Origin of the sequence: Pareuzebyella sediminis, from assembly GCF_008367235.1 — a bacterium.
Classification (GTDB): Bacteria; Bacteroidota; Bacteroidia; order Flavobacteriales; family Flavobacteriaceae; genus Pareuzebyella; species Pareuzebyella sediminis.
On record NZ_VTZS01000001.1, the window covers coordinates 403,396 to 461,066 of the forward strand.

Consider the following 57,671-nt stretch of genomic DNA (forward strand, 5'->3'; position numbering starts at 1 on the left):
ACTTGATATTATTGTTTTTAGAGGCGAATTCTTCTAGAATTTGCCGTGTCTCAATTTGTAATTTTAAAAACTCAGGAGGGAGATTTCCATCCAAAAGCACATCGACAATCACCGGTTTTTCAAAATGTTTGATCGTCGATACGGCCGATTCTGATAGCGAGTAGCGTTGATCTTCGGTTAGGTCGATTCTCGTGTAGACAAAACTGGCAAATACATTCACCAAAATTAACAAGACAAAACCTATGATGATCGGAACGACTCTTTTTTTCATCTCTGTACCATGTTTGTTAATTGAGCCACTGTGAGAAAGAGAAAGAACACTGTAATGGAAAAGAAATAAATAAGGTCCCTCGTATCTAAAACACCCCTGGCTATACTTTCAAAATGGTATTTCATGCCCATGGCTTGCCAGAAGAAAAAAGCGCCACCATTTTTGAATAAAGTTGAAATACCTTCAAAACCGTAGTACAACACAAAGCATATTATCAGGCCTAGAATAAAAGCGACTATTTGATTTTCGGATAGGGTAGAGGCAAAAAGACCGATTGAGGTATAACAAGCCATTAAGAAGATGGTTCCAAAGTAAGATCCGATCACAAGGCCTATATCAAGATTTCCTTTGACAGTTCCTAGCTCTGAAACAGTATAAACATAGAGTAAAGTAGGCAACAGGGCAATGAGACCTAAAACAAAGGTTCCCAAGAACTTTCCTAAAACTGTTTGCCAAATCGATAAGGGTTTAATGAACAAAAGCTCTAAGGTGCCCAATTTTTTCTCTTCGGAAAAGCTTTTCATGGTGATGGCCGGTATGAGAAACAGAAATACCCAAGGGGCAAGTAAAAAGAAATTAGAGAGATCCGCGAAGCCATAATCGAATATATTGAATGGTCCCTTGAAAACCCAAAGGAAAAGACCGTTCAATATCAAAAAAAGACCCACCACCAGATACCCTATGGGCGAGTTGAAAAAGGACTGTATTTCGCGTTTAAAGATGGCGAGCATGGTTGAGCGGAACTACGATTTGAGGTTGTTCACTATTTTGCAAAGCTAAGGGATTAAAACGAGCGTCCAAAGTTAATAACATTTCATGACCTTGAACTTTAAATTCTAGATAAAACTAACCGTAATCGTATCGCGGTAATCCAACCCAAGTAAGGTAGATGCGCCCCCTACGGTATTCATATCACTCTTATAGATGGCCAATTCGATATAATTGGCCGAATTAAAAAGGGCCAGCAGATCGCCGGCACCCCTTCGTTGACCTTTGTCAAGCTCAAAATTAATGATATCGCTGTATTTATTGTGTATTTTGGTTAACTGTGTCGTGCGCGCGTTGAGTTCAAAATCACGACCTTTACGATAAGCCTCGAAGAAATTTTTATGGATGTTAGTCACGACGTTTCCATAATTGTCGATGTAGATGACACTGCCTATAATTTTTTTTCCACTGTCGGTGACGCTAGGGGAGAAATCACGTAAATCTTTTAACTGATCAAATGGTTTGCCGACCACCTCCAAGGTGCCTCCCCTTGCGATGTGACAAGCAACCTGTACGAAAACATCCATTACCGGGAAAGATCCATGAAGGGGGTTGGGGATGTTGATTTCGACGATTTTGTCAGGTTTCATTTCAGAGATTATCAACCCGATGACGCCATTGTTCGCACTAATAAAATAATGACCATCGACCAGTACCACAATATGTTGGTTTTCGGGGGTCGGTTCAGAATCTACTCCAACGACATGAATGGTTCCCTTAGGGAAACTTTTATAGGAGTTCTCAAGAATATAGGCGCATTCCTGAATGTTGAAAGGACTAATATTATGAGAAATATCAACAATATTGGCATCGGGAAGTTCTTTGTATATCGTTCCCTTTAAAGTACCGACGAAATGGTCTTTTAGCCCAAAGTCTGTGGTCAGCGTTATTATCGCCATGCCGCAATGTTGATATGTTTTTGGTTAGGCAAACTGAATTTTTCGTTAAGTTTGTTTAACTCTTTCAGAGTTGTTAGCACGAAATTATAATAAAAAAGTAGCCAAGCGAAATAAATGTTCAAGGGCTTTCATTTTAATACTTCAACTTTTTGAACGAACTCATTTTAGAACTTACAGAAATTAGCCCAAGAGAATTCTTTGGCCAACAAAACCGGAATATCGACCTTATCAAAAAGTATTTTCCAAAACTGAAGATTGTGGCTAGGGGAAACAAGATAAAGGTTTATGGTGACGAGGAACTTTTAGAGGAATTCGATAACCGAATGGATATGTTGACCTCACACTTTGCAAAGTATAACAAACTCGACGAAAATATTATTGAAAGAGTATTGACCAGCAATACACCTGAAGACTATGAATCCCCTGAAAACAGTGGGGAGGTTTTGGTGCATGGCGTAAATGGCCGGTTGATAAAGGCACAGACCGTAAATCAACGTAAGCTTGTAGATGCCGCCAAGAATAATGATATGGTATTCGCCATTGGCCCGGCAGGAACAGGAAAGACATATACGGGAGTAGCCTTAGCCGTCAAAGCACTGAAAGAGAAGCAGGTAAAACGTATTATTCTAACGAGGCCCGCAGTGGAGGCAGGAGAGAATTTAGGTTTTCTACCAGGAGACCTAAAGGAAAAGTTAGACCCTTACATGCAACCGCTTTATGATGGATTAAGGGATATGATTCCAGCCGAAAAATTGGCCCATTTACTTGAGAATGGTACTATTCAAATTGCGCCCTTGGCTTTTATGCGCGGACGTACGCTTGACAACGCGTTCGTTATTCTTGATGAAGGCCAAAACACGACCCATGCCCAGATGAAAATGTTTTTGACCCGAATGGGCAAGAACGCCAAATTTTTGATCACAGGGGATCCAGGTCAGATAGATCTGCCCAGAAGGGTTATCTCAGGTCTAAAAGAAGCCCTCTTGATTTTAAAAAATACACCAGGGATAGCCATTATACATCTTGATGACAAAGATGTAATTCGCCACAAACTGGTCAAAAAAGTAATTGATGCCTACAAAACGATCGAGCATCAAAACTAATGGAGGAGGAGTGTAAAGTACAGTGATCTTTTTTGTGACAATATTTTAAAAGAACTTTAGGAGAAATTTCATCAAAATCATTCAATTAAAAAATGAGCAGCACAATTGTAGATACAGATTTTGAATTTCCTGGTCAAAAAAACGTGTATAAGGGTAAGGTGCGTGAGGTGTATGCGCTCGAAAACGACATTTTGGTAATGATAGCTACCGACAGGTTATCTGCATTCGATGTGGTAATGCCCAAAGGAATTCCTTACAAAGGGCAAATCCTGAACCAAATTGCTACAAAGATGATGGCCGCTACGAAAGATATAGTGCCCAATTGGTTGCTCGCGACCCCAGACCCTAATGTGGCCATTGGCCACGCTTGCGAGCCCTTCAAGGTCGAAATGGTCATTCGGGGCTATCTCTCAGGCCATGCAGCTAGGGAGTATAAAATAGGTAAGCGTACCCTGTGCGGGGTGGCAATGCCCGAAGGAATGAAAGAAAACGATAAATTTCCAGAACCGATCATTACGCCTGCCACAAAAGCGGAAAAAGGCGACCATGATGAAGACATATCCAAGGAAAATATTTTGAAGCGCGGTATTGTCTCCGAGGCGGATTACAAAACTTTGGAAAAATATACGCGGGCTCTGTTCAAAAGAGGGTCTGAGATCGCAAGGTCGCGCGGATTGATCTTGGTAGATACCAAATATGAATTCGGGAAGACGAAAGAAGGAAAAATTGTGCTTATCGATGAGATTCATACACCGGATTCATCAAGATACTTTTATGCCGACGGATATCAAGACCGTCAAAACAGGGGCGAGGCCCAAAAACAATTATCAAAGGAGTTTGTACGACAATGGCTGATCACCAATAATTTTCAAGGTTTGGAAGGTCAAACGGTGCCCGAGATGTCCGATGATTATGTTAATACCGTATCGGAGCGTTATATAGAGCTCTATGAGAATATTACGGGTGAGACTTTTGAAAAAGCGAATATTTCCAATATTCATCAACGCATTGAAACAAACGTACTCCAATATTTGAACGCCCAATAGACGGGGTCTATCTTAAAAACCGTTTTACCGAGAACTTTCGTCTACTTTTTAACTTTTCCAATATTTTTAGAAAGGCAATTGCGGTGATATACGCATCCCCTAGCGCAGTATGTCTATCTTTTTTTGAGATATCAAACTTATCCGCAAGTTCATCAAGGGAATAATGGTCTCTTTTTTGCAAGAGGGGAGATGCAATCAGGGTTTCCCTATAGAGTATGGAAGTGTCCAATACCTTATTTTTTAATTTGGGCATACCGTGGCGCTTTAGGGCTTCATTCAACATGGTACGATCGAAACCTGCATGGTGGGCTACGAGCACCGAATTGCCTATAAACGATAAAAACTGCATGAGCGCTTCAAGTTCCGTTATCCGGTCATTTGTCTCTTCTCTTAGAATACCGTGAATCGCTACATTTTCGGCATGATAAAAATGCTGGTACAAATAAACTTCGAAGATCTGATTGACAGCGATAGTATTTCCCCGAAGCGATAATGCACCAATGGACAGAATACGGTCTTCTTTTATATTCAGACCTGTGGTTTCCGTATCCAATACCACAAAACGAAGCTCATTAAGGTTGTCCGGTAGGGGTTCTTTGAACGACGCTTCATAGTCCGTCCAGAAAACCGGATAGTTTATTTTTTTCTTTTTAAAAATCCCCCTCATTTTCAAAGGTTTGAGAGTTTGAACCTTATCTTGATCAGCTCCTGTAACTCCTTTATGGTTTTGAAAGTGCGCTTTAACTTTATCTTTTCTTCTTTGGATAAGGAGTCTAGTGCAATGAACCTTCCGGAATCATTATGTAACAACCCCTGTTTGGTTCGAAATTTTAACAAGGCCTTGGTGGCATAGGAACAAGCCATAAAGAGTTCGCCGTTATTGGGCTCTAGTTCGGCAAGCTTTTCAAACCGCTCAGAGGTATTGTTGATCGCTTTTATTTGATGAGATAGGGCCAAAAGTCGACCTGCGTCTATAAGCGGCATGAGTGCCCTGCGCTTCACGTCGAAAAAGTCTTTGTGTGCCCCGTCTTCTTCCACCAAAAATTGTCTGAAAAAACCGGTCGGAGATGGGTTTTGGAGTGCTCCCTGTGCCAAGTGCATAAAGAAAATTGGATATTTTTCCGTCATGGTAAAAATGTGCCCGGTAAGCTCATTTAAAAGTTTTGGGGTGCCATAAACGAGATTGTAATCAAAAAATATGGAAGACAATAGCACTTCATCTGGCCCTGGGTTCGTGATCCAGTGCGAAATCCTATTTTTCCACTCCGATAGACTCAAACACCATTCAGGATTGGATGCCATCATATCGGCCGGACAATATGCGTATCCAATGTGCATTAAGCCCTTTGTCACCATTTTTGAAAGCTCAAGAAAATACGTTTTGACCTTCTCTTGTTGATGCTTCGGTACATCTTCAAAAATAAGGGCATTATCTTGATCGGTATGCAGTAATTGTTCACTACGACCTTGACTCCCCAGCGCCATCCAAGTAAATTTCACAGGCGGTTCCTTTTTTATTTTTTTCAATGCGATTGCAATGACCTGCTTTACACAGGCATCATTGAGTTCTGCAATAATCTTGGAGGTCAATGTCAAAGGTATATTCTGATCTAGATACCCTTTTAATAGATTTTGAACACTTCGTCGGATAGTTTTGATTTTCTTGAATTTGCCGGCACGTTTGATGGCTTTCATTAAAACCCCAGGGTTGTTGCCTAGTTCGAGCATGATATCGTGTTTCGATAAAATGCCAAGGGCCTTCGTATTGTCCGTACCGTCTTCGGTAAGGCATAAATGACTGATACCGCTTTTCATCATGGCCATCTGGGCTTGAGTGATGGTCATTTTTACGGGGTAGGTAATTACCGGAGCGCTCATGATTTCCTTGGCCTTGGCAGTTATCGGAAATTGCCCCGTGGCCACCTTGTTTCGAATATCCTTATCCGTGATAATACCGATGGGCAATTTGCCCTTAACGATCAACATGGCGCCGACTTTCTTCTCGGTCATTGTAGCGGCAATGGTCTTGATACTGCTATTTTCCCCACAAGCGATTAATTTTTTAGAATAATGTACAGATTGAAGATCAAGTAGTCCACTGTTTGTGTTGCTGTTACCGATTGAAGTATGCGCCAGTAATTTATCCTTGTGGCTTCTGGCGTATGGGTTGCGCATGTTCGAGGCAAAACTCTCGATTAGAAAGTTACCTATTTCGCTATATTTTTGGGTGTAGGGCCTAAAGGTAGTGATAGGTATGGTATAAAAAATACTCTCTTCGTATGCCCTAGCTTCCATTTCGTAATTCTCGTTGGCTATCAATGGGCGAAGTCCAAAAATATCACCTTCATCACATAGGTCTACAATGTCGTTATCCGGTTTTTTTCGCAATACCGCTGCACCTTTATGTACTACGTAAAAGTGGGAATGGGGAGCTTCGCCTTGCTCAAAAATTACCGATTCCTTGATTTTGTATAATATACTCACCTCTTCGGATAGACGTTCTAAATCTTCGAATTTCATCTCATTGAAGGGCGGGTAGTTTTTTAAAAAATCGGCTACCCGTGATGATATCGTATTTTTCATGACCGCGGTGTTGGCTGTTAAAGGTAATCTGTAAACAGGAAAGGCACAAGCCAAAAGCAGTCGTATGCATTTCATTCAGGCGCTAAACCTGTAAAGATTTCTAGATGCTATTTTTGCGGCAGGCATATCTAGTAGGAGTGGGCAATACAAAGTACTAAATCGTATACTCATCACCATTTTGAAGCGACCCGACTATATAGTTGGCTATTGCCATTTTACGTAGGCAATGTGTGTTGATTTATAAGCGGCATAGCATCAACAGCTCTTTTGCATAGTTTAACTATTGAAAGTACGATAGTAGCTTGATAAAAGTTTTAATTGGGAGTATTTTTGAGGACTCATGCCTTAGTCTTGATTTGATAATTCCAAAAAGTGAGAGGGTAGCATTCGTAAAGGATGAGGTTTTGCCTACTTTTAAAGAATTAACAGCGGAAGATGTTAAAGTCTTAAGATAAATATCTATGTCAAAGATATTAGTAACCGGTGCCACCGGACAATTGGCCAAATGTATTAAGGACGTATTCTCGGAATGCGCCGATACCCTTTCGGTTGTTTATCGGACGTCTTCAGAACTAGATATAACCGATGTTGCTACCGTTTTTCAGGAATTCAAAACAACAACCTATGATTATTGCATAAATACAGCAGCATATACCCATGTCGACGGGGCAGAAACGAATCAAGAAACGGCCAGATCGGTAAATTCTGAAGGTGCTAAACATCTTGCCGCAGCGTGCGCAAAAAATAATGTAGTACTCATACATATTTCAACCGATTTTGTTTTCGACGGCAGCCAGAGCGTTCCCTACATTGAAGAGGATGCGACCCATGCGTTGGGCGTGTATGGTGCTACTAAGCTAGAAGGGGAAAAGACCATCCGATCATTATGCCCTAAACATTTCATCATTCGAACCTCATGGCTTTACTCGGAGTATGGTTCAAATTTTTTAAAATCAATGCTAGAATATGGAAGAGAAGAAGAATCCCTATCCATTGTTTTTGATCAGGTGGGTTCACCTACCTATGCCCGTGATCTGGCGCAAATACTGTCCCTGTTCGTAGTGCGTGAAATAGATGATTATGGCACATATCACTTTAGCAATGAAGGAGTGGCAAGTTGGTACGATTTCGCCCAGGCTATCTTTGAGATTAATAATATTTCAGTAAGGTTGCTTCCCATTCGGAGCGAGGCTTATCCACTTCCGGCCCAGCGACCCCATTTTAGCGTTTTGGACAAATCAAAAATTAAAAAAGTACTACAAATAGAGATACCACATTGGCGTGATAGTTTGTTGCGCGCATCGGAAACACTGGCTTTAAAAAGTAAAAAATCAACATAATGAAATCATGGGTATGGTATTTTGGGATATAGAAAGTGGTACGTTAATTCTATGGTGCGAGTATTTACTTATGTATCGGTATTAGAATGTATTATCTCTTTCCATACTGTTTTTACTAGGTTTAGCGATGATTACGATGGCCCGAATATCAGGTAGTTAATTGTTCTTTAAAATCATTGATAACTCCTCCCTTCATAAGTAAGTCTACCTGCCTATCGCTCAAACTATGGGTAAGTGATATTTCCCTTTCATCATTTTTATTTTTGACCAACATTTTTATGGTAGCCTTTTCGGCGACATCTTCCCTTAGATTTTTAAGGGTGACGAAAGCACCTTGTTCTATGAAATCGTAATCGTCAGGGTTTTCGAACTCTAGGGGTAGAATGCCGAAATTAACGAGGTTCTGCCAGGCAATGCGCGCATAATCCTTTGCGACAACCGCTACTTGGCCCAAGTATTTCGGCGCTATTGCTGCATGCTCTCGGCTACTTCCCTGAGCATAATTTTCGCCGGCCACAACAATATGGCCACCATACTTTTCTTTGGCTTTTAATGCTCGTTGATAAAAAGTGTCATCGATTACGGTATACGAAAATTTACTGATTTCAGGAATATTACTTCGAAATGGCAGTACTTCGGCGCCGGCTTTCATGATTTCATCCGTAGATATATTATTGCCCATCTTAAGTAGCACGGGTAGGTTGTATTCGGATTTTAGCCCCTCCATCTCGGGTAGTGATTTGATATTGGGTCCCTTTTTCAATTTGACTTCCGAATTATTCTTGGTAGGTGGCACTAGCATGTCATCGTTTATAATTTCAAGCCTTGGGGCTTCGTATTCCGGGTAACCCATGGCGTATCTCTTTTCCAGATTTCTTGGATCTGTAATTTCACCCGTCAATGCAGAAGCTGCCGCCGTTTCCGGGCTACACAGGTACACTTGATCGTCTTTGGTGCCCGAACGGTCCGGAAAATTACGCGGCATGGTACGCAGACTGATCGAATCACTGGCGGGGGCTTGGCCCATACCGATACAGCCCATACAGCCCGATTGGTGAAAACGCCCGCCCGCCTTAATGAGATTGGCAAAGGCCCTATTTTCTATCATATTTTGAATGATTTGGCGGGATGTAGGGTTGATGTCGAAAGAAACTTCCGGGTGTATGGTTTTTTCTTTTACTATGGCTCCCGCGATCCAAAAATCCCGTAGTCCAGGGTTTGCGGAAGAGCCTATGACCACTTGGCTTATCTTTCTACCCTCCACTTCAGAAACGGGAACGACATTACCGGGACTAGTGGGCAGTGCTATCATGGGTACAAGATCGTCAAGTATGATTTCGTCCTCCAGATCATAGCTGCACCCTTGATCGGCGACAATTTCAGACCAGTCTTCTTCACGGTTTTGCGATTTTAGAAACGCTCGGGTTTGATCATCGCTCGGAAAAATTGTAGTTGTAGCTCCTAATTCGGCACCCATATTGGCTATTACATGGCGATCCATGGCACTGAGATTTTTTAGGCCTTCACCATAGTATTCGATTATTTTACCGACGCCTCCCTTGACATCGTGACGCCGAAGCATCTCGAGTATGATATCTTTGGCGCTTACCCAGGCGGGTAGGCTTCCCGTAAGTTTTACGCCCATGATTTTAGGCATTTTGACATAGTAGGGCATACCTGCTATAGCTGCGGCAACATCCAAACCTCCTGTACCTATGGCCAACATGGCCAGAGAACCGGCCGCACAGCTATGGCTATCGGATCCGACCAGCGATTTTCCGGGTATGCCAAAGCGTTCCATGTGTACCGGATGGCTCACTCCATTGCCCGGCCTGCTGAACCATAGACCGAACTTTTGGGCCGCGGAGTGCAAAAAAAGATGGTCATCGGCATTTTTAAAATCGGTCTGAAGCAAATTGTGATCTACATACTGTACGGCAACCTCCGTTTTTGCGCGGTCAAGGCCCATTGCCTCTAATTCCAGTTGAACCAAGGTGCCTGTGGCATCCTGGAGAAGAGCCTGATCAATCTTTAGGCCGATTTCTGTGCCAGGCCGCATTTCGCCCTCAATGAGATGTGACTGAATCAATTTTTGGGTGACGTTAAGCGACTTCATTTTCTTTTCTATTTAATTTTTTAATATGATTTGTAAATTGGCCCCCACTTTAATGACCTCTATAGACCCACTTTTAGTGGCATCCCTTTTTTTCCTAGTACAAGCTTGTTAACAACCAAACCTTCCTTGATTTTTTTTGTCGGGTAGTAACCTACCCCATTGAAATATAGGTGCAACCGCCAATAATTAATTCCAAAGCCTAGCGCACTAGGCCTAAATTCGGTTCGGGGTAAGACGTCCATGGGGACTCCATGTTAAATTATCAGGTTCTTCACTAAGATACCCGTAATACCTGTATACTACCCTTCTTTAATAAACCGCACGCTATAAAATACCCATATTGTTTTTAACCCGAATCATTTATATTCAATAAGGTCAAGATTTCAATGGTTGAAGCTAAAATTTTCGCCCACAGAAATTACATTCTAAACGAAGTTTGATCGATAAAATAAATGATACGATTCTCGTCACTGAATTTCAAGTGCAAGGTTCTATTTTTTAGCTTTCAGGCGCGTCTTGCAGGCCTATGTCATTATAGTAAAGAAGCCGGGAAAGAGCATGCCTTTCGTTTGGGTAACGAAGCTCCAATAGATAGTACGACTAATGCAGAAGCTGCCGCTGTTTCCGAGCTTTATATAGTCTCTAACGTAGTGCAGGAGATGTTTAAAAGTGGGGATATCGACTTAATTTCAGTTGTTACGAAGGGCATGGATCAATTCTTTTTTGTTCATGGTCGAGCGGCCTTCGATTCCTACATTTTTTGCCTGATCGTAAAGTTCGTCCTTGGTCCATTCTTCGTATTTGGCGGACTTACCGCCTTTTTTCCCGGCATTAGGCGTATTGGCGATACGCGCCGACTTTTCCTTACTGTATCCTTTATCTCTTAAGGCCTGGTACTTCTCTTCATCTTTTATACTCGGATTTGGCATAACGTAATTATTAGATTCATATTCAACGAATGGCCTTAATTGGATGAAGACCATATAATTTCAAGCTACTCATAATGTGGAAGGAAATTTGTTCATATATGTACGAAAAGTATCGCAATCCCATTTTATGAACCGTGATTACCCTCCAATTAAGGGTAATTGCGTCCCACCGCCAAACAGCTTGAAAGATTCCGTCGCTTTTTCCGCCCTTAGAGCAAAAATGGCTTGGCATTCAAAAGTCATCCATTTAAGATAGTAGGGGAGTACATTATTTAAACAATGGAGAAGAAATATTTTGATTATATTTAAATATCATGGTCTTGTCAAACTTTTTAAGGAAAGGGAATGTAAAGGGTAGAAAAAAAGCCATCTGCATGGTATTTTTTCTATGCTGTAACGCCAGTATCTTGGCGCAGTCTAAGATCGAAGGATATATTCATGATGGCAATACCCATACTCCTCTTGCCTATTGTACTATAAAAGTTATAGGTTCGAAACCTCAATACACTATAACCAATGAGGATGGTAAATTCGAAATCGATTCTTTTTTTATTAAAGATTCCATTGAAATAAGACATTTGGGGTTTAAAACAAAAAAAATACCATTGTCCTATTTCCGGAAGGAACCTATAGTAAACCTAGAAATGGCGGTCTCGACTTTAAACGAAGTCGTTCTGACGGGCACTAGAAATGAAGCTTATCCATATGAGCTGCTAGACCGGATTATCGCTAAATATCGGAAGCATCGAAGAAAAACAATTAGTAAAGCCTTTCTTACCTTAAATTCCTCAGCAAGAAATACTCCTTTGGAACATGTAGAATGTTTCTACACGGCCGAACAAAGTTTGGGCAACGGTATTGAACGTCTCGATGTGAAGAGTGGGAGATTTGGGCAGAACCGATCTTTTTCATTTTACAGTTTGGATAATACGAAGATTTTGACGGATTTTCAGCTTTTCGGAAGTTCGAATCAAATTTTGCCTGAATATCCCGGCAATATGCGTACTACTGAACTTAGGAAAAAGTATGATGCAATTTTAGAACAATGCACCGAATGCAACGAAAATGAAGTATCCATTGGTTTTTCTCCCAAAAAAAATAATGGGCGTTTGTTTTCTGGGAGCCTATTGGTGGATTACGAACAACTGACCGTAAAAAGAATCGAGCTCCGAATTAAAAATCCTGAAACCCAGTTATTGTCCTCGATAAATGAACGTGTGGAGTTACAGCCGAAAGAAATTCTCTTAAAAGTAGTTTTCAATCCATTGAATGTAGAAGAAATCCAGTATTTGGATTTTTCATTTCGTATGGATTATGAATTTGAAAATATCGTACATCCCATCGAGTCCAACACCTTTTTATACTTTTACGATTATGACAAACCCTTTGCAGCGCCCTATTTTACCAAAAGCCTTTCTTTCAATAACGATTATGACAAAATAATGGCCTTGCAAGCTTCCGAAAGCTTTTGGGAGACCAATTATCAATTCCCCAAAAGTATTAATGACGAGAAGTCAACTGAATTTATGAAGGCAAAGGGCTACTTGATCAACTACGAAACCGAAATACCCGACAGGGACATCAGGTATACCGATCCATTCGTTCTTTCATGGCATAAAAATCATAGGCTCACTTGGAACCAGTTGTTGGGTAGCAACTCTTCCATAGATATACAAAAGTCAAACATGGCTTGGCGTTCAGGAAGTTTAGATGTGGGCAAGAATTATGATTCGCCTTTTGAAATGAATAAGGAAAAACGGGCAAAAGTGTGGAATAACAAAGTGTCTGGTGCTTTTATGGTGGACAGTTTCAGGGATATCGAAGGTAATCTAAAAATTGTAAATCGTACTTTGTTGGATGTCAGTGATTTTCATTCTGGTTATGAGCGCTCTAAAAATAGGTTGATATACCTAAATATGATTTTTGATATTTATGAAATTTATAGACAATTGGCTGCATCACGGATAACTACGGATATGTCTTTTGAAGAGGCAAAATCCATTTTTGAGCAAATTTATGCTGGGGCCACTGCGGAGGTAGAAAATTTTAAAAGGGAAACCTACAACGGAAACGACAAAGAAAAGCTGATGCAGTGGAACAATCGAATAAAATCGAAACTTGATGTAGACAATTTTGCCCTTGTACGATAGCAGCTCCCTCTGAGAAAGTGTCTGAGACTGATTTTATGGATTATACCTTATTATGGATAAAAGGTATACTTTGACTTACCACAGAGTTTTAGTCCCTCAATTTTTTCATCAATGTGTCGACGGTCAGTAGGGCATAGCCCTCATATGCTGAGGTCAATTTGAATAACCGTTCTTCTTGATGTTGGGTATCAAGACCATAATCAAAATAGACTACTACATATACATAGGCAGGATGTTCGCCATGCCCCTTAAAGTACCCTAGGTTGAGCTGCCAATCGCCTTTTGGTTGTTCGTCTATAAAAAATTGGGTGCTGCTGTAACCCCTTAACAACGAGCCATCATAATTTTCCTCATTAGATATGGCATTGGTCCAAGTGCTGTACACGGATTCCGGGTTTACTATTTGAAACCCTAAGGCAATGTCCGGGTCGTTCCATTTGGCTACGATACGGGTAGGGTTAACTTTGATATGGGCTTTTTCTTCAAAATCGTCCCACAGTGCTGTCCTTTTTTTAGGAGAACTATTGTTCGTTGAGGCGAGTGACATGAGTATATCGGATCCATATTCATCATAGGAAAGAGCACTTCCCGCTCTTTCTTTTCGATAGCGGGTATAGATTTCCTTGGCTTTCTTATAATTACCCTGCTCTCTATAAATTTTGGCTACATCAAAATAAGATTGGGCCGACAGCGGATCTAGTTTCAAAATCTCATGAAATGTTTGTAATGCTTCGCCGGTCTTACCCAAAATGTCATAGCGGTACGCTACGGCCCTAAGTATAGCCACTTCGTTGCTGAATTTTAAACGAATATTTTGAAGCAGGGTGTCCGCCCTTCGATGTTCGCCCCAGCGTTCCCTTAAGAAGTAGGCCAAGTCTAGGTTGATGTAAGGATCATTGCTCCATTTCTCGTCGTAAGCCTCGATTAAATTGAAAATTTCGGTCTTATCCGTTGCGTCCCAAAAGGGTTTCATGCGTTCGGAACTGCTGGGAACCATATAGGTTTTTCCATCGAACAGTTCGCTAATGCTATCCAGCAGTTTCATATTATCGTATCGCTTGATTGGTGTCGTACCCTCCATTTGACCTTGAGCCTTGGTATTGATTACGATGACTCCGCCCAAACCCTGTGACCCATATCTTGATATGGCAGAGTTTCGTTCAAGAATCGCCACTTGGGCTATATCTGCCGATGAAAGGTAGGTCGGTGCTTCTTCCTGTATAAACCCATCCACGTCAAAGATAGCCTTAGGTGCACGGTCAAGGGTGTCGATACTCGCATATGATATTCTGCTTAAATATACTTCTACGGATGAAGCTGCGGGCGGTCTAACTACCCGCATCTTCGGCACATGGTTCTGTAAAGAAGTCAAGAAATCGTAACCGACCATTGTTAATTCACTGCCGTCAACAATCCGAAAAAAGGAAGAAGAGCGTTTTTTGCTCAGCATTCCGCGGGCGGTTTTAATCGAAGATTGACTGTCTTGCCTTATGCTTTGGGATGGCTCTTTTTTTTGTTCAACCGTTACCTCATCCAATTGGGTTGCTTTTGGCACTAAAATGATTTGCAAGGTTTTTGTTTGGCCCGATACCTTGATTTCAGCGTTTCCGTATCCTAAAGAAGAAAATTTCAACACCTCACCGGTATTTACCAATAACTTGAACGCACCGTTTTTATCCGTCACGGTACCACGGTCGGTGCCCTTAACCACAATGGTAACATCGGGAATAGGAGTTTCCCAAACATCGGTTACCGTACCTGAAATATTTATTTCGGAAACCTGCGAATATAGGAATGTCGAAATCAAAAAAAATAAAGGGGTCACCTTATTGATCATATCCTTGGGCATAAAAAATCTCTTCAGCAAGGCCGTATCTTGATTCTTTGTTTGGGGTCATAATAAAGGTATCGAAAAAATAGAAAATAAAGTGGTTTTTATCAACCTGGCTATTTCTTTATAAGTGCGATGTCTAAAAGTAGGGGAACTTTGGTTCTCGCCCTTAAAAAAAATCAAGTGGCCAGTGTGCCGTATGGTTGGGGTCATCAACGCCATTGAACCACGTATCGTCGGTTTGTTTATACTATTATTCCAAGACTTTTCTGTCGGTAGTGATGAATGCCTTCCCGTAGATGGTCATAAATTCCATATCGCTCGGTTTATGCGTGATCTGAACGATCAATCGATGTTCCAATACTTGGTCATTTCCCCTTGGTCGTCTAGATATTAAGATGAGTATATTTAGTTTTTTGACGACCGTGTATATTTTTATGTTCCAAGGTAACCCATTCACTATATCTGGCAATGAAAAAGCGGTTTAGGGCAAACTGAACCGCTTGTTCTAAATGATTTAATAATGTAACGAGAGGGAGACTTGAACTCTCGCCCTCATGGTTATGTACTGTTTGATACCAGTATCTCTCCATAATGTGGCTCTAAGGGGCTATTATCTTATAAAATAGTGATGAAAACATGTGCAGCTTTATGGTAACTTAATTTCCTTAAAATTTAAATAAAAAATTAAAAACCACCACTGGACCATATCACAGGCTGCAGTGGTGGTATAAAAACACGACCAATTTCCTTATAACAAAAACCTCATGAAAACTTCATGGGTTCCTTGGTCAAGACCATCTATAGGTCTTTGCCAAGCAGATTCGTAGGCGTACCCTAATTCAAAACCATTGGAAACTTTGAAAAGGAAAAGTCCACTAAGGCTCTCATTAAACCTATACCCTGCACCCAAGGTAAAACGTTCCGCAAAATCCAAAAGTCCGGTAATTTCATATGAAATAGGGGAAGCATCAACGTACCTGACCATGCCCAAGGCCTGAAGTTTGGTCTTGGCCCCTAAAAAGAAGTCATAACCTCCTGCTAGGTATGCATGCATTCTATCAGAACCTAGAAAAGCATTGCCATTGGTTTCTTGAAGTCTGTCAGGTGTCAAAATTTTTGGCACGGATAAAGATAGAAAATACCTCTCGTTTTTCAGGTAGACCCCTGCACCTAAGTTCGGCGTGAAACGACTTTCAAAATTCATCAACGAACCATCCTGACCAACTCCGTAGGTCAATAGACCTTGAGTATTCGCGTCGTACGAGTTTGCACTTGCCTTAAGGCCAAAATAGATCCTGTTTGCATCGTTTAATTGAATGTGATAGGAGAAATCAAGGGCCAACCAAGTTTGGGTTTCGATGAACGTTTTATCGTTGATTATACTTACACCAAGCCCTACCTTTTTGCCTACGGGCATCCCAAAAATAGCACTTTGACTTTCAGGGGCACCTTCAATGCCCGCCCATTGGCTTCGAAGTCCGAGAACAAACTCAACCCCTTCTGAGTTTCCGGCATATGCGGGATTGTAAATGTTCATATTGTATCTATAAAAGGTATAATTGGGATCCTGTTGGCTCCAGCCCATGCCTGCCGAAAGCAGGACAAATAGGATAATACTTAAATTTATAATGCGTGTCATTTTATTTTTTTTAGGTTGTTTTAATAGTTTATAAATATCCATCCACGGATCACCTCGGAACCGTCGCCAAGGTCGATGACGTATAAATAGGAACCAGACGGCAATTTCTCCCTATTCTCCTTGTAAAAGCCTTCCCAATCATTATTATAGGATTGCATTGCAAATACTTCATGCCCCCATCTATTATAGACCTTCACCACGTTATTGGGATAGTTGTCTATTCCTGGGATTACCCAAGCGTCGTTGTTTCCATCTCCATTTGGAGTGAAGGCTTGTGCCGGTACCAAAGTGGGCTCCTTATTAGTTGGAAAAGCGTCTACACTATCGGATATTCCATCCCCGTCATCATCAAGGTCGGCATTGTCGCCTATACCATCGCTATCTATATCCGAATCCTCACTTGGATCCAATGGGAATTTATCAGAAGCATCATTGATTCCATCATTATCATCATCTGCATCTGTATTATTGCCAATACCGTCATTATCCGAATCAAGGTGCTCGTTAGGGTTCCAAGGAAAGACATCCTCATCATCCATGACTCCATCATTGTCATCATCAGTATCTGCGTTGTCACCTGTACCATCTCCATCGCTATCTATGCTCTCATTGGAGTCGTCGGGGAATGCATCGTCAACATCCGGAACACCGTCGTTGTCCCTATCTTCCGATTCCCCATATGGATAAAGATCTTCATTGTTTGGAATTCCATCCCCGTCGATATCGTCATCGGCATTGTCGCCGTTGCCATCTCCGTCGGTATCGGTATCCTCGTTCCCGTCCAGCGGGAAGGCATCCTCTGTATCGGGGGTACCATCGTTGTCGTCGTCGGTATCGGCATTGTCGCCGCTACCGTCTCCGTCGGTATCGGTATCCTCGTTCCCGTCCAGCGGGAAGGCATCCTCTGCATCCGGGGTACCATCGTTGTCGTCGTCGTCATCGGCATTGTCGCCGTTGCCATCTCCATCGGTATCGGTATCCTCGTTCCCGTCCAGCGGGAAGGCGTCCTCGGTATCGGGGGTACCATCGTTGTCGTCGTCGTTATCGGCATTGTCACCGGTACCGTCTCCGTCGGTATCGGTATCCTCGTTCCCGTCCAGCGGGAAGGCGTCCTCGGTATCGGGGGTACCGTCGTTGTCGTCGTCGTTATCGGCATTGTCACCGGTACCGTCTCCGTCGGTATCGGTATCCTCGTTCCCGTCCAGCGGGAATGCATCCTCTGTATCGGGGGTACCGTCGTTGTCGTCGTCGGTATCGGCATTGTCGCCCGTTCCGTCGCCATCCGTATCCGTATCCTCGTTCCCGTCCAGTGGGAAGGCGTCCTCGGTGTCCGGGGTACCGTCGTTGTCGTCGTCGGTATCGGCATTGTCGCCGGTACCGTCTCCGTCGGTATCGGTATCCTCGTTCCCGTCCAGTGGGAAGGCGTCCTCGGTATCCGGGGTACCATCGTTGTCGTCGTCGTTATCGGCATTGTCACCGGTACCGTCTCCGTCGGTATCGGTATCCTCGTTCCCGTCCAGTGGGAAGGCGTCCTCGGTATCCGGGGTACCATCGTTGTCGTCGTCGGTATCGGCATTGTCACCGGTACCGTCTCCGTCGGTATCGGTATCCTCGTTCCCGTCCAGCGGGAAGGCGTCCTCGGTATCCGGGGTACCATCGTTGTCGTCGTCGGTATCGGCATTGTCACCGGTACCGTCTCCGTCGGTATCAGTATCCTCGTTCCCGTCCAGCGGGAAGGCGTCCTCGGTATCGGGGGTACCGTCGTTGTCGTCGTCGGTATCGGCATTGTCGCCGGTACCGTCTCCGTCGGTATCGGTATCCTCGTTCCCGTCCAGCGGGAAGGCGTCCTCGGTATCGGGGGTACCATCGTTGTCGTCGTCGGTATCGGCATTGTCGCCCGTTCCGTCGCCATCCGTATCCGTATCCTCGGAATTATCCAACGGGAAGGCGTCCTCGGTGTCCGGGGTACCGTCGTTGTCGTCGTCCTCGTCGCATACGTTGCCCATGCCATCACTGTCCGTATCGGTCTGATCAGCGTTGGCCACGTTAAGACAGTTGTCAGAGGAATCATTTATTCCATCACCATCTTCATCTGTGTCATCTTGAATGGAGATCGTGAAACTCTTTTCGAAACTATTTCCCTCTGAATCAGTTGTCGAAATTCGTATTGCGTAGGATGTTTTAGTCTCATAGTCAAATATTTCACCTGACTCCAGATCACTTCCATTTATAACAAAGGAAGCATTATCCGTATCTCCCGAACCTGATACAAAGGCATATGAATGTGTATCACCTACATCGGCATCCGTAGTACTAAATGACCCTACTACCTGATTAACTGTATTATTTTCTTGAATTGAAGCTTGGGAAATTGAAATATCGGTCGGTGGATTACTAACGTTTAAAATTGGGTTAACCGTAAATTTATAGTACAACCTACCAAACACGTTACCTGCTCCCCCATCTGTGGTTCCACTACTGGAACACTGCTTATATACACCTTGTAGACCGGTTCCCGAAGGATTGCCCGGGGCTTCTTTTAAAACAATATAATAGCTCACATTGCCCACCAACTCCAAATTGGAAGAAAAGGTAAACTGCACCTCGCTTGCCGGAGTATTCGCTGACATGGTAATCGTCTCTGAAGTGCCTAGCAAAGAGTTAAATTTCACACCTGGACTGGCAGAAGCCGGATCATTATCCGTTTCATGTAGTTCAAGAAACAAATCATAGTCATTATTAAGATCGGTATTGTCCAGTTTCAAGGTCACCGTATTTAAAATACCATTCTCAGTAGGGGTAAGTGTCTGCCATGCTCCTGACCATCCAGTAATGCAGTTACCAGTCGTTTCGGAAATTTCAGATTCTATGTAACTTGTGCCACTTTCATTGGTCAATTCAACATAAAAATCGTCAGCACCATTGGGTACAATTATCTCTACGGTTCCGGAGTCGATGACCGTATAAGTAGCATTCTGGCCTCCAATGGTGACACCGGAGGTTGTCAACAAATTAGACCCAGAGATTGTCACAGTTTCTCCATAAGCCGCTGTTTCAGGAGTAAATGAGTCCAGCACTGGGGGTGCTTCCTTAGTATGTAAATCCTCACTGATGGTTTCAGTGAACACATCATCCACTCCATCAAAATATTCGGAAACAAAGTAAAAATCGTAATCTGTATAGGCAGATAGCCCAGTTAAATTAAAAATATGTTCTACATCTGCCTGCATAGCGGCATTTCCAGAAGAAATAAGCGTAACACCATCATAATCAGCACCTGCTTTTATTTGTGCTTCGGTTGGTGCATTGGCCCCGTCGGGAACCAATATCCAATAGCCCGTACCAGGTTCTACCGTCGTGGCTGCATAATCTGCAGAATTATAGGTAATGTTGTCAAATGCACCTATAGCGGCACTAGCAACCCTTGCTATAATCTCATCAATTTCGGGTAGGGTACCCGCACCATAATACCAAATCAGCTCATCACTTTCATTAACACCTAAATCATTAAACCGTACATAAAGAGCGTATGAACCGTCTCCGGTTTGAGTAATAACGTTGGTTTCAGGATTTTGATTGGTAGCATTGGAAAAACTGCAGCAATTATTAATTGTTGAATACGCTCTGTCAGAGTTGCTGAAAAATAAAATGGCTTCTTGCGAAGTAGAGATTTTGATGGCCTTGGCCTGCTCCGTCATAGCCGAGATGGCCACAAATTCTTCATCTATCAAATTCCCCCGGGTTTTTGTAGGACCATCACTACCCCCCACAAAGTCATCTCTGGTACCTACCCAGAGCCGAACATTTGAGGCCGGTGACCCACTGATATTGGTAATTTTAACCTTTATCCCAATATAACCTTCAGGTTGCAAGAGTTCATAGGTGCTTTCAACCACGAACGCCTGGCCATTAATTAAGATGGTACCCGAAGTTCTTATTTGGCCATATCCATCTCCAGTGGTAGGGTTTGTTACCGTAAAATTGCTGTAATCAAAGGTTTGGCTACCTAATGCCGGGTTCTGTACCAGAGATCCGTTGATGTTCCAGTTGTTGGTTCCGTCACCACCAATACCCCATTGTATGTCCAAGGGATAAGCACTATATGTTAGCTTTCTGTACGTAGTTCCATTATAGTAAAAAGGCTGTTCCATATTTCCAGCGGAATTAATGGAGTTTTGACTACCGTTACCTATTCTTAATCGATCATTGTTCAATATTTTATTGGTCTGTGCCAACAAATTGGTTGTATTTAGAAACAAGCCAAAAAGCAGAAGTATACCGGTTTTTATAAAGTTTGCTTTCATATTTTTATAATTTGTTGGTTAATACCCAAGCCATATTTTGCTTGGTAAATTGAAATTCGGCATTGTAGTTATTATCAATACCTGCTTCTTTTCGAGAAAGGTATATTCTGACCAAGGCCTTGTCATCCCCTATATTCAATGTATGGATCTGAACCAGAGGAAAATTGCCAATACTTTCAATTTGATTCTTTTGTATGATTTCAATAGGGATACCCTGAATCGTAAAATGCTCTGGTAGGTCTAAAACAACACCATGATCTAGTAGATAAATTTTTGATACTTCATTTAGGGTTATTTCTGATTTGGTCCAGAGAATTTCATCCGAAATAGCTTTGGATAAAAGGTCTTGAGTGCTATTGGACCCATTGTTCTGTGCCATTAAATTCTGTATAAAGACAGTGAGCACTAGTGTAACGACGAATAAGGTTTTTTTTGGTTTTGAATTCATGTGGTTAAGGAATTTAGGGATAGCCGATTCTGTGAACTATCGGCGTAAAATTAAACTTGGTCTTACTTTTTATTATTTAATGCTTTCAATATCAATGGGTTAAAGCTCTTATTGGATTTTATTTTCACCTTATAAAATTTTTGAAATAGGCATAAGAAATCCTAGGCCCCCTATATGGGACTTTTAAAATTTATGGTATCTGCATACCGGTAGCCACTAAATTTGCGGGATTATGGTATAGGGTTCGAGCTTACTATATCATATATTTTAATGTTGGTCCGGTTGATGTGTTTTAACAAATGAATTTTAAGCTTTTGTATGGATTGAAAACTTATGTCTCTCATATTTTGTAGGAAAACGCCACTATTATACCCTTATTACATTGTGTTTATGGTAGAATTGACATATATCAATTTTAAGTAATTTCTTACAAAATTAAATATGTAGCTTAGTAAAGGAGAAAGTGAAAAAATAAAAAATTAAATTATTGGTTGCCAGTATGTTACACCTTAAATAAAAATAAATTATCGGTAAAGTGTAATATTCTATCGATGAGTAGCGCAATTTTTAGTTATCGCTATACTTTTTTAATAAACGGCTTAGTGTTTCAGGTCTCATGGCTAAAAAAGAGGCTAAATATTTCTTTGGAATGCGCTCGGCATATTCTATTTTGCTGTGTTCCATAAAATAATCGAGCCTATTTATTGCGGATGGAATTCTAGCCAATAAAACCCTTTGTTCAGAAAGCCTGTAATATTCTTCCAACATAATCCTGCTTATATGATTCATTTCTGAAAAATGCCCAAGACAGTATTTGTAATCCTTATAGTCCAAGTAATCACAGTAGGTATCTTCCAAACATTGAATATTCTCCATGGCTGGCTTATTACTAAAAAAACCTGTGATTGACGTAAATATTTCATTTTCACTATCCATCCAAGTGGTTATTTCTTCTTTTCCGTTATAGAAATAACCTCTCACCAAGCCTTCTTTAATTAAATATAGCCTTTCACATTTTTCGCCAGCCTTAACGATCAATTCATTTTTTTGAAAGTGACAACTCTTTATATTTTTACTTAGAAAAGACCTTAATTCTTTTCCCATAGGATAGATAGAGTTCAGAAAAATTATAATGTATAGGTTTTTTTCTGCTGAGGACGGTTCGGACATTGAAAATTGAATAATTGGTGTACATCAAAAATACACTAAACCCAAAGTAAAACAAGCAAATCTTTGAGGTATAAGACCAATTTCATACTAAAAAGTCAATTAAGAGGTCTACGAATTATGTTTGATGCATTGATCACTATTTCAATTTATATATAATATTCAAAAAATCACATCAGTTTATAGGTAATCATTAGGTTTTATAGCCAATACCCGAGACCACCATCAATTCTAAAAGTAATGTGGGTATTGGTTATTAGGCCCATATGGGTTACACTGAAGCAATTTAACATTTGAAAACTCAAGCAATAACATTTGAAAACAATCTTAATCGATGCACAAGCCAATAATTCACCATACATGGATACATTAAAGCCTCTCTAAAAGTTTTTGAATTTCCTTTCTATCGAAGAGTACTTTTTGTATGCTTGCCAGAGCAGCTTACATTTTCAAAATAATCATTCTGTATTTTACTATCCTATGACATATAATTTCAAATAAATTTCATGGACTTATATGCTTTAGGAATTGAAAAGGTTTTGAAGAAGTAGGTTGGTTCAATTCCCAAGGGATAAAGGGCAGGCCAAAGTATCGGCGACTCCCTAAAATGACTTTCGGGCCCTTATCTTTCTGCTACTTCGAAAATTCCTGCGCTTGATTGAATCAGGATAAAGCTCAAGAAGTGCCAAAACTATGTGCTGCTTGAAGAGGCTGAAAACGGCCATTTGAAGGTGTATGAGAAGAACGCTTTTCGGGTTAGAAATCGCATCACTTTTTGGCATATATTTTATTTAAACAATTTTCCCGGTTTTTTGGGTGTTTGAGCGATAGATAAATGTAACAAGGCACAGTAGAATACCCAATGGAGATGTAAACCTTGAACTCCGAACAACTCTTTTTTTAGTCAAGTCGTGTTCCAAGGTAACCTCATTCACTACATCTAGCCATAAAAAAAGCGGTCTAGGGTGAACTAAACCGCTTGTCTTTAATGATTTAATAATGTAGCGAGAGGGAGACTTGAACTCCCGACCTCAGGGTTATGAATCCTGCGCTCTAACCGCCTGAGCTACCTCGCCATGACATTTTTTAAAACGGCTGCAAATATAAAGTTTAATTTTTTGTCCATCAACATTAAGTGCGTAAAAATATTCCTCCTGTTTTATTTTTTTATCATAAGGAAATCTATATATTGCCCAGAGAAAATAGTAAAGAATGAGCGATAAAATAAAATTTGAACTTGAATTTGTCATACAATCATCTCCCCAGTTATTGTATCAATATTTGTCAACTCCTTCGGGACTTTCGGAGTGGTTTGCCGATAATGTGAATTCTAGGGGTGAAATGTTCAGTTTTATTTGGGACGGATCAGAAGAAGAAGCTAAATTATTGAAACGAAAGAGTGATGAGTTTGTGAGGTTTGCTTGGGAAGAGAATGAAGACAACTCTTTTTTTGAAATGCGAATCATTGTGGATGAGATAACCAAGGATGTCTCTCTTTTTATTATTGATTTTGCCGAAGACGATGAAATTGATGAAGCCAAAATGTTGTGGACAAACCAAGTATCGGATTTAAAACAGGTTTTGGGATCTAAATAAACAATTTCTGGCATTAACCTTATCTTTGGCCTTATTTTATAAGGCTTTTTTTATGGTAAATCACGATGGAAACATCCTTCAGGAAGATAGTACCTTTCTAAATCACCAAAATAGGGGGCTTCGATACGGTGATGCGTTGTTCGAAACCCTACGGGCAATCAACGGGAAGTTGATTTTTTGGGAGGACCATTACTTGAGGCTAATGGCTTCAATGCGTATTCTGCGGATGGAAATACCCATGGATTTTACTATGGAGTTTCTCGAGGATCAAATACAACAGACCCTCGATGCCAATATTTCGGGGCAGACAGCCTCGCGAGTTCGCCTTTCTGTATTCAGAAAGATAGGGGGCTTGTATCTACCAAAGACCAATGATGTATCTTTTGTTATTGAGACTACTCCATTGAAGCATTCGTTTTTTGTACTTAATGAAGGTTCTTATGAAGTAGAACTGTTCAAAGACTTTTATGTCGCCAGTGATATGCTCTCTAACCTAAAGACAAATAACAGGATTATTAATATCGTAGGTAGCATCTTTGCGAAAGAAAACGAGTATCAAAACTGCCTGTTGTTGAACAATGCCAAAAGCGTTATCGAAGCCCTGAACGGTAATATTTTCTTGGTAAAGGGGATGCATGTCAAGACACCGCCATTACAGGACGGCTGTATCGATGGGGTTATTAGAAGAAAGTTAATCGAACTTTTGGGTAAATTGGACGATTATGAATTGGAAGAAGCATCTGTTTCTCCCTTTGAACTTCAAAAGGCAGATGAAATTTTTATCACCAATAGCATAGTAGGAATACAACCCATAACAAAATATCGAAAGAAAACGTTCAACAAAGCAGTGGCAAGAGATTTATTGGGCAAACTCAATGCTGCCGCAAGATTTTCTTGAAAGAATGAACTACTAATTAAGGCTAGGGTTTTCAGGGGAATTCGACCAGAGCAAATAATTCCCTCCGAGTTCGATCATTTTTTCTTTCCAAAAAGCTTCGGAAGATTTATGAATGAGATCACTTTCATAGTCGTTCTTTACAACGACCCATGATTTTGAGGACAACTCTTGGTCGAGCTGTAAAGAGGACCATCCTGAATAACCGAGAAAAAAACGTATATCTTGCTCTGAGATTATTTGCTTATTGATGAGATTGATAGTTTTATCAAAATCGCCTCCCCAATAGATACCGTCCGATATTTCTACGCTGTTGGCAATTAATTCAGGCACTTTATGAATAAAATAGAGGTTGTCTTGCTCCACCGGTCCACCATTGTATACCTGTAAGGGAATTTCGATTTCGGTCACAAGATCACTTATGTTGTATTCCAAGGGTTTATTCAAGATAAAACCAACAGAGCCTTCTTCGTTGTGTTCGGCCAAAAGAACGACGGAGCGATTGAAAGAGACGTCGCCCGTTAAAGTCGGTTCCGCAATTAAAAGTTTGCCCTTTTTCGGTTTAAGGTCGACCATGGCTAAGAATGTTAACTAAATCTAAAATAAGACAATTCTTATAAAAACCAAGTATCATTCATAAAAAAAGCACCCGCTTTCGACGGGTGCTCTAGATTATTATGTATCAATAAACTAGTTCACTGAACTTGCCAAATCTGAACCAGCCTTGAACTTAACGACATTTTTAGCCGCAATTTTTATAGTTTTTCCGGTAGAAGGATTTCTTCCCTCTCTTGCATTCCTTCTTGATACTGACCAAGAACCGAAACCTACCAAAGAAACACGATCTCCTTTTTTAAGAGCACCTTCAACGTTACCTAGGAAAGACTCCAATGCTTTTTTTGCAGCTGCTTTTGTGATGCCGGCATCTGCTGCCATTGCATCGATCAATTCTGTTTTGTTCATAATGTCTTTAAATTAATTGTTGTGAATAAATTTTTAAACGTCCAACAAATTTATACGGAATTGCGTCGAACGCAAGTAAAATGGGGGTAAATCGCCGTTTTTGTTGATAACTCGGGGCGTTTGTTGATAAAGTAGGGCTTTTTTTACGTTTCCCGCAGCCCTCTAAACACGGGGCTTTAGCAAACTTTGGCATCTTCGTGTAATGTAAGGCCGTTGAGCACGTCTTGTATTTTCATTTTTTTTCTACCGGGTAACTGTAGTTCTAAAAGATAAATAAAGCCTCCATCGACAGCAACTTTAAGCTCTTTCTTATCAGAAAACAATTTTCCTAAAGGCCATTGATGTTCCTTTCTTTCCTTTCTAGCTAAATACACTTTGACCATGAGTTCTTCATCTCCGTTCAATAATTTGGTCCAAGCTGTGGGGTAGGGGCTCATCCCCCTAATTTTATTATAGATGGTGTTTAAAGACATCGTCCAATCGATCCTACAGGTATCCTTATATATTTTGTGGGCAATATTCAATTGCGGCCCGCCTTGTTGTAATTTTGTCTCTACTTGGTCATGTTCGATTGCCCTAACAGTTTTATGAACGAGTTCGGCACCCATTTCCATTAGTTTGTCATGAAGCATTCCTGCCGTCTCTTCTTCTGTAATAGCTACTTTTTCCTGAAGGATGATTTCGCCGGTATCGATTTTATCATCAATAAAGAAGGTAGTGACACCGGTTTGTGATTCTCCATTTATGATGGCCCAATTTATCGGTGCAGCACCACGGTAATCAGGCAGTAAAGAAGCGTGTAGGTTGAAGGTGCCAAAAACGGGCATAGCCCACACGGCCTTGGGTAACATTCTGAAAGCGACCACTATTTGTAGATTGGCATTCAATGCCTTGAGTTGTGATAGAAAAGTTTCGTCCTTCAAATTGGTAGGCTGCATTATTTTGAGACCTTTTGTTATGGCGAAACGCTTAACATCGGATTGTTGGAGCTTTCTGCCTCTTCCGGCAGGCTTATCGGGAGCGGTAATGACCCCTACAATACGGTACCCTTCTTCGATCAGTCTGGCCAAAGAAGCCGTAGCAAATTCGGGCGTACCCATAAAAACAATTCGAAGTTCTCTTTTTTTAGCAGATTTCATATTCATTTTTAGTATTGATTCTAATTTTTCCATCCTCTAAAAGGCTACGTATTACCAGTAAAATGGACCTTTCGTCAGCGTACAGGGATTCGATCAAGGCTCTTGAAGATTGTTTTTCTGCGCTTAAATGAACCAATATGTCATGCGCAAGCTTTTCGGTATCTAAGATTTTTGTGTTCGACCGGCGCATGCAGATATCACAAATACCGCAATCATCACTTTCATTTTCTCCAAAATAGGCCATAATCTCTCGACTTCGACACACTTTTTCATTATGTACGTATCGGAGCATCTTTTCAAGTTTTTCGATTTTAACCTCATTATGCTTCTCGATTTTATTGGCAAAGGCGTTTATGGTATAATCATCTTCACGAGGTACAAGGAAATTTATTTCAAGATCACTCTCTTGCGCATCGAAAGTGATAACCCCATCTTTAGCCAGTTGCTCTAGCACCTGCATTACACGGGCTATTGGGGCATTAGCCTTCTTGGCAATCAACGGTACCTTTATTTTGGTTTCGAAATCGAAAATACCGCCGTAAGTTCTAAGAATAACCTGTATGATGGGAGCGCTCTTTTGGTTTCTTTCTAAATAATCGAAAATTCTATCTTTTGATACGACAAAGTGAATCTTTGTTTTTTTAGAGAAGGATTCGGAAAGGGCAATTACAGAATTTTGATCTAAGACTTTTAAAGCATTATACGTGCGATACGAATTGAGATCATACGCCTCGATAAAGTCGTTAAAACTGAATTTAAAGACATCATCGGTGTACTCTCCGTAAGCTATCTGGAAGTAATTGTTCAGTTTCTGATATACTTTTTTTAGGGTATGAATATCGGGCAGGGCACCATGAAACTGATGGTTGAGCTGCATTTCATCGGCCCTGTTTGTTACCAAAAGAGCCTTTGCAGGTGCTCCATCCCTTCCTGCCCTTCCTGCCTCTTGATAATAATTTTCAATACAATCCGGTATTTGATAATGTATGACCAACCGCACATCGGGTTTGTCGACTCCCATGCCGAATGCATTGGTAGCGACCATAATTTTTATTCGGTCGTTTAACCAAAGATGTAGTTTCTGCTCTTTTTCCTTTTTAGTTATTCCGCCATGAAAATATGTGGCAGTACTTCCATTGCCATTCAGAAATTGTGATAGTTCTTGGGTTAGTCTTCTTGTGCCCGCATACACTATTATGCTCCCTTTGGTTTCAGTACAAATTCTTTTTAATCGATATCGTTTATCTTCTTCCCACAACACCCTAAAGGAGATATTTTTCCTTATAAAGGAATCTTTGGCGACTAAAGGTCTGGTTAATTTTAAATTGACGATTATGTCATTGGCTACTTGCTCTGTTGCTGTCGCGGTTAGTGCAATAATGGGTACTTCTGGTAAAAGTGATCTTATAATGCTACATTCAAGATATGCAGGTCTGAAATCATGTCCCCATTGAGAAATACAGTGGGCCTCGTCGATGGCTACAAGGTTGACATTCATTTGGCGTAGCTTATCTTGTACAAGCTCTTGTTGAAGACGTTCGGGTGACAAATAGACGAATTTATAGTTTCCGAACATACAATTATCGAGTACGTCTACAAGTTCGTTAAAAGGTATGGTACCTGTGAGTGCGAGGGCTTTTATACCCTTTTTTCTGAGGCTATTGACTTGGTCATGTATCAAAGCGATGAGTGGTGACACAACGATACATATGCCTTCTTGTGCCAATGCAGGTATCTGAAAACAGACCGACTTTCCTCCCCCGGTAGGCAGTAGTGCCAATACATCTTTACCTTTGAGAACGGTCTGGATGATTCGCTCTTGGGAACCTTTAAAACTTGAATGGCCCCAGTAAGTACGCAATATCGAAAGGGGATCTTTTTCCATTACTAAAGTCTTAAAATATCGATGATAAAGGCGGTACGTTCTTCTATGGAGCCTTTGGGCACAATGGTGGGAGAATAGCCGAAATTTTCATAGGTGTCTTTCAAATGCGCGTAAATATTTTGAGATTCTTCAAAAGACTCAAAGCGCTCTTCATCTACCACATGGATATCTTGCCATGGGGGCATTATTAAAATCTGTTGATATCTATACTGGTAAGCCGGGGCCTCAAAAGCTTTATCGTACGATTGCCCAAAACAGTTCATGTAAGCATGCACATCAGGAATTCCACGATCAAAAAAAATGACATTGCTTTCTTCCATTTCCGAACTTTTATACTGTTCGATTCGACCCTTGAGTAATTGTTTATTGAATTTAACTGGGTCATCGACCGAAACGATTGGATTGGAGGTAAATACTCCAGGATTCGTACCATTCTTTTCAGACGCGGTCATGCTGCGTATAAGCTCGTGTACACAAGTGAAACCTTTGGCTTCCAAGTTTTGTATGACCGAGGTTTTACCGGTACTTGGCCCTCCGGTGATGACTATTTTCTTTGTTCCCAATGGCACAATGCTTAATCTAGTAAAAGTAATCATTCCCGAAGGATTTTAAAATCACTCATGAACCGTTACCTTTGTCCAAAACAAATCTATGAACAAAGAAAATGCAGAAGAATTCTATGCCCGTCTTCGCGAGCAACTAGAGGAAAGTACCAACTGGCCTTCTGATTATCTCTATAAATTTATCGTTTTGAGCGATCCTGAGAAAATCAAGCAGATACACAAAATATTTGACAATACGGGGGCGGTAATCGAGTCAAAACAATCTAAAAAAGGAAAATACACCAGTGTTTCGATTACCGTCAATCTGAATAATCCGGATGAGGTTATAGAGAAATATCAGGAAGTAGGAAAAGTAGAAGGTGTCATATCATTATAAAATTTTTGGCGAATAACTTTTGAAATAAAGTCTCTTGAGCTATTAGGGTACTTTTACAACCAAAATAAATCAACAGTTTCCTTTTTATTTTTGGATTATCGGCTTCGAATTTTGTCAGGGATCAGTTGGGCACGGCCAAAATAGTTTTTAAGCTATAATTTTATTAATTTGCACACGTTATTAAGAATACCTCCTTAAATTAACCCTAAGCAAAAATTTTCAATTTGAATTTAGTAGAAAACCTAGAATACAATACAGAGCGGTCACGGCTTATCATTCCTGAATATGGGCGTCATTTTCAAAAAATGGTAGATCATGCGGTATCGATAGAAGACGACGAGGAAAGAAACCGCGTAGCCCAGGCCATAATTAGTGTCATGGGCAATTTACAGCCCCATTTGAGGGACGTACCCGATTTTCAACATAAGCTTTGGGATCAATTGTTCATTATGTCCGATTTTAAATTGGATGTGAAGTCACCTTTTCCCATTACCAGTAAAGAGGTTTTACAACAGCGGCCCGAACCGTTGGAATATCCTCAAAACCATCCTAAATATCGGTTTTACGGCAACAATATTAAACGAATGATCGACGTAGCCGTGAAGTGGGAAAAAGGAGATATGCGAGACGGTCTTGAATACGCCATCGCCAATCACATGAAAAAGTGTTATTTAAATTGGAACAAGGACACGGTCGATGACAAAGTGATTTTCAAACACCTCTACGAACTAAGTGATGGTCAAATCGACTTGACCGGAGAAAATCTCACGGATAGTGGTCAATTTCTTAAGAATCGGGTTTCTAAGTCACCTAGGAGCAATTCAGGGAAAAAAAACCAACGAAACAGCAATCGCGGCAAAAAGCGATACTAATATTTTCCTTCTTTTATGGGTACCTTTAAAATTGAAGGCGGTCACCAGCTCTCCGGTGAAATTACGCCACAAGGCGCAAAAAACGAGGCCTTACAGATTTTGTGCGCAGTACTTTTGACTGCCGAAAAAGTTACGATCAGTAATATTCCAGATATTGTCGACGTCAATAAATTGATTACCCTCTTGGAAGATTTGGGGGTTAAAATACGTAAGAAGGAAAAAGGTACGTATACCTTCGAGGCAGACGAAATCAACTTGGATTATATGCAATCCGCGAAGTTTAAAGAGGATGGTCGCGGCCTTAGGGGTTCCATCATGTTAGTAGGTCCTCTTTTAGCACGGTTTGGTCGGGGGTATATTCCGAAGCCCGGTGGTGATAAAATAGGTCGACGACGACTTGATACCCATTTTGAAGGTTTTATTAAACTCGGAGCCAAGTTCCGGTATAACAGGGAAGAGCATTTTTATGGCGTAGAAGCCAAAAAGTTGAAGGGTACCTATATGCTTCTTGATGAGGCTTCCGTTACCGGTACAGCAAATATTGTAATGGCTGCGGTGCTTGCAGAAGGGAAAACTACGATCTATAATGCCGCTTGCGAGCCTTACCTGCAACAGTTATGCAAAATGTTGAACCGTATGGGCGCAAAGATAGCTGGGGTAGGTTCCAACTTATTAGAAATAGAAGGCGTCGCAACCTTGGGGGGCACCGAGCATGCCATGTTACCCGATATGATTGAAATCGGTAGTTGGATCGGTCTGGCGGCAATGACCAAGAGCGAACTGACCATCAAAAATGTGAGCTGGAACGATTTAGGACAGATTCCTACCGTCTTTAGAAAGTTGGGAATTATAGTGGAGCGCAAAAATGACGACATTTTTATTCCTAAGCACACAAAAGGCTATGAAATACAGAATTTTATTGATGGTTCGATTCTGACCATAGCAGACGCTCCATGGCCAGGACTTACCCCTGATTTGCTGAGCATAATTCTAGTGGTTGCCACACAGGCCAAAGGTGAAGTACTTATCCATCAAAAAATGTTTGAAAGTCGACTCTTCTTCGTTGATAAGTTGATAGATATGGGGGCGAAGATTATTCTCTGTGATCCCCATCGGGCCACCGTCATAGGACATGATTTCAAATCGACCCTGAAAGCCACAACCATGGTTTCCCCAGATATTCGAGCAGGGGTTTCTCTTTTAATAGCCGCCTTGTCGGCCAAAGGTACTTCTACCATTCACAATATCGAACAAATTGATCGGGGCTATGAGAACATCGATGAGCGTCTACGAGCTATCGGAGCGAACATTGTGAGGGTATAGAGACAGCAAAATTAGAATTCTTGGCAAAGAATTACTTAGATAGACTTCAGCTTGATATCGTTTCCGTACCGAAGAACCGTTTTGAACTAAATGTCGACGGGCAGGTTGCTTTCATAGATTTTATAAGGGCTAAAGAAAACAAAATCTTCCTCACGCATACAGAAGTGCCTAAAAGCCTCGAAGGAAAGGGTGTGGGAAGTACCATCGTTTCGAAAGTTTTGGATTACATCAGGGAAAATAATCTCAAACTGGCGCCCTATGCCCCTTTGTGGCGGCCTACATTAAAAGACATCCCGAGAAGGTAGATGGACTTTTGGCAGAGGGCTATTCCGTTTCCTAGACTTTACTTAAAAGAGCCTTCGACTCCAGACTATTTAAAGTCCAGCGCACACACTATTTTTCAACAAGGGTCTCATCAGGGTATTTGGCAAAACGCCCACGTTCTTTGTCGTGTACGTTATCTGCATGAGGCCATGGCCAACCTCCATATTGGGTCAATCTATACTGCTCCATGGCATCCTGAATTTCCTTTTGGGTATTCATGACAAACGGGCCGTACTTGGCTACCGGTTCATTGATGGGTTTACCCTGAAGTAGTAAGAGGTATGCAGATTTTTGTCCGGCCTGTATCACAATTTCTTCTTCAGCGTTGAGTTCGATACCTTGGTTCGGCGTGATGCTAGTATCCTCCAAGGAAATAGTATCGCCTTCGTAAAAATAAAGAGTTCGGTTTATGCCCTTACTGGCCTTGGGGAGGGTACACGTAGAATGAGGTTCTATCTGTATGTTCCATATAGCAACCTCGTTGCTTTTATCGGCAGCCCATGAATCGGGTGCAGGAGGAGGTGCATCTGCCTCTCCATAACTTCCGGCCACTATTTTTATTCGGGTACCTTCGGAAGTAATTATAGGAATGTCCTCATGCCATAACATTTTGAAATGCGGGTCGACAAATTTGCTTTTCTGCGGAAGATTGAGCCAAATTTGAAACAGTTCCAAGGTGTTTTCTTTATCGGTTTCTAAAAGGGGAAACATTTCGGAATGCTGTACCCCGTTACCAGCGGTCATCCACTGCACGTCACCTTCGCCAAAGCGACCTGCGGCCCCTAACGAATCTGAATGGTCACAAAAACCTTTGTTCACTATGGTAATGGTTTCAAACCCGCGATGGGGGTGGGCTGGAAAGCCTGGTATGGTCTGCCCATGGTACATTCTCCACCCATCTTTAATAGTGAAATCGTTCCCTAAATTACGTCCTTCTAAAGAAGCTGCCGGCGACATGTCTTCTCTTCCCTTAGGATAATGGTCTAGATGATAGACACAGAATAAAAAGGGGTCTTGGGTCTGCCAGGGAAATCCAAGTGTAAATATGTTTTTGATCGCTTTTTTCATGTTTGTATTGTTAACTACTTAAATAAATACTATACTTCTGCCACTTATACCACAAGGCATGCGTTCTTTTTTTCTTAACTACCGAATCAGTGCTTGGCGTCATTTATTTCTATCCAATAGTCGTCGGGGTCTTGTATGTATATTTGCCGAACCCCATCGGATCGGTGGGTAACCGCATTTTTTTCGCCTGGCCAGTCCCAGTACGTTATACCATGGGCTTCAAGGTGGGCAATGAATTGATCTAGGGCTCGTGTTGAAAGGCAAAGGTGCATCGACTTGTTCTTTTCAAACGGTGCAAAATCTTTTTCGATGAGATGAATTTGGGAATTCCCACTTACGATGAACCATCGAAAGCCAGGCGATCGATCAGGATGGGGTGTTTCTCTCAATCCCAAAATTTTTCCGTAGAATTCTGCACTGATATCCGAGTCTTCGACCACAAGGGCAAAATGGTCTATTTTAAAGTCAAAGGCTTGTGACCAACCTGAGTAGGTTATTGGTAGGACAAATAGGATTATCAAAATCTTTTTCATCTAGATTTAATTTTTTTCTTTATCGAATAATTATACCCACTTTTCATAAAATTCAATGGGTCACATGATGCGGCCTCAAGATAACTAAAAAATTCCCTAGAATTGAATTAAGGGAATAGGGTATAGGCCGATTTTTTTCTTTTCCATGTCACACTAAAGTTCAGTTTTACGTGTCTCTGAACAATATTTCGAACACTCTTTGAGTTAATTATCAAGCGTTTGTCCCAAATCAAAACGTTAAACCAAAATATTTTTATGAAAAAACTTAACCTTCTCCTACTAATGACATTCGGCAGTCTTTTTTTTGTTGGATGTAGCGCAACGAATAGATTGACCATGGGTGCTGTAGAGCCTGCGAGGATCAATTTACCTTCCCATATTGTTAAGGTTGGTATTATCAACCGAAGCATACCTTCCGAATCAAATTCTGCCATTGATAAAATAGATAAGATCTTATCGTTGGAGGGGCGAAACCTTGATAAGGAAGGGGCTGAAGCGGCCATAACCGGTCTATTTCATGAATTGTCTAAAAATAAAAAGTTTGAATCGGTTGCGGTTATCGATAGCATTGAAATTCAACGAAAGGGCCTTGGAGTTTTTCCGGCGGCCTTAAGTTGGGAAGCGGTTGAACTAATTTGTGAAGCTTATGACCTAGATGCCTTGTTTTCGCTCGAGTTCTATGACACCGATACCCGTGTAGATTACGAAATGACCAGTGTTGCCATTCCGAACAATATAGGTATTAAGGCATCGGTTCCTGGGCATAAGGTTACTCTGAATACGGCTATCAAAAACGGATGGCGCATCTATGATCCTCAGGCAAAATTGGTCGTAGATGAATATCTGTTGAACGATCATATTGTTTCGGTGGGAAAAGGAATAAACCCGGTGAAAGCCGTTGAGGCGGTTATCGGCCGGAAGGAAGCCGTGTTGCAGCACAGTACTCACCTTGGAAATGCCTATGCTTTTGACCTTATCCCGATACGGAAAAGAATTGCGAGAGATTATTTTGTTCGGGGAACGAATAATTTTGTGATGGCCAAGCGAAGAGCACAGACCGGCGACTGGGACGGAGCGGCTGACCTATGGGAGCAGGAGGTAAGCAATCCTAAAGGGAAAGTGGCCGGTAGAGCCTGTTATAACATGGCGATTATCAATGAAATAAACGGTGATCTCGAAAATGCCGTGCAGTGGGCATCAAAGTCCTATACAGATTATAGAAATAAAGATGCATTGCGCTATCTTAATCTTTTACGGTATCGCATGGCGGAAATCGAACAAGTCGAAGAGCAACTATCGCGATAGTAACCAGAAGGCTAATTATAAGTTACCCATCCAAACGGATGGGTTTTTTCCGTAGTTCAAGAAGGTCATGTTCTTTAACCCACGGCTTCTTTGTAGGTTTTCAGGCAGCGTTCACGCGCTTTTTTGTGATCTACCATTTTGTCAGGGTAGGATTTGGAATCATATTCAGGAATCCATTTCGAAATATATGTTCTGTCTTTATCAAATTTGTCTACTTGGGTCATCGGATTGAAAATCCTAAAATAAGGTGCGGCATCCACACCACTACCGGCCGCCCACTGCCAATTACCGACATTACTGCTCATTTCATAATCTAAGAGCTTTTCTGCAAAATAGGCCTCGCCCCAACGCCAATCGATAAGCAGGTGTTTGCATAAAAAGCTGGCCACTAACATACGTACACGATTATGCATGTAGCCCGATTGGTTCAACTGCCTCATTCCTGCATCGACAAGTTGGAAGCCCGTCTTTCCGTTTTTCCATTTTTCAAACTCGGCCTCATCATTACGCCAGTCGATACGATCGTATTTTTTTTTGAATGCTTCGTTTACCGTTCTTGGAAAATGCCACAAGATTTGCATAAAAAATTCGCGCCAGATGAGTTCGCTCCAAAATACCTCATTTTTCTCGGCAATGGCTTTTTTCATCATTTTACGTATGGATACGGTACCAAATCTCAGGTGGGGCCCTAGTCGAGAGGTACCTTCTTCAATTCCAGGGAAATTCCGGGTATCCTCATAATTTTGGATTAAGGTCGGTGTGACCACATATTCAGGAACTTTTAAGGATGATGTTTCAAAACCCATATCTGATAAGGTTAGATTGGGCAGTCGAGTATGCTTCACCAAATTCTTCAAATATTGACTGGTGTAGTGTATCTTAAGATGGGTGTCGCTTTCAAAGGCCGCTTTCCATTTCTTCATGTAAGGGGTGTAGACCACATAAGGGTCTCCATCATCCTTTACGATTTGATCTTTTTCGAAAATTACCTGATCTTTATAGGTCTTAAAACCAATACTGTTCTCCCCAAGAAATTTTTCGACCTCGGCATCTCTTTTTTTAGCATAAGGTTCATAATCATGATTGGTGTAAACACTTTGTATTTGATACGTTTTGGTCAGTTCCTTAAAAATATCTATAGGCTTCCCATGGTGTATTGCAATCGAGCTTTCATGCTCTTTTTGCAATGTTTCTCTCATGTGCTGAAGCTTATCATAAATAAAGGTTACCCGGGCATCGTTTTTAGGTAGCTTTTCTACTATTTCGGTATCAAAAATAAAGAGCGGCAGTACAGGAAAATTTCCCTTGAGCGCTTCAAGAAAACCAACGTTGTCGTCAAGCCGTAAATCTCTACGGAACCAAAAAATGGAAATTTTCTTATTCATGGAATAGCGTGCTTAATATATTTTGAAAAAAGTCAATGGCCATGTTTGTCTCTATACGCGGTACTAAGTAACGTTTAAAGTAGAAAGCCCGCCGTCGACTCCAACGATTTGACCCGTGATCCAAGTGCTTTTGTCATCCAATAAGAAGGCGGCAATATTTGCAATATCTTTAGGTTTACCTACTCTTTTGAGTGGGTGGCGATCGGCCATTTTTTCACGTTTTTTGTCATTGTTGAGCAGACGATCCGCCAAAGGAGTGTCCACCAAGGAAGGTGCTATTACATTGACCCTTAGATTAGGGGCATATTCCGCCGCCAAAGATTTAGCAAAGCCTTCGATGGCACCTTTTGCAGCTGCTACACTGGTGTGAAATGGCATTCCGGTTCCGACGGCTACCGTACTGAACAAGACCACACTTGCCCCATCTGCCATTTTACCCATGATTTCTTTGATTATTTTTACCATAGAGAAGAAATTCAACTGCATATCTTCCTCAAAGGTATCTAAAGAAAGCATTTTAAAAGGTTTCAAGTTGATGCTCCCTGGGCAATACACAAAACCATGTAAGGTTTCAGGAAGGTCTTCTGTATTCAATTCGTCCGTAGTTGCATCAAACGGAATATGAACAGAATCTGTATCATTAAGTCCCTCAGAACTTCTAGAGGCGACAAACACGTTGTACTCCTTTTCCATCAATTTGACCAAAGCCAGACCGATACCGTGAGATCCTCCTATTAATAGTATGTTTTTTTTCATTCAAATATGTTTGTATGTGCAATCGCTATCCACTTTAGATTAGATGGACTCGAAGCGAATTTGATTTTCTATAGTATCAATGGTACCGAAAAGTTCAGCTAGTTTTTGTTCCCTATACGTAAAAATTTGCCGTAATTGCTTTTTGACCAAGAAAGGATGAACCAACTGGCCCAAGATGCCAAAAGGTAATTTATAATCGATGATATCTTCCATTTCAACACCACCCTCAATTGCTTTCAAAAAATGTTTGTGATGCCATAAAGAATACGGACCAAAACGTTGCTCGTCAACAAAAAACTCTCCTTCTTTGACGTGCGTTATTTCGGTGACCCATTTCGTGGAATACCCGGAAAAAGGCGTCACTTTGTAATGAATGATTTGACCAGGAAACATGGCCCGATTACCCCCGGCAAGTATTTCAAAACCCATATGATCAGGGGTAATGGTACTCAGATTTTTCGGATTTGATAGAAAGTCCCAGGCCTCACTCTTGGAAACGGGTAGTGTTTGTTTTGAAATTAAGCGATAGAGTTTCATTTCATTTTTTACTAAAGATACAAGTAATTTGTGTTTAAATAAATTTCATTTTTGTTAAACAAATTATGTTTTATTTGAAATCATGGCTATTTATACCCAACAAAATAGTCTCATGTCACCAAAAATAGGTCATGGCTAGCTATTCATATATTTCGCTATGTAACCCATATATCAATGGTCCTTCATTCCGATTTAATAAATTATTAACAAATAGGGCATGCCTTTATCTTTAGTTTTGTTAAAACATAAATAACTACATTATGAAGAAAGTAATACTATTGATAAGTGCGATTTTGGTCTCTTTTATCGGAGAGGCTCAAATCAATACACCAGCGCCTAGTCCTGCATCATTGTTGAAACAAAAGGTTGGTCTAACGGATATCACTGTTGATTATTCTAGACCTTCTATGCGAGGAAGAACAATTTTTGGTGATTTGGTACCCTACGATAAATTATGGCGTACGGGAGCAAATGCCTATACAAAAATCACGTTTAGTGACGATGTGTCCATTGATGGACAAGATTTGAAAGCGGGTACCTATGCCATATTCACAAAACCCGGTCAGTCATCATGGGAGGTATTTTTCTATACGGATACCGAAGGTGGCGGAGTTCCTAGTACGTGGGATGATTCAAAAGTGGCGGCCAAGTTAACTGCTCCAGTAGTTAATTTTCCGAAGGAAATGGCTATCGAAACTTTCACTATTATGTTTGATGACCTAACAGATAATAGTGCGAATTTAGGTTTGTTATGGGAGACCGTATATGTGCCAATAAAAATTAATGTCGGTACCGATAAGGTAGTTATGGATAATATCGATAGGGTCATGAAAGGCCCCGATGCCGGGGATTATTATGCCGCGGCCGTGTATTATATGAACTCCGGCAAGGACATCTCTAAAGCTAAGGAGTGGATGGACAAGGCCATGTCAATGACCGATAATCCCGCGTATTGGCAATTACGGCAACAATCTTTGATCCAAGCGAAATCAGGGGATAAAAAAGGAGCTATTGCAACGGCTAAAAAATCGTTGGCCAAGGCAAAAGAGGCTGGTAATGATGATTACGTCAAATTGAATACCGATTCTTTAAAGGAGTGGGGTGCCATGTAGCCAATGCGCTTTTAAGATCTTTTATAGCTACAAATTAGTAAAGCCCCTGATTCATATTAGGGGCTTTTTTTTGCATTATTACTTTTCTTTTACTGCCCATTTGGCAACCTCAAAGACGTCTACAGGTACCGCCAACCCTGATTTTAAGGTATCGATGTCGTTGGTTTCATCTTCGAACAAGGCAACGGCCAATTTGGTTTTTTGGTCGGTTTTTGCCTGCTTTCTAAGACCTTCAAGCACCATGTTTAGTTCTTGCTGCCTTCCCAATGCCCTTAAGGCCAAAAGGCCATAGAGATGATTCAAGGAGTTCATGGCCACATGATGCTTGGTAAATGATACGACCTTCTCAAGATAGCTGAGATTTTTTTCGGTTTCTCCAATATATCGAAATGTTACGGCGAGCAGATAATCTTGGGCCCTTTCATCAGGATCATAAGGCTTTCCAACACCAATATTTTCCGGCCATTTCTTTGAGGCCTCCAATACTTCGATGGCACGTGCATATTTCTTTGCCTTTAATCGGGAATTGGCCAAGGATAAATGCGCCCTTTCATAGATGCTTCGACTTTCGCTAGCATGCTCATAAGGGAGTATTTCAATGGTTTTCAAAACTTCAATAGTCTTTTCAGCCCTATCGGTATTCAACAGGGCTTTGGCATGGGCAAGCCCTATATTGTAATTGCTCGGAAAGCTTTTATAACCCTTTCGCGAGAGCCCATATGCCTTTTCGTAGTGCTTGTGCTCTAAATAGAATTGGATGACTTCTTCCCAGACCTTCCAATCCTTTTGGCCTAAATCTAAGGCTTTCTCATAATCGGCCGCCTTCTCTTCAAAGCTCATTGTCGGTACTACACCTGCTCGAAACCTATAAAAGATATCGGAATCAGGGGTATCGGAAAGAGCGGTTAAAATTTGGTATCCCTCTTCAGTTTGGCCTAAAGCTAAATAGTTTTGGGCCAAAAAATAGCCGAATTTCCATGAGCTGATTTTTTTGAAGGCCCATTCTAAAACGGGAAGAGTTTCCCTTCGATAGGGAAAAACAAAGTCGATCGGGGCCGCTTGAACTTCATCTAATAGTGCGGCACTTCGATTTAGATTCTTTTCTCGAAGTAAATACGCCATCCAAAGCTTACTTTTCGTATCCTTTTGATTGAGCTCTAAAATCTTTATGGCTTCATCCATTAATCCAAGCGCCTTATATTCAAGGGAGAGCCCTAAAATTGTTTCCACGCTAAATTCGTTTGTAATATGGAGCCGGGGTTCTTTGGCATCGGCAAAACTTTGTTCCAGCATCGCAAAATGGTTTAGGGGATCTATTTCTAAAAGGGCCTCTAGTTCCTTTGTAAACTGTGCCTCTTGATCTTTCTTCCTATTAACCACAAGCAATACCTTTCTTGCATTCAGATTGTACGTATTGAAGTCAAGTGCTTTTCGTGCGTAGTTTTCGGCCCTGTTGTAGTTTTTGGAAGCCAGATATATTTCGGCCATTTGGGCGTAGGAGACCGTTCTGTATTTAATATCACGGGCTGCCCATCCTAAAGACTCGAGGGCATTGATTGAATCGTTAAGCGCCCGATACGTTATTCCGGCTATATAATTCGCTCCAGAATCGTAGGTATCCATTCTTAGCACGGTCAGAGCCGATTCTAACGCCTTTTTATAATCGGCACTTCGATATTCTAGCTCAGCTAGTTTTTGCAGGCCCTTCCGATGCGAAGGGTCTAGTTTGAGGAGTTCCAAAAATTTATCTAGGGCCAATTTGAAATCCCGGTATTCTAATGCTTCTGTGCCCTCGTCCAGTAATTTTTCGGAAGCGGATACTTCTATACTTTCGTCGGTATAAAACGGTCTTTTTAGCGTATTCTTTTGGGAATGGTTCGAAAAGTACAGTTCCGTTCCTTGAATGGAAACCGTTACTTTGTCGGATGCATCTGCAACTAGGGTCTTGGAGAAAATTTCCATAGGCTCCATGTTAAGCTTTTGTTGAAATACTTTTTTTTCGTTTACCGTGACAATCATATCATGGTTCAAGGTTTGTAAGGCGTTTAATCCTATGTAAAGCTCTCCCTCTTTATTGGACACATTCAATACACCATGAGGGGAGGCGTCTACCATACCGCCTATGTCTTTATAAGGAAACCATATTTCATTCCATTTGTCCATCACAAAAGGATCAAAGCCCACTTGGCTAATGGGATTTATGACCCCGCCAGAATATTGATCCAAAAGTCTTCCTGCCTGAAACTCTATATATTGCCCATCGGAATCGGTCAAAAGATCTTCCCATATCCCTCCAGAGCGTGATAGTGCCCAGAGCCACAATTTCTGACCTGGCATTTCTTCGTAGGGAGCCCATTGTCCGAATCCGAAGTCGGTATTGTGGTAATATCCGCCAAAAAAGTCATTGAATTCACCCACTACATGATAGGATTTTGAACCCCCAAAATTGTTGTTCTTATAGAAAGCCAAGTTTCGATTTTTATCGTCAATGGGCCAAGAGTGTGCATTGCCATTGTGCCCTACATAAGCGTTTCCGGGTATGAAAAACTCTAGGTCATCGGTGGCAACGGCCGCACCGGTCATCCAGTTGTAGTACGATTCCGTTAGAGGGGAGCCATTATACCAAAAAGCGTTGGTTTCAAAATAGGCCTTATCGCTTTCCAACCGGATTTCTACCTGCCATTTTGTATTCGAAGGTAAGTCGATATTCCCAACGATACAGCTCACACTGCCGTCTGGGTTCGTACGCATTTTATAGTCCACCGGCGTAGCGGTTGAAGGATGGTGTCCTATAATGCCAAAGTTGAATTCAATTCCACCCGAAGTCCAGGGGCCTCTCATGGCAATGTTTCTAAACTTGATAACCTCGTTCTTATAAAGAAACTCATGACCCGTACTTTTTTCGATAGCGCCCCAAACTTTACCGCCCATTTCCGGAAGCACCATTACCTTAATGAATTGATTCTCGAGGGTGACCACTTTCCAATCTTTCTTAGTGGCTTTGTGATCATACTGCTCAAATTTGAAATAAGGGAATATTTTAGGATTTTCCGAGAGTATGGGTACGGGATTTGGCTTTCCAAACCCATAGGTGTCCAACGACAAATTTTCTTCTTTTATAGTTACGGATTGTCCGTGCGTTCCATGGGCAGCGAAAATGCATAGAAGGAACAGTGCGGTATGCCTTATAGTTTTCATTCGATTACCTTTTTTTCTTCAATATAGACTTGTACAGGCTGATTGTTTCTTGCAAAAACGATTAAGTTTTCCTTATCGATTCTTTCTATTAGTACTATATCGCGTACTTCACCATCGATATTGAGACCACTGTCAAGCATATTTACCGGAGTGAATTTTCCCGTTCCATCACCCAATAAAAGAAGCCCTTTATTGGCATCGTAGCGTCCGTATTTAACCCGAGTGCCGAAAAAATTACCGGCTACTACTATATCTAGGTTTCCATCACCGTTCATATCCTGTACCAATGTTGCGAAAACTGGTGAAAACTGGGCAGGGGCGGGGAGTGGGCTAATTTTGAATTTGCCTTCTCCTATATTTTCCAAATAGCTGGTAGTAAATGTTTTAGACTCAAATACTTGGGCGCTAGAGAGCTCTTCTTCGCTAAAGAGATCATTGATTTGGGCACTGGCGTAGTCGGAATAATTGATATACTTACTTTTGAGATTGCTTAATTGGCCCAGCAGGTCGTCTTTTGAGAAAACGGGATAACTTTCACCTAGAATATAGGAAGTCAATATAGGATCAAGTGAACCGTTGTCGTCGAAATCTTTTGCGTAGAGTTGAACGGGTTCTGTTTTGGAAGCTTTGAGTTGTGAGTTCAATCCAAAATTACCCAAAACGTAATCCATATCCCCATCATTGTCAAAATCACCCTCCTCGATGCTGTTCCACCATCCCTCTGAATCTTGCAATCCGGATTTGTCTTTTAATTCAATGAGCTTACCGGCCACATTTTCATAGGCCTTGACCGGCATAAATTCGCCTACGAGAATCAAGTCACTTTTACCATCGCCTGAAAAATCACTCCAAATCGCGTCGGTTACCATCCCGGGATATTCGAGCCCGGTATTGACTGAGGCCGTACTATCGGAAAAATGTCCCCTACCATCGTTTTCTAGCAAATAACTTCTTGGACTGGTGGGATACCTGCCCGGTACGACGCGACCACCGACAAAGAGGTCAAGGTCGCCATCTGTATCAAAATCGGCCGCGGTTACGCATGAACCACTGGTTTTCATAATAGGGAGCGAACTATCCGATTTGTTGAAAGTTCCACGACCATTATTAAGATATAGCCTATCCTGAAGATCAGATGCTTCCATATCAAATTCATTCCCGCCGCTGACCACATAAAGATCAAGGTCTTTGTCATTATCTACATCAAGAAAGAGTGCTCCGATATCTTCTGAGGCCCTATCGGTATTAAATACCTGTGTTGTAACAGCAGAGAAAGAACCAGATGTTTTTTGTAGAAAAAGCTGCCCTGGACTCCCGGCGGCCCCACCGATATACATATCGGATAAACCGTCCCCGTTAACATCTCCTTTCGCTATTTTAGGCCCTTGGGTCGATAATTTATGCGGTAGTAGCTGTTCCCGTTTAAAATCGATATAATTGTTCTCCTTATGGGTAAAAGAAATAAGGCTATCACCAGATACATTGATTAAATAAGTTTCTTGTCCCGCCTTAGTTGTATTTGGTTCCTCTAGTTTAGCTTCCTTTTGGTCTAAGCTCAGAACTTGGTTTACAGTAACGTTATGCAACGTTTGCACCTTATTGTTTGGCCAGAGGACTTTGATATGGTCAATTTTGTCATGTTCGCCTACCCCGAAAATCAAGTTGTAATCCACGGAGGATTGAAACCCCCTGGTAGGCATCATTTCTTGAACCATTTCGGTTCCGTCAACCGTAAGTATGACCTTGGCACCTATACCGAACGTGTTCTTTCCTTCACCTTTCAAGGAAATTTTTAAATAATTGTTGGAAGTATGAAGGTCACTGTTGTTTTTATATATAAAAGCAAAATCATCGGTGTTGTTGACCACCAAATCCATATCTCCATCATTATCCAGGTCTGCGTAGGCAGCGCCGTTTGACAACGATTTTTGGTTAAGACCCCATGCCTTGTTCACTTTGGTAAAAGAGAGATCCCCATTATTATGATAGGTATAATTTTCTTCTATGGTGGAAGGAATATGTTGCAGCAAATCACTAATGGCCATTTCGGCCCCTGTTTTGTTCTCGTCCATTTTTTGTTGTACGGCGTAATTCATAAAGTCCATGTTCGTATAATCGCGCTTCACACCGTTGGTTATAAAGAGGTCTTTTAATCCGTCGTTATCCAAATCAACAAGTAGGGGAGCCCAGCTCCAATCCGTCTTGGAGATACCGGAAAATTGCCCGATTTCCGAAAATGATTTGCCTTTGTTGTTCAAATGCATCATGTTTCGCATGGATTGATGATAAAAACCTGAATTCACCAAAAATTGAAATTTATCGTAATTATCAGGGCCTGACACCATTTTTTGACGATAATTTCCTTCTGGAAGCATATCGAGGGTCATTATTTCGGGGTACCCATCATTATTGATGTCGGCAATATCCGAACCCATTGAAAAATGGGAAGTATGACCGATAAAGTCTTCCAGACTTTCGGAGAAGGTACCGTCTTGATTATTGATATAGAGGTAATCTTGCTCATTAAAGTCGTTAGACACATATAGATCTGGCCAGCTATCACCATTTACATCGGATACGGCGACTCCGAGGCCAAACCCTAAAACATTGGATACCAAGCCTACCTTGTCATTGGAAATCAGAAAGTTGCCATTATCATTAATATAGAAATGATCTTCGTAATATGGATTTCTTTGGGTTTTAAGATTTTTGGAAACTTGTCGAAAACTCGCATACTCTTGAATGGAGTGGTTGACGACGTAGAGGTCGAGATCGCCATCTTTGTCGTAATCAAAAAACGCCCCTTGTGTGGAATATCCCGGATCGTCGATACCATATTGGGCCGCTTTTTCAGTAAAGGTAAGGTCACCGTTATTGATGAACAGAAGATTTTTTCTCTTGAAATCGTCTTTTGCCGCCGACCGACATACGTAGATATCCAATAGTCCATCAGAATTGATATCGACCATGGTCGTGCCTGTATTCCAAAGTCCTTCTGCGAAAACACCGGCATCCTTGGCGATTTCCTTGAATTCAAAATTTCCTTTGTTCAAATAGAGGTGGCTTCCCACCATACTACCCGTGAAATAAAGATCTTGAAGACCATCGTTATTGATGTCTCCGACAGATATTCCGCCTCCATTGTAGATATACCCATATGTTAGAATATTGAATTCTTCGGTTTCGTTGAGAATGTTCTTGAAGGTGATATTGGTCTTGTTTTTCGACAAAAGGGAGAACATGGTACTGTTATCTTCTTGCTCACAAGAAAGGAGGCACATACTAATAAAAATTAGTAATAGGCCATAGAATAGACGATAGGGCATCTTTCAGGTAATTTTTATGATGTATTTTGCTGTTATTTACTCAGCTTTTTTACACTTTGGATGAATATAATATTCTAGTCTTTTTTAAAGAATCATTTTCGAATATTAATCAAAAAACCTGCAGAAAATACAAATTTCCACAGGTTTTTCTTAGCAAATTAACTTGTTCTTCGATTAGAAGTTAGGACCTCCGGTGTCCCACCACAATCGTGTATTTATTTCGTCAGGTCCTCCCAACTTTGAGGTAGCATCTGCAACCCCTGATTGATTGTTCTCACGTTCATCGTTAACAAACGGCATTCTTTTGATAAACTCGCCATCTGGAACAATACCCCAATCCGCATTACTGCTGTTCTGATATACGGGGGGTAATTTTGGGTACCCTGTTCTTCTAAAATCTACCCATGCCTCCATTTCATTGGTATAGGCTGCAATCCACTTCTGGGTAATGATTTTTTCTAATTTGGACTCGTTGTCCGCACCCTCGTCCCACGCGATGGTTGCAGTTATCAAGTTGGTGAAATCGTTGATCGGATCAGGATATACCGGCTCGTCGTAATCGATCGGTAAACTCGTGTCATCCGCCAAATAGGCATCGACGCCACCGGCTCCCCAAAGTTCAAATGAAGCTTTCACCCCACTTTCATAATTGGTCTGCGCATCACCTGCACCGGCCCATCCACGTAACGCGGCTTCCGCCTTTAGGAAAAATACCTCGTCGGCGCTCAAGACTTTTCGCTCCGTGACCGCACCTGGGTCATTAAAACTAATGTCGATGGTAGAGAATGGAATATGGTCATCTTTTGCAATAAGCTCTCCTCCGTTTCTGATACCTTTATAAGGCCAGTCGGGGTGATCACTGACCAAAGATAAGTCCTCAACAGGATCAAAAAATGCATGGATCCTTGGATCTTTATATCCTACCAATACGGATTCCATAGTGGCACTCATACGAGTATCGTTCCACTCAAAGCAAATCTGTGCAGGATGAAATTTATTACCATACAAGGAAATATTCATGTTTTCCGCATTCGTCTCTATTAATCCAGCAGGATCGGCCAACGCCTTTTCACCTTGGGTTTTAGCCAAGGCCGGATCCACTTTAGAAATCCTCATGGCCAATCGAAGTCGTAAAGAGTTTGCAAATTTGGCCCACATGGCGACATCTCCTCCGTAGGATGCATCGAAGTCTGAAAGCCCAGTATAATCTGCGTTCGCATTAAAGGTCGCGATGATACGATCTAAATCACTAAAAAACGCATTGTACAGTTCCGGTTCGCTATCATAGGTCACATCACCTTCACTACCAAAATCTGTATAGATAATCGGACCGTAAAAGGTAGTGACTCTTGACATGGACAAAATTCTGATCAGGTTCGCCCATTCTGCGAACATATCATAGCCATCGGCCTGCGCAAGTTCGATTACTTGTTTCGCCGGTGCCATGATATTGTTATACTCACGGGCCCAATAACCGTTCCAACGAATGTAGTAGGTCGTATTATTGACGTTACCCACAAATGGGGTGGGCTGTGCCAAATGCTGTGCAAACGACACATTGGTCAGGTTATGGTCCACTTGGTTCCCGAAAATCTGGCTGAGCATCGAGGGATAAAATGCACCCACGTGGTTAAAGTCTTGCTTCAGTGATTCGGTCGATATCTGGTAGGGATTCGTATTCACCTCCTCAAAATCATCGGTACATGAATTGAAGGCCACTACCAGGGCAAAGAGATATAAAAGTTTTTTCATGCTATTTTTTTTAGAAAGTTAGTTTTAGATTAAACCCATATGTTCCCGTAGAAGGTAGGTTAAAGTTATCCAACCCTTGTGCTGACCGTCCGGTATTCATGGCTAACTCGGGATCAAACGGTGCATCCTTATAGAAAAAGAACAAGTTGTTTCCTATAAAAGATAGACTGGCCGCTTGAATTGGCAAACCGGAATTCGAAAGGTCAAAGTTGTAACCGATAGAAAGCTGGCTCAGTTTTACGTTTGTACGATCATATACATAAGCCTCACCAATTCCATTTCTATCGCCAATGGCACGGTACCAGGTTTCGGCACCTACCGTAGTAACAGCGGTTCCACTTGCCTCGTCAACACCGTTGACGGTTACACCACCTGCATCACGTGCATCTGCGGTCACTTGAGAAACACCGTAGCCATCCAACATTGATTGGGTCTGGCTGAACACTTTGCCACCAAATTTGGCATTGATCAGTGCACCAAAAGTAAATCGTTTAAAGCTTACGCTGTTGTTCCAGCCTAAACTGGCCTTAGGATCTAAATTTCCAATAAGCTCAGGAAGGTCAGTTTTTCTAGGAGCACCCTCGCTAAATAGAATCCTGCCTTGATCGTCTCTAAGAAACTTATAGACATACAAATCGTTGTATCTTCCACCTTCTACTAATCGGGAATAATACCCTTCGGAAGAACCGAGATTGAAAATACGTTCGTCGTCAGGTCCTATATCTACTACTTCGTTTCTATTCGAAGTAAAGTTGAAGGAAGAGCTCCATTCCAAGTTTTCCGTTTGGATAGGAATGGTGTTCAAGGTAATCTCGACCCCTTTGTTCGTGATTTCCCCCGCATTAATGTATTCCCGTGTATAACCGCCTTGTCCAGAAGTTACAGGAACATCAATATACTGGTCTTCGCTCTTAATAAAGTAATAGGTGAAATCCAACCCTAAACGATTGTTGAAAAATCGCAGGTCAGCGCCCACTTCCGAGCTTGTAATGATTTCAGGCTTGGCATCGAGAAATGGTCTTGTCGTATTTCTGCTAACCCCTCCATTGGCGGTAATGGTGTTCTGAGGGTTGATCCTGTTAAAAGGCACCTCGTTACCTACTTGAGTCCAAGAACCTCTTAGTTTTAAGAAGCTAATAGCCTCTGGTACGGTAAACATTTCACTTAAAAGAGCCGTAAGACCCACAGATGGGTAGAAATACGAATCGTTGCCGGTAAGGGCCAAGGTGGAGGCCCAGTCATTACGACCTGAAACATCTAAAAAGAGCATTTCTTTATACCCCAATTGGGCATTCAAGAAAACACCTTCTTTGATGATATTTCCACTGGTTATTGACCGAACCTGTACGTTTGTGGGCAGATTCTGAAAATAAAATTCATTCGGATAAAGTAAACCTAAAGTTCCCGTGTTAACCTGTACACCGATGCCATATTTTGTCTCTTGGTGACTGGCACCCAATGATGCGTTTAAAGTAAAGTCTTCACCGAATTCAGTATTATAGTTCAAGATAGCATCGGTATAAAGCAACTTGTCTTGATACTTCTGATAGTCCCAGGCCCCATTCGGGTGTACATTCGTACTGTTCGAAGTGGCTGCGTGCTGCTGTTCTTTAGTTACTGTAGCATAGTCATAGTTCCCTCGAACCTGAAGGTTCAAGTTATCCATAATGTCATAGCTCAGTGTCAAGTTCCCGATAAAACGATCTCTTCGATCGGTTTGAGGCTCTTTATTCAATATCCAATAGGGATTCGACTGGTGGTGATCGGACACGAACCAGTTTTGTGCCATAATGTTTCTAGCATCGTCAAAAACCTCATAGTTGTTTTTGAAATCATAGAAATTCCGGTTCCGTGGGAAAAAGTATAATCCGGTTAGTGGATTTAAGTAGTATCCAGAGGGTAACCTATTTTTGCTACTCTCGACGGCCCCGATTACGTTGGAGGTAATCGTCAACTTATCATTGAACAATTTAGTCGATTGCTTAAAAGTAAAGTTGTTCTTAAGATATTTGTTCATGGGCGTAATACCCGTAGCGCTTATGTTACCATACGAAAAATAAGCTTGGGTCTTCTCGGTACCTCCGCTAACACTCACCGAGTTAAAAAAGTTGTGACCGGTCTGGAAAAAATCTTCCACATATTCGTCGTTATAATCTCCTGGAGTGGTATCCCAGCTTTCTTTGGCAGCACCTATGGCTCCATATTTGAACTGCAAATCGGGAAGCTCTAAATAGTGCTCAAACGTATAACTGCTATTCACGGTTACCGTAGTTCTTCCTTGAGAACCGCTCTTAGTCGTAATCAATACAACCCCATTCGCACCTTGGCTACCATAAAGAACGGCCGCGTTAGCACCTCTTAAGATACTGATACTTTCAATATCATCAGGGTTTATGGCTGAAAGTCCATCACCACTATCGGTGCCTCCCCACATACCGGGCTGGCCTCCTTTATTGTTGGCCATTGGAATACCATCGATTACGAAAAGCGGTGAACTATCACCACTTAATGATTTATTACCCCTAAGTAATATTTTGGTAGAACCACCGGCACCTGAACTACTCTTTTTGATTTCTACACCTGCCGTCTTACCGGAAAGAGCGTTCATAAAGTTAGGATCCCTGGTTTTGGTGAGTTCGTCGGAATCAACCGATTGCTGGGCATAGGTCAGGGTTTTTTCCTTTCTCTTGATACCGAGGGCCGTTACGACCACTTCATCCAATTGACTGGCATCTTCTTCTAGAGCTACGTCAACGGTATCGGATGATCCTACGCTGACAGATTGACTCTTCATACCCAAATAGGAAAAAACAAGTACATCGCCTTCCGCAGCTTCTATGGTATAATTACCATCGAAATCGGTTTGCGTACCATTTGTAGTACCTTGAACCAGTACATTCACACCTGGCAGCGGCGCGCCATCTGCCGCGTCTGTAACCGTACCTGTTACGGTTTTGTTTTGTGCAAATAGGGAGGAAGTCCCTAAAAGAAGCACAAAAAGAACAAATAGTTTTCTAATCATAATGTTGGTTTTAGCGTAAAGTTAGTTTAACATTTTATTAAGTTTTGGTGAAATTAAGCTATTTTTTTTAGTATGCAAGGCTGGATTCGTTAAATGTGTTCGAGCACATTAATTTTTTTATTGGTAAAGGTGAAATTCATCCTCAGTTGTCTTTTTTTTCTTACAACAGTGGTAATTTTGTTCAGTGGTCAGGGTTAACGGGCTTTTAAGGGGTTGTTAAAAAGTGTTTTGAGTGGCTCGAATCACTCGAATTTGCTTTTTTAAGGTTAAGTCGGTTCAAAGCCTACTGAAACTTACAAAAAAATAGAGTGAAGTTGCAGAATTTTATCTAATTGCAAAAACCGGGCGCTTAATAAAATATACCTTGACTCCTGAATTTATTCTGAATAGTAATCCACGTTCTCCGCTGTAATAATATCGATCGGCAGCAAATTGTGCGCAGGTATTTCTTTGCCAAAAAGAAAAAACTCTGCGAAGTAGCCCACACCAAGATAGGCCTGCCGTTTTGGTTTTTGATGGATTAGGAAATCAATTTCCCCTTTTTTTAGGCATTTTATATTCTCATCCAAAAGATCATATCCTACTAAAATACTTTTTTGGTGATTACTTTTTAAGACTTTTGCAAGTTTGTGACCCTTCGAATTGGTAACGAAGATGGCCGATATTTCCGGGTTTTCTTTAATAAATTCAACTACTTGGTTTTCGAACTGTTCAATCGTTTCCGTAGTGAAATTCTTAGTGAGCAAAAGTTGTTGTTCCCGACCTTTTTCAATAAAGAAAGATTTGAATCCGTCTTCCTTCAATTGCATATGTGGTTCCTTATTGATATGAACAATCGCGATTTTTGAATCTTTGCCAATCATTTTATGAATCAGACCCCCGGCAATTTTTCCACTTTGAAAGAGATCTTGTCCAATAAAAATTTCGCCATTTAATGTATTGATATAATTATTGAAGAGGGCGACTCTTATCTTGTTCTCTTTGCACTGTTTTAATATTTGTGTAGATTCTTCTTGAAAAAGAGGTGCCATTAAAAGTACATCCGGATTCGAGGCCATGGCCTCTTTAGACTTTCTAATAAAGCAATCTGCCTGTTTCGGATGATAGATGAATTTTTCTACGAGCAGACTGAAAGGCTTGAACTCTTTTTCGGCATCCGATATGCCTTCATGGGCAGGGAGCCAATAGGGGTCTTTTTGGGCATCGGGTAGAAGTATGCAGACTTTGTAGGTCTTATTGTTCCTTAAATTGCGAGCTATTGGGTTTGGTGAATAATCGATTTCCTTTAAAATCTTATCTACCTTTTCTTGGGCCGATTTGGAGACCTTACCGCGTTTGTGCAGCACACGGTCGACTGTACCCTTAGAAACACCTGCTAGTAGAGCTATGTCCTTTATCGTATGCTTTTTTTTGGCCATTAGGTTGTGAGATGGTCAGTCGAGATCTTTGAAAAATTCTCAACCTTTCGCCAAATATAAAGATATATTGCAATTTTTTTTCTAGAAAAGCGTATCCGCCATGTAAAAAAATCAATATTTTAGAATTCCTTGAATTCGAGGTCTAGCCCTTAATAGGAGGCTTTATTAAAAAACGGTCAAAGGCCTCAAAAATAAATGCGATTAGGATGACCAAGGCAGCACCAATAAAGTTTAGCCATAGATAGCCTAATTTTTCTTCCCCGGTCGGATAGATGAAAATGAGGCTATAAAAAAGTATAAAGATGATGAATTGGGTAATGATGGCCGCGGAGAAAACCGCATTCCCTTTGATAAACTTAAAAAAGAAGGCCAATAAGAATATACCCAGAACGTTGCCGTAGAATATTGAGCCAATAATGTTCACTAATTGGATTAAATTGTCGAAAAGATTAGCAATACTTGCTACGCCAATGGCAATAATCCCCCATAGAAGGGTGAACCCTTTCGTCGCCTTTACATAATGTGCTTCTGAAAAATCTCCCCGCTTATTTCTTTTATAGAGATCAAGGGCCGTTATGGTTCCCAAAGCATTGAGCTCAGAAGCCGTAGAAGACATGGCCGCTGATAATATGACGGCCAGAAGCAGGCCTATCAACCCTTTTGGGAGATTGTTCAGGATAAAATGTATAAAGACATAATCCTTATCATTGGTTTCCACGACCGAATCAGCTTTGGATATCAAGTCTCGTGCAGCTGCGCGGTTCGTACTATCTTTTGTGTTTAATGAGATGATCTGCTGCTTAGCTTCTTCGATGGCCGTATACTCTTTGAGATCCAAGGCCGACGAGAATCTGTTCTGGGCCATTTTTTTTTCTTCTTCCAATTTTCGTTGGCCCTCTTGAAGAATAAGGTAATCATCGGCATAATTCGATTCCATTATGGCCGAGGTGGCAGCTGGGTTGAAATTCAGGGGCGAGGAATTATACTGGTAAAAAACAAAAACCATGACACCGACCAATAGAATGAAAAATTGCATCGGAATTTTAAAAATGGCATTGAAAATAAGACCCAGTTGGCTTTCACGGAGGGACCGACCTGACAAGTACCTTTGTACCTGGCTTTGGTCTGTACCAAAGTAGGCCAGAGCCAAAAAAAGGCCTCCCGTAATTCCACTCCAAAATGTATAACGGCTTTTGGTATCAAAGCTAAAATCAAGAATTTCCAACTTATTGCTTGCCCCGGCAATTTTCATTGCCTTTCCTAGAGAAATATCGGTAGGTAAGTGGCTCAATATAAAAAAGAAGGTAATAAACATGCCCAGCATTATGATGAACATTTGTTGCTTCTGGGTGACACTTACGGCCCTCGTGCCTCCTGAAACCGTATAAATTATTACCAAAACCCCAATTATTATATTTAGGGTTCGAAGATCCCAACCCAGTACCGCCGATAAAATAATTGATGGGGCGAAAATGGTAATACCCGCAGCCAATCCCCTTTGAATTAGAAAAAGAATGGCCGCCAACGATCGGGTTTTTAGATCGAAACGGTTTTCTAAAAATTCGTAGGCCGTGTAGACTTTAAGACGATGATAGATAGGCACGAACACCATGCAAATGATTATCATGGCCAAAGGGAGGCCAAAATAGAACTGAACGAAGCCCATGCCATCGTGAAATGCCTGGCCGGGAGTGGATAAAAAAGTTATGGCACTTGCTTGCGTGGCCATCACCGAAAGGCCTATCGTCCACCATTTGGCATCGCTTCCTGAGCGTACGTAATCGTGAACGCTCTTGCTGCCTTTGGTTCGCCAAACGCCATAGCCAACAATAAACAATAAGGTACTTCCTAAAATAATCCAGTCAAGTGTACCCATATATTACGTAAATGAAGTCATCAAATAACTGAAAAATAATATGTAAATAATATTAAGTAGTACTACGAGTGTATACTCCTTTTTCCAGTCGAACCTATCTAGCATTCTCATCCTTTACTTCTTATTTCTTCAATTTTATCGCCCTTACCTAATGACAGCATGTTGGCAAATAGTTTATATGCGCCAGGCACGCCCGATGGAAGTTCCCGGAAAAAACTGAGACCGGTATAGATATAATGTCCTTTTCCGTAAGGGGCCACCAAGAGGCTACCTTGTTTGGCAGATTCGCCATCATCGTGCATCGATAAGATAGGCGTAAACTCTTTTGACCATTTATTGGGAAAATAAAGCCCTCGCTCTTGTACCCATCCATCAAAGTCAGATCGGGTGATCTGATTTGGAAAATTTATTAGGGCATGATCAGGAGCAAGTATTTCCACCTCTGAATTTTCATCGGTTACCCTGTCCCTGGATAAGGTAAGGTCGTAAGGGGCTATATTTTCAAATTGATCTCCCCATCTTCCTGCAGTGTTATATTGGATAATTAGGTTTCCCCCGTCTTTGACATACTCCAAAAGATAACGCTGCTTAAATTTAAGGGTTTCAACGACATTATAAGCTCGAATGCCCAAGACCACTGCATCGTAGGAATTGAGTGAACCTGAAGTGATGGTGCTGGGTTCAACGGTCGTCACGTTATAACCGATTTGTCTTAAACTCTCGGGAACATCGTCTCCCGCGCCCACAATATAGCCAATTTGTTCTCCCTCCTTTTTGATATTCAAACGTACAACTTTTGCCTCTGAGGGAAGTAACACCGATTGGGTAGGTATGTGGTCATAGGCTATTGTTATCAACTCTCTGGTTATCTCATTTCCGTCAATTTTCAAAAGCGGCGTGATATAACTTTCGTTCTCATTCCAGGGCGGTGTTATACTAAAAACTAAGGTCTGTTGGTCGCCCTTCTTTGCAATTTCAAATGATCGGGTTTCGCGGTCTACCTTCCAACCTTCTGAATGGCATAATTGAATTTCTCCTTTAATGTTATCGGCATGAGCCTTTATGGTCACTGGAATTTGCTTTGGTTCGTCGTCGGCGAAGATCAACACTTTGTCATTAAAGCTTGCCGTGGCTTTGGGCAGGACATCAAAAGGTTCAAAAATTTCTCCCTTATCGGGTCTAGCATAATGATAAATGATCGGTTCCTCGAAAATAATGGGAACCCCGTTAAGATCAATTTCAAACTGGGCGTAAAATGTCCTAGGGGTTTCAGGTTTACCAATGAGTTCTTGGTCGGCCACCTTGTACATGCCCAGATCTCCTTTTTCCTCTAACCAATAAGGACTTGTATAGGACGTGTTCTCAGGTATGGCAAGGTCTATTTCGAACGTCTGTTTGTTGTTATTTTGCAAAGGTGTGGCCTTATTCAAGATCACATCGGTCGGTTTTATCTTGAGCGAAGTTAAACTCATCTTAGTTTCACTTCGATTAACCACCTCGATATCGATTTTTACGGTTCCTCCGGGATTGGAAACCGAAGATTCTGCCGAAGCTTCAAGATAGAGCCCGGTAATGTTCTTGATAATCTTTTTTATTTCTTCGGATTTCAAGGCTTTCCAATGCTCGTCATTTAGATTTTCAATAAGGGTATAGGCCTTTAATAATTGGGGGATATGCTTCGAGGGATCCCTGAAGTTAAAGTTCTTTTCAACCTCGCCTAGAATTTTACCGATAGCCTCTCCGCCATCTACACGGGACCAAGAAGTATCGATACCATCAAAAATATGGTCATTATCAGGCAAATCTCCTTTCAAAAGCTCGATATACTCTTTCTCTTTGCCCCTGTTGGAAAGACGACCAAATCCCTGACATAGGTGTTGACTACTTGCCAATGCTGCAATTTCATTATTGGAGGTTCCTAAAATAGGGTAATAGACCCCAATATCTATATCGAGCATATTTGACTTATCTGCCTTTTCAAATTTCTCCTCGCTCCCATAGAACCACCACGAGGTATTGAAAAAGAGTCTTCTTGGCTGCCACATTTCCGTATAGTCAAGTTGGTCCGGATAAGCTTTTGGGTTACCTGCAAGATCAAAAGCTTCGACACTGAGCATAGCGGAGGCGGTATGATGGCCGTGGGTACTTCCTGGACTGCGATGGTCAAAACGGTTTATGATCACATCGGGTTTGAACGTGCGAATCGCCCAAACCACATCGCTTAAAATGGCTGTTTTATTCCATATTTTAAGGGTTTCTTCAGGATGTTTCGAATATCCAAAGTCATTCGCCCTTGAAAAAAGCTGCTCGCCCCCGTCGACACGCCGGGCAGCAAGAAGCTCTTGGGTTCTCAAAACCCCAAGAAGCTCCCGAAGTTCGGGGCCTATAAGGTTTTGCCCACCATCTCCCCTCGTAAGGGATAAGTATCCTGTTCTGGCTTTTACCTCATTGGAAAGGTAGGAGATCAACCTTGTATTTTCATCATCTGGATGTGCGGCAATATAAAGCGCTGTTCCCAGAAAATTCAACTTCTGTAAAGAATGATAGATTTCAGCGGAAGAATTTTGTACAGGACGTTGTGAAAATGTACTATTTGGGTAAAGAAGTATCCCTAAAAAGAATACTAAAATATGACGCATACTGTTAGTTTTTGTACATAAAACCCCTTTCAAAAAGCAATCGGGTCCTTTTCAAAGATAGAAAGATTACAAGGGGTTCGCCTTTTTTTACATTTTCTTTAACAAAAAATCAAACATGCTATTAAAGTTTGTAAAATCGACGGTAGTGGAACTTTTTAACCGTTGAAAAATAGCGATAAGGGTCAATAAGGGATATTAAAAATCCACTCCTACATACCACTTCTATCGCTACCCTTATTACTTCTTATTTCAAGCTTTATTACTGCTTTCTAAAACACTTTCTTGATCGCTATAAATAAGTGTTACCGCCTTTTGCATCATGAGATTATTGGGATAGACCAATAATTCACCGTTTCCCTTTCTGAGACTAACATGAAATGCTCTTATATCCTCGATCAGATAAGGTTCTTCAGATTCGATGTCCTTATCTAAAATTCTCACCCGATCCCCGATTTTAAATGGGAAGGAAAAAAATAGTATGACGCCGGCCGTTATATTGCTGATAATAGACCACTGGGCGAACAAGGCCACTCCAATTACTGCGAATACCGAAGAAAAAACCAGACCAACTTCTTTGTAATTCACCCCCCAAACAAATGAAATGATTCCAAAACCCAGAAGGGTCAGAAGTATAGAAACATATTTCTGGATTAATAAGGTGCGGGCCTCCACGATATCACTTATTCGACCAATTCTACGGATGGTCTTATCCGTTATGAACTTTAAAATCAACAACACCGCAATCGTTATAACGGTGGCCAAAATCTCAGTTTGATATTCTAGGAACAGTGCTTTCATTTTAATGCTAAACTATCGCGCAAATATAGGTGCTTATTTCCGTTTTGTTGCCAATAAGGGGTCTTTATAGTTTTCATTTTGGTGGCCTTGGAAGTCAATACTTTTGCATTTTCTCCAAAACCACTTTTGAAAGTTTCGGACCAACCTTCGATGGTATGTGGGAAGGCTGTTTTAAAATCGATTCGAAGGGTACGTTCTAGCGCAGGGTAGTTTATGGTATAAGAGGAAACACCCAATGAGTCGCTTCTCGCTAGGGTCGCATTATAGGCCCTAAACTCTTTATGTGACAAACGGATGTATTCAAAGGATGGAACCACCTCGAACTGTCCTAAAGGAAGATTTTCGGGATTGATCCGTATTTTATTCCAAAGCTCGTTTTCGAGTATGTTCTTCTCAAGACTTAGGTTTTGGTC

Annotated in this window: 44 protein-coding genes and 1 tRNA gene (2 of these 45 only partly in view); 12 read left to right on the plus strand and 33 right to left on the minus strand. The window is 41.3% G+C overall.

Going from position 1 to position 57,671, the window contains the following annotated elements; genetic code table 11:
* The 3 genes from gldG to F2B13_RS01610 all read right to left on the minus strand — a co-directional run.
* Nucleotides 1-271, minus strand: the beginning of a protein-coding gene (gene gldG / locus F2B13_RS01600) for a gliding motility-associated ABC transporter substrate-binding protein GldG (RefSeq protein WP_149302885.1). 1,394 nt of this gene lie to the left of the window's left edge; the window shows 271 of its 1,665 coding nt (coding positions 1-271); it begins with the start codon at nucleotides 269-271; its stop codon lies beyond the left edge, outside the window.
* A complete protein-coding gene (gene gldF / locus F2B13_RS01605; RefSeq protein ID WP_149275495.1) occupies nucleotides 268-1,002 on the minus strand; it encodes a gliding motility-associated ABC transporter permease subunit GldF in 735 nt (244 codons plus the stop codon). The genes gldG and gldF overlap by 4 nt, the downstream gene beginning before the upstream one ends.
* A gap of 105 nt (nucleotides 1,003-1,107) precedes the next feature.
* Entirely contained in the window at nucleotides 1,108-1,938 is an 831-nt protein-coding gene (locus F2B13_RS01610) for an SAM hydrolase/SAM-dependent halogenase family protein (protein ID WP_149275496.1), read from the minus strand.
* Between the two features lie 149 nt (nucleotides 1,939-2,087).
* On the opposite strand from F2B13_RS01610, the gene F2B13_RS01615 reads away from it, so the two are divergent.
* Nucleotides 2,088-3,041, plus strand: coding sequence for a PhoH family protein (locus F2B13_RS01615; RefSeq protein ID WP_149275497.1), 954 nt, complete (start codon nucleotides 2,088-2,090; stop codon nucleotides 3,039-3,041).
* 92 nt (nucleotides 3,042-3,133) lie between these two features.
* A complete protein-coding gene (locus tag F2B13_RS01620) occupies nucleotides 3,134-4,087 on the plus strand; it encodes a phosphoribosylaminoimidazolesuccinocarboxamide synthase (protein ID WP_149275498.1) in 954 nt (317 codons plus the stop codon).
* Nucleotides 4,088-4,094: 7 nt separating this feature from the next.
* Here F2B13_RS01620 and F2B13_RS01625 read toward each other — a convergent pair whose 3' ends face one another.
* Both F2B13_RS01625 and F2B13_RS01630 read right to left on the minus strand, forming a co-directional pair.
* Nucleotides 4,095-4,754 (minus strand): 3'-5' exonuclease, encoded by a 660-nt coding sequence (locus F2B13_RS01625; RefSeq protein WP_149275499.1) that lies wholly within the window; start codon nucleotides 4,752-4,754, stop codon nucleotides 4,095-4,097.
* Between the two features lie 2 nt (nucleotides 4,755-4,756).
* Nucleotides 4,757-6,670 (minus strand): DUF294 nucleotidyltransferase-like domain-containing protein, encoded by a 1,914-nt coding sequence (locus F2B13_RS01630; protein ID WP_149275500.1) that lies wholly within the window; start codon nucleotides 6,668-6,670, stop codon nucleotides 4,757-4,759.
* A gap of 461 nt (nucleotides 6,671-7,131) precedes the next feature.
* Here F2B13_RS01630 and rfbD point away from each other — a divergent pair, with 461 nt between their 5' ends.
* Nucleotides 7,132-8,010, plus strand: coding sequence for a dTDP-4-dehydrorhamnose reductase (gene rfbD, locus F2B13_RS01635; protein WP_149302887.1), 879 nt, complete (start codon nucleotides 7,132-7,134; stop codon nucleotides 8,008-8,010).
* A 148-nt stretch (nucleotides 8,011-8,158) separates the two neighbouring features.
* Here the strand turns inward: rfbD and F2B13_RS01640 are convergent, their stop codons facing one another.
* Both F2B13_RS01640 and F2B13_RS01645 read right to left on the minus strand, forming a co-directional pair.
* Nucleotides 8,159-10,126, minus strand: a complete 1,968-nt coding sequence (locus F2B13_RS01640) for an aconitate hydratase (RefSeq protein ID WP_149275502.1) — start codon at nucleotides 10,124-10,126, stop codon at nucleotides 8,159-8,161.
* Nucleotides 10,127-10,815: 689 nt separating this feature from the next.
* Entirely contained in the window at nucleotides 10,816-11,055 is a 240-nt protein-coding gene (locus F2B13_RS01645; RefSeq protein WP_149275503.1) for a DUF7218 family protein, read from the minus strand.
* A 374-nt stretch (nucleotides 11,056-11,429) separates the two neighbouring features.
* On the opposite strand from F2B13_RS01645, the gene F2B13_RS01650 reads away from it, so the two are divergent.
* Nucleotides 11,430-13,205, plus strand: coding sequence for a carboxypeptidase-like regulatory domain-containing protein (locus tag F2B13_RS01650; protein WP_198440063.1), 1,776 nt, complete (start codon nucleotides 11,430-11,432; stop codon nucleotides 13,203-13,205).
* Between the two features lie 88 nt (nucleotides 13,206-13,293).
* Here F2B13_RS01650 and F2B13_RS01655 read toward each other — a convergent pair whose 3' ends face one another.
* The 7 genes from F2B13_RS01655 to F2B13_RS01685 form a co-directional block, all read right to left on the minus strand.
* Nucleotides 13,294-15,054: a tetratricopeptide repeat protein gene (locus F2B13_RS01655; RefSeq protein WP_149302890.1), complete on the minus strand. Its 1,761-nt coding sequence runs from the start codon at nucleotides 15,052-15,054 to the stop codon at nucleotides 13,294-13,296.
* A gap of 235 nt (nucleotides 15,055-15,289) precedes the next feature.
* Nucleotides 15,290-15,508, minus strand: a complete 219-nt coding sequence (locus F2B13_RS01660; RefSeq protein WP_149302892.1) for a hypothetical protein — start codon at nucleotides 15,506-15,508, stop codon at nucleotides 15,290-15,292.
* A gap of 279 nt (nucleotides 15,509-15,787) precedes the next feature.
* The gene (locus F2B13_RS01665; RefSeq protein WP_198440064.1) at nucleotides 15,788-16,678 is read right to left on the minus strand and encodes a PorP/SprF family type IX secretion system membrane protein; all 891 of its coding nucleotides are present in this window, start codon (nucleotides 16,676-16,678) and stop codon (nucleotides 15,788-15,790) included.
* A 20-nt stretch (nucleotides 16,679-16,698) separates the two neighbouring features.
* The gene (locus F2B13_RS01670; protein WP_149302896.1) at nucleotides 16,699-20,982 is read right to left on the minus strand and encodes a thrombospondin type 3 repeat-containing protein; all 4,284 of its coding nucleotides are present in this window, start codon (nucleotides 20,980-20,982) and stop codon (nucleotides 16,699-16,701) included.
* Between the two features lie 4 nt (nucleotides 20,983-20,986).
* A complete protein-coding gene (locus tag F2B13_RS01675) occupies nucleotides 20,987-21,430 on the minus strand; it encodes a hypothetical protein (protein ID WP_149275509.1) in 444 nt (147 codons plus the stop codon).
* Between the two features lie 567 nt (nucleotides 21,431-21,997).
* Nucleotides 21,998-22,534: a Crp/Fnr family transcriptional regulator gene (locus tag F2B13_RS01680; RefSeq protein ID WP_198439786.1), complete on the minus strand. Its 537-nt coding sequence runs from the start codon at nucleotides 22,532-22,534 to the stop codon at nucleotides 21,998-22,000.
* Between the two features lie 1,065 nt (nucleotides 22,535-23,599).
* Nucleotides 23,600-23,673, minus strand: a tRNA-Met gene (locus F2B13_RS01685).
* A gap of 136 nt (nucleotides 23,674-23,809) precedes the next feature.
* Between F2B13_RS01685 and F2B13_RS01690 the strand changes: the two genes are divergently transcribed.
* Together F2B13_RS01690 and F2B13_RS01695 are read left to right on the plus strand one after the other, a co-directional pair.
* Nucleotides 23,810-24,193: an START-like domain-containing protein gene (locus F2B13_RS01690; protein ID WP_149275512.1), complete on the plus strand. Its 384-nt coding sequence runs from the start codon at nucleotides 23,810-23,812 to the stop codon at nucleotides 24,191-24,193.
* 52 nt (nucleotides 24,194-24,245) lie between these two features.
* Nucleotides 24,246-25,091, plus strand: coding sequence for an aminotransferase class IV (locus F2B13_RS01695; protein WP_149302898.1), 846 nt, complete (start codon nucleotides 24,246-24,248; stop codon nucleotides 25,089-25,091).
* Between the two features lie 12 nt (nucleotides 25,092-25,103).
* Here the strand turns inward: F2B13_RS01695 and F2B13_RS01700 are convergent, their stop codons facing one another.
* The 5 genes from F2B13_RS01700 to F2B13_RS01720 all read right to left on the minus strand — a co-directional run bounded on the left by F2B13_RS01700 (nucleotide 25,104) and on the right by F2B13_RS01720 (nucleotide 29,671).
* Nucleotides 25,104-25,664: a YqgE/AlgH family protein gene (locus F2B13_RS01700; protein ID WP_149275514.1), complete on the minus strand. Its 561-nt coding sequence runs from the start codon at nucleotides 25,662-25,664 to the stop codon at nucleotides 25,104-25,106.
* 114 nt (nucleotides 25,665-25,778) lie between these two features.
* A complete protein-coding gene (locus tag F2B13_RS01705; RefSeq protein ID WP_149275515.1) occupies nucleotides 25,779-26,051 on the minus strand; it encodes an HU family DNA-binding protein in 273 nt (90 codons plus the stop codon).
* A gap of 176 nt (nucleotides 26,052-26,227) precedes the next feature.
* Nucleotides 26,228-27,190 (minus strand): methionyl-tRNA formyltransferase, encoded by a 963-nt coding sequence (gene fmt / locus F2B13_RS01710; RefSeq protein ID WP_149302900.1) that lies wholly within the window; start codon nucleotides 27,188-27,190, stop codon nucleotides 26,228-26,230.
* A complete protein-coding gene (locus tag F2B13_RS01715; RefSeq protein ID WP_149302902.1) occupies nucleotides 27,177-29,075 on the minus strand; it encodes a RecQ family ATP-dependent DNA helicase in 1,899 nt (632 codons plus the stop codon). The genes fmt and F2B13_RS01715 overlap by 14 nt, the downstream gene beginning before the upstream one ends.
* Before the next feature lie 2 nt (nucleotides 29,076-29,077).
* On the minus strand, nucleotides 29,078-29,671 hold the full coding sequence (locus tag F2B13_RS01720; protein ID WP_149275518.1) for an AAA family ATPase: 594 nt from the start codon (nucleotides 29,669-29,671) through the stop codon (nucleotides 29,078-29,080).
* Between the two features lie 55 nt (nucleotides 29,672-29,726).
* Between F2B13_RS01720 and F2B13_RS01725 the strand changes: the two genes are divergently transcribed.
* The 4 genes from F2B13_RS01725 to F2B13_RS01740 all read left to right on the plus strand — a co-directional run bounded on the left by F2B13_RS01725 (nucleotide 29,727) and on the right by F2B13_RS01740 (nucleotide 32,514).
* Nucleotides 29,727-30,014 (plus strand): DUF493 family protein, encoded by a 288-nt coding sequence (locus tag F2B13_RS01725; protein ID WP_149275519.1) that lies wholly within the window; start codon nucleotides 29,727-29,729, stop codon nucleotides 30,012-30,014.
* Nucleotides 30,015-30,238: 224 nt separating this feature from the next.
* Entirely contained in the window at nucleotides 30,239-30,886 is a 648-nt protein-coding gene (locus tag F2B13_RS01730; protein WP_149275520.1) for a DUF4290 domain-containing protein, read from the plus strand.
* Between the two features lie 15 nt (nucleotides 30,887-30,901).
* Nucleotides 30,902-32,209 carry a UDP-N-acetylglucosamine 1-carboxyvinyltransferase gene (gene murA, locus F2B13_RS01735; protein ID WP_149275521.1) on the plus strand — a complete coding sequence of 436 codons (1,308 nt, stop codon included), beginning with the start codon at nucleotides 30,902-30,904 and terminating at the stop codon, nucleotides 32,207-32,209.
* 20 nt (nucleotides 32,210-32,229) lie between these two features.
* Nucleotides 32,230-32,514 carry a GNAT family N-acetyltransferase gene (locus tag F2B13_RS01740; protein WP_232625178.1) on the plus strand — a complete coding sequence of 95 codons (285 nt, stop codon included), beginning with the start codon at nucleotides 32,230-32,232 and terminating at the stop codon, nucleotides 32,512-32,514.
* Nucleotides 32,515-32,602: 88 nt separating this feature from the next.
* Here the strand turns inward: F2B13_RS01740 and F2B13_RS01745 are convergent, their stop codons facing one another.
* Together F2B13_RS01745 and F2B13_RS01750 are read right to left on the minus strand one after the other, a co-directional pair.
* Complete coding sequence (locus F2B13_RS01745; RefSeq protein WP_149302904.1) at nucleotides 32,603-33,601, minus strand: pirin family protein; 999 nt, start codon at nucleotides 33,599-33,601, stop codon at nucleotides 32,603-32,605.
* Nucleotides 33,602-33,687: 86 nt separating this feature from the next.
* Nucleotides 33,688-34,134: a VOC family protein gene (locus F2B13_RS01750; RefSeq protein ID WP_149275523.1), complete on the minus strand. Its 447-nt coding sequence runs from the start codon at nucleotides 34,132-34,134 to the stop codon at nucleotides 33,688-33,690.
* Between the two features lie 255 nt (nucleotides 34,135-34,389).
* Here F2B13_RS01750 and F2B13_RS01755 point away from each other — a divergent pair, with 255 nt between their 5' ends.
* The gene (locus tag F2B13_RS01755; RefSeq protein ID WP_149275524.1) at nucleotides 34,390-35,439 is read left to right on the plus strand and encodes a DUF6340 family protein; all 1,050 of its coding nucleotides are present in this window, start codon (nucleotides 34,390-34,392) and stop codon (nucleotides 35,437-35,439) included.
* A gap of 74 nt (nucleotides 35,440-35,513) precedes the next feature.
* On the opposite strand, the gene F2B13_RS01760 is transcribed toward F2B13_RS01755, so the two are convergent.
* The 3 genes from F2B13_RS01760 to F2B13_RS01770 all read right to left on the minus strand — a co-directional run bounded on the left by F2B13_RS01760 (nucleotide 35,514) and on the right by F2B13_RS01770 (nucleotide 38,117).
* The gene (locus F2B13_RS01760; RefSeq protein ID WP_149302906.1) at nucleotides 35,514-36,824 is read right to left on the minus strand and encodes a cryptochrome/photolyase family protein; all 1,311 of its coding nucleotides are present in this window, start codon (nucleotides 36,822-36,824) and stop codon (nucleotides 35,514-35,516) included.
* Nucleotides 36,825-36,887: 63 nt separating this feature from the next.
* On the minus strand, nucleotides 36,888-37,580 hold the full coding sequence (locus F2B13_RS01765) for an SDR family NAD(P)-dependent oxidoreductase (protein WP_149302908.1): 693 nt from the start codon (nucleotides 37,578-37,580) through the stop codon (nucleotides 36,888-36,890).
* 39 nt (nucleotides 37,581-37,619) lie between these two features.
* On the minus strand, nucleotides 37,620-38,117 hold the full coding sequence (locus tag F2B13_RS01770) for an SRPBCC family protein (protein WP_149302910.1): 498 nt from the start codon (nucleotides 38,115-38,117) through the stop codon (nucleotides 37,620-37,622).
* A 260-nt stretch (nucleotides 38,118-38,377) separates the two neighbouring features.
* On the opposite strand from F2B13_RS01770, the gene F2B13_RS01775 reads away from it, so the two are divergent.
* Nucleotides 38,378-39,229 carry a DUF2911 domain-containing protein gene (locus F2B13_RS01775; RefSeq protein ID WP_149302912.1) on the plus strand — a complete coding sequence of 284 codons (852 nt, stop codon included), beginning with the start codon at nucleotides 38,378-38,380 and terminating at the stop codon, nucleotides 39,227-39,229.
* Between the two features lie 78 nt (nucleotides 39,230-39,307).
* On the opposite strand, the gene F2B13_RS01780 is transcribed toward F2B13_RS01775, so the two are convergent.
* From F2B13_RS01780 to F2B13_RS01820, 9 genes are all read right to left on the minus strand, one after another.
* Nucleotides 39,308-42,427 carry a DUF5107 domain-containing protein gene (locus F2B13_RS01780; protein ID WP_149302914.1) on the minus strand — a complete coding sequence of 1,040 codons (3,120 nt, stop codon included), beginning with the start codon at nucleotides 42,425-42,427 and terminating at the stop codon, nucleotides 39,308-39,310.
* Nucleotides 42,424-45,708 carry a VCBS repeat-containing protein gene (locus F2B13_RS01785; RefSeq protein ID WP_198440065.1) on the minus strand — a complete coding sequence of 1,095 codons (3,285 nt, stop codon included), beginning with the start codon at nucleotides 45,706-45,708 and terminating at the stop codon, nucleotides 42,424-42,426. The genes F2B13_RS01780 and F2B13_RS01785 overlap by 4 nt, the downstream gene beginning before the upstream one ends.
* A 219-nt stretch (nucleotides 45,709-45,927) precedes the next feature.
* Nucleotides 45,928-47,505 (minus strand): SusD/RagB family nutrient-binding outer membrane lipoprotein, encoded by a 1,578-nt coding sequence (locus F2B13_RS01790; RefSeq protein ID WP_149302916.1) that lies wholly within the window; start codon nucleotides 47,503-47,505, stop codon nucleotides 45,928-45,930.
* Between the two features lie 10 nt (nucleotides 47,506-47,515).
* Complete coding sequence (locus F2B13_RS01795) at nucleotides 47,516-50,527, minus strand: SusC/RagA family TonB-linked outer membrane protein (RefSeq protein WP_198440066.1); 3,012 nt, start codon at nucleotides 50,525-50,527, stop codon at nucleotides 47,516-47,518.
* 377 nt (nucleotides 50,528-50,904) lie between these two features.
* Nucleotides 50,905-51,945, minus strand: coding sequence for a LacI family DNA-binding transcriptional regulator (locus tag F2B13_RS01800; RefSeq protein ID WP_149275530.1), 1,041 nt, complete (start codon nucleotides 51,943-51,945; stop codon nucleotides 50,905-50,907).
* Between the two features lie 142 nt (nucleotides 51,946-52,087).
* A complete protein-coding gene (locus tag F2B13_RS01805) occupies nucleotides 52,088-53,821 on the minus strand; it encodes a sodium:solute symporter (protein ID WP_149275531.1) in 1,734 nt (577 codons plus the stop codon).
* Nucleotides 53,822-53,928: 107 nt separating this feature from the next.
* Complete coding sequence (locus tag F2B13_RS01810) at nucleotides 53,929-56,460, minus strand: PIG-L family deacetylase (protein ID WP_149275532.1); 2,532 nt, start codon at nucleotides 56,458-56,460, stop codon at nucleotides 53,929-53,931.
* Nucleotides 56,461-56,709: 249 nt separating this feature from the next.
* Complete coding sequence (locus F2B13_RS01815; RefSeq protein WP_149275533.1) at nucleotides 56,710-57,258, minus strand: mechanosensitive ion channel domain-containing protein; 549 nt, start codon at nucleotides 57,256-57,258, stop codon at nucleotides 56,710-56,712.
* A protein-coding gene (locus F2B13_RS01820; RefSeq protein WP_149275534.1) for a septum formation inhibitor Maf crosses the window boundary here: on the minus strand, nucleotides 57,255-57,671 show its final stretch. Its footprint extends 531 nt past the window's final position; only the last 417 of its 948 coding nucleotides appear in the window; its start codon lies off the right edge, out of view; its stop codon occupies nucleotides 57,255-57,257. Before F2B13_RS01820 ends, F2B13_RS01815 begins: the two co-directional genes overlap by 4 nt.

What these genes read in the sequence shown, in the direction of transcription:
- F2B13_RS01680 (WP_198439786.1), bottom strand. Translation starts at nt 22,534, where the DNA reads ATGGGAAAAGAATTAAGGTCTTTTCTAAGTAAAAATATAAAGAGTTGT.
- F2B13_RS01715 (WP_149302902.1), bottom strand. Translation starts at nt 29,075, where the DNA reads ATGGAAAAAGATCCCCTTTCGATATTGCGTACTTACTGGGGCCATTCA.
- F2B13_RS01700 (WP_149275514.1), bottom strand. Translation starts at nt 25,664, where the DNA reads ATGGTCGACCTTAAACCGAAAAAGGGCAAACTTTTAATTGCGGAACCG.
- F2B13_RS01665 (WP_198440064.1), bottom strand. Translation starts at nt 16,678, where the DNA reads ATGACACGCATTATAAATTTAAGTATTATCCTATTTGTCCTGCTTTCG.
- F2B13_RS01780 (WP_149302914.1), bottom strand. Translation starts at nt 42,427, where the DNA reads ATGAAAACTATAAGGCATACCGCACTGTTCCTTCTATGCATTTTCGCT.
- F2B13_RS01815 (WP_149275533.1), bottom strand. Translation starts at nt 57,258, where the DNA reads ATGAAAGCACTGTTCCTAGAATATCAAACTGAGATTTTGGCCACCGTT.
- F2B13_RS01770 (WP_149302910.1), bottom strand. Translation starts at nt 38,117, where the DNA reads ATGAAACTCTATCGCTTAATTTCAAAACAAACACTACCCGTTTCCAAG.
- F2B13_RS01705 (WP_149275515.1), bottom strand. Translation starts at nt 26,051, where the DNA reads ATGAACAAAACAGAATTGATCGATGCAATGGCAGCAGATGCCGGCATC.
- F2B13_RS01620 (WP_149275498.1), top strand. Translation starts at nt 3,134, where the DNA reads ATGAGCAGCACAATTGTAGATACAGATTTTGAATTTCCTGGTCAAAAA.
- rfbD (WP_149302887.1), top strand. Translation starts at nt 7,132, where the DNA reads ATGTCAAAGATATTAGTAACCGGTGCCACCGGACAATTGGCCAAATGT.
- F2B13_RS01655 (WP_149302890.1), bottom strand. Translation starts at nt 15,054, where the DNA reads ATGCCCAAGGATATGATCAATAAGGTGACCCCTTTATTTTTTTTGATT.
- F2B13_RS01790 (WP_149302916.1), bottom strand. Translation starts at nt 47,505, where the DNA reads ATGAAAAAACTTTTATATCTCTTTGCCCTGGTAGTGGCCTTCAATTCA.
- F2B13_RS01785 (WP_198440065.1), bottom strand. Translation starts at nt 45,708, where the DNA reads ATGTGCCTCCTTTCTTGTGAGCAAGAAGATAACAGTACCATGTTCTCC.
- F2B13_RS01720 (WP_149275518.1), bottom strand. Translation starts at nt 29,671, where the DNA reads ATGATTACTTTTACTAGATTAAGCATTGTGCCATTGGGAACAAAGAAA.
- F2B13_RS01690 (WP_149275512.1), top strand. Translation starts at nt 23,810, where the DNA reads ATGAGCGATAAAATAAAATTTGAACTTGAATTTGTCATACAATCATCT.
- murA (WP_149275521.1), top strand. Translation starts at nt 30,902, where the DNA reads ATGGGTACCTTTAAAATTGAAGGCGGTCACCAGCTCTCCGGTGAAATT.
- F2B13_RS01650 (WP_198440063.1), top strand. Translation starts at nt 11,430, where the DNA reads ATGGTATTTTTTCTATGCTGTAACGCCAGTATCTTGGCGCAGTCTAAG.
- F2B13_RS01670 (WP_149302896.1), bottom strand. Translation starts at nt 20,982, where the DNA reads ATGAAAGCAAACTTTATAAAAACCGGTATACTTCTGCTTTTTGGCTTG.
- F2B13_RS01725 (WP_149275519.1), top strand. Translation starts at nt 29,727, where the DNA reads ATGAACAAAGAAAATGCAGAAGAATTCTATGCCCGTCTTCGCGAGCAA.
- F2B13_RS01695 (WP_149302898.1), top strand. Translation starts at nt 24,246, where the DNA reads ATGGTAAATCACGATGGAAACATCCTTCAGGAAGATAGTACCTTTCTA.
- gldF (WP_149275495.1), bottom strand. Translation starts at nt 1,002, where the DNA reads ATGCTCGCCATCTTTAAACGCGAAATACAGTCCTTTTTCAACTCGCCC.
- F2B13_RS01775 (WP_149302912.1), top strand. Translation starts at nt 38,378, where the DNA reads ATGAAGAAAGTAATACTATTGATAAGTGCGATTTTGGTCTCTTTTATC.
- F2B13_RS01610 (WP_149275496.1), bottom strand. Translation starts at nt 1,938, where the DNA reads ATGGCGATAATAACGCTGACCACAGACTTTGGGCTAAAAGACCATTTC.
- F2B13_RS01800 (WP_149275530.1), bottom strand. Translation starts at nt 51,945, where the DNA reads ATGGCCAAAAAAAAGCATACGATAAAGGACATAGCTCTACTAGCAGGT.
- F2B13_RS01745 (WP_149302904.1), bottom strand. Translation starts at nt 33,601, where the DNA reads ATGAAAAAAGCGATCAAAAACATATTTACACTTGGATTTCCCTGGCAG.
- F2B13_RS01630 (WP_149275500.1), bottom strand. Translation starts at nt 6,670, where the DNA reads ATGAAAAATACGATATCATCACGGGTAGCCGATTTTTTAAAAAACTAC.
- F2B13_RS01765 (WP_149302908.1), bottom strand. Translation starts at nt 37,580, where the DNA reads ATGAAAAAAAACATACTATTAATAGGAGGATCTCACGGTATCGGTCTG.
- fmt (WP_149302900.1), bottom strand. Translation starts at nt 27,190, where the DNA reads ATGAAATCTGCTAAAAAAAGAGAACTTCGAATTGTTTTTATGGGTACG.
- F2B13_RS01750 (WP_149275523.1), bottom strand. Translation starts at nt 34,134, where the DNA reads ATGAAAAAGATTTTGATAATCCTATTTGTCCTACCAATAACCTACTCA.
- F2B13_RS01810 (WP_149275532.1), bottom strand. Translation starts at nt 56,460, where the DNA reads ATGCGTCATATTTTAGTATTCTTTTTAGGGATACTTCTTTACCCAAAT.
- F2B13_RS01760 (WP_149302906.1), bottom strand. Translation starts at nt 36,824, where the DNA reads ATGAATAAGAAAATTTCCATTTTTTGGTTCCGTAGAGATTTACGGCTT.
- F2B13_RS01675 (WP_149275509.1), bottom strand. Translation starts at nt 21,430, where the DNA reads ATGAATTCAAAACCAAAAAAAACCTTATTCGTCGTTACACTAGTGCTC.
- F2B13_RS01805 (WP_149275531.1), bottom strand. Translation starts at nt 53,821, where the DNA reads ATGGGTACACTTGACTGGATTATTTTAGGAAGTACCTTATTGTTTATT.
- F2B13_RS01625 (WP_149275499.1), bottom strand. Translation starts at nt 4,754, where the DNA reads ATGAGGGGGATTTTTAAAAAGAAAAAAATAAACTATCCGGTTTTCTGG.
- F2B13_RS01795 (WP_198440066.1), bottom strand. Translation starts at nt 50,527, where the DNA reads ATGATTAGAAAACTATTTGTTCTTTTTGTGCTTCTTTTAGGGACTTCC.
- F2B13_RS01645 (WP_149275503.1), bottom strand. Translation starts at nt 11,055, where the DNA reads ATGCCAAATCCGAGTATAAAAGATGAAGAGAAGTACCAGGCCTTAAGA.
- F2B13_RS01755 (WP_149275524.1), top strand. Translation starts at nt 34,390, where the DNA reads ATGAAAAAACTTAACCTTCTCCTACTAATGACATTCGGCAGTCTTTTT.
- F2B13_RS01640 (WP_149275502.1), bottom strand. Translation starts at nt 10,126, where the DNA reads ATGAAGTCGCTTAACGTCACCCAAAAATTGATTCAGTCACATCTCATT.